Below are 57,671 nucleotides of genomic sequence, written 5' to 3'. Positions count from 1 at the left end.
TTCGGATTCGGGATAATCGACTTGTTGAAGGGTGTAGCTAGCCAGTTGAATGGAAACATCCTTTCGGTAGCGCTGCGAATACACATGTTCCTTGACTACGATCTCCATCGACAGCTCTGGATGTAATCGAATCAATTGATTAATGGCAGTTTCCAGCTTCACAGGATCACAATCACGGAGTACAAACAGCTGGGATTGGTTGAAATAATGCGGCTCTACAAACTGTTGCTCGAAAAACCAGTACTGGATCGGTGTCAAACCAAATTCGCCTGTCAAGTCAACGATGAGATCTTCCTTTTGATCATTGTCTGTCCAAGTAACCACAGCAGCTAATTTCTGAATGGTTGGATGCTCCGCAACTTGTCTTGGAGTAAGCATGATACCATGATCCCTGGCCATAGATACGACCTGAATGGCAAGAATTGAGTCTCCCCCAACCGCGTAAAAATGGTCGTTAACCCCGATATCTCCTCTTTTTAAAATCTGCCGCCAAATCCAAAGCAAGCGCTTTTCGAAACCGTCCTCGTCTGCTTCCACAACTTCATCAGCTTGAATAAATAAGGTCCCCCTCGGATCAGGGAGAGCTCCACGGTCGACTTTACCGTTTGTATTTACTGGAACTGACTCCAGATAACAAAAATATGAAGGAACCATATAAGCTGGTAATACAGAGTTTAAGTGCTGTGTCAGATCGGCCTCTTTCAGCTCTTCTACGGCAGTATAATAGGCCACCAGTTTATGGTAGGACCCGTCCTTCCAGGCTTGAACGACACATTGACCGATGTCAGGATGTTGGCGGAGCTGATGTTCTATTTCACCCAGCTCGATACGATACCCTCTGATTTTAATTTGTTCATCGATACGGCCGATAAATACCAATTCACCATCCGGCGTCCATTTCACAATGTCCCCGGTTTTATATAGCCGCTCACAGTGTGGCGGATATTCACTGCTAATTACAACCTCTTTGTGAACGAACTGTTCCTGAGTCAGTTCTTCACGATTCAAATATCCTCTGGCAAGCCCTATGCCGCCCACCCATAGTTCGCCGGGAACGCCGACAGGCACAGGACTGCCGAATGGATTCAAAACGAATAAACGTTTGTTATAGACGGGTTTGCCGATCGTAATTTCTTTTCCCGGTCTGCAGACGGAAGTAGAACAAATAATCGTCACTTCGGTCGGCCCGTAAGCGTTCACGAATCGTCTTCCTCTTCCCCAATAGTCCACAATATCAGGCGTACAGGGTTCTCCAGCAGATACAATTGTCCGCAATCTTGGCAGTTCTCTATGTTTCATCGTTCGCAGCACAGATGGCGTTAGCATCGCAACGTGGATATTTTTCTCTTCAAGAATATCTGAAATGTCTGCATAAGGAGGCAGTTCCTCGTCTGACAGAACAACCACTGTTCCGCCTACTGATAGCGTGCCGATCCATTCATAGACTGAAGCGTCGAAACTAATGGAGGCGAATTGCATGACTCTTGAATCTGAGGTGATACCAAACTTTTCAACAAGATAAGGGATCAACGTAACCAGACCCGCGTGTTCAATAAGGGTTCCCTTCGGTTTTCCAGTAGAACCGGATGTGTAGATGACATAAGCGAGATCATTCTGTGTAACCTTGATCTTCAAGTTTTCGTAGGGATAGTAGTCCTGCTGCACCAAGCATTCATCCACACAAATCAGCGAATATGCTCCCCTACCCATTTGAGAAATATATGGATTTAGCCTACTTACTAATTGGCTGTGCGTTATAATCATTTGGGCCTGTGCATCTTCTAAAATAAATCGCAGCCGTTCCCCAGGATATTGGGGATCGATCGGAAGATAAGCAGCGCCCGCTTTCATAACTCCAAACATCGACGGGATCACATCTGCGCTTCTATCCAAGACGATGGCAATCAGCGTGCCGGTCGGCAGAACGCCATGCCCCTGTATCGAATACGACTCTAAAATCATGCGGCTGATTTGATTTGCCCGGTGATTTAACTCATAGTAGGTCAGCTTCTGCTCTCCAAACTCTAAAGCGATTGCATCGGGTGTTCGGCCAGCCTGCTCTTCGATCAATTGAACCACGGTTTTATCCAAAGGATAGGCTTGTTCCGTATCATTCCATTGTTGCATCTGTCTGCGTTCTCTTGTGGTCAGCATGGGGTGAAATAGTACCGTCTTCTCCGGAAGAAGGAGTGCATTTGCCAGCAGTGTTTTGAAATGGCCTGCGAATCTAGCGATTTGCCTTTTTCCAAAACGGCTTCCATCATACTGTATTGCGCACTCCAATACATCCTGGCCATAACGGTAACAGAGCGCGATTTCTGGCTGATCTATACCGTAAAGGGGAGGGGACTTTTCCGCATTTAAACTTGGAGAAGGAAAGTCACCATAAATCTCTGCGATACACACATTGAAGAAATCCTTCCCTGCCCCTGATGGAGGATCAACTTTAGTTTGCTGCGAAAAATCCTCTCTCAATTCGTCGCTACTATGTTGTTTGTTCCATTCCATTTGTATCCTTTGTATCAAAGAGAGAAGATGATCTTCCTTCTGTATATGAATGAGTAGTGGATAATCCAGACGACATTCTTTCCCTTCCTTGTCTGATACCACGGAATATAAAACAGGCAGAGCGTATTGATTGGAGTAATGGGATAGCAGTACGGACCATATGGCTGTTATAAAAGAAGGCATACCCAACTGATGATGCTGTACAAAACCCATAATCGTTTTGACCTGTCTTGTCCCCAAACGAATCTTGTAAAGTGCTTGATCATCGCCTTCGGGCAATCCGGCATTTCCTTTTTGCTGAGAAAATAAAGGCAAGTAACGTCGCGGCCTATCAGAACTACTCTGATTAGATGTATTAGCTGATTCCATCACGTTATTAAACCTCCCCTATCCGGGATGCCATACCGGCAGCTTGATAAAATGCAGCCCTGACTTCCTCAACCTCTATCTCGTAACTGCATCGTATAGAAAAAATAAGGCCGTCCGTGTAGGAAGAAGCAATGCAATTGAACAGTGAATAGATCGGCAGCGGATTGGGTTGCTTTATGATAGTTTCATCATAATAATTGCTGTATTTTGAGTCTGCCTTAGCGCTGTTTCCTAAATAGTTAAACATGAATAAGTCTAGTTGCTCGTACTGCTTCCCAAACTGTGCAAATGTTCTGGCACGTTCCCACTTGTCTTTGTAATCAGGACTTGTAAGAAGATGCATAAAATTAATCGTATGGTGTTTTAATAATTCCAGTCTGCTTCTGACAGACTGCATCATTTCATCCGGATTTTGTTTCAGTTCGATCAGCATAGGTACAAAATCAATAAATTCACCGGCCGTGTTATAATAAGCCGCCTCCTCGTACCTTCTTCCATCATATAAAAATAACAATGGTAGCTTATCCATACCTAAATAAGTTTGCAAGCCCCTTGTATAGACAGAAAGCGCAAACTCCAAAGAAGGATTTTCAGCAGGGATGCTTACGTTAAACAGGTAGGCTTCTGTGCACGTTCGAAGATTTGGTGCCTGGAAGGCATTTTGCTTGCTTTTTTGGAACGCTTCCAGATTAAAGGCTGATATCAATTCTTGTTCCGTAATTCCTTTCGGTCCACTTTGGATTAGATTGACATACTCCACATAGGGCTTCACTTCATCCGTAGGAAGGGGTCGATTTTGAAGCAGACTCCTGTAGTAAGCAACCAACTGTCTTTCAGCTACTTCCGAGGTCACCCGATCGCATATCGCATGATGATAAATAGTTATGACATAATGTTCACGAAGGTTTCGTTTCAGCACAAACATGTGGAACAAAGTATGTTCTTCGGCGAAACGGGTGTTCGTAACATAATCATTTATCATGTCCGTAATGGGACCACATGGGTTGTGATCCGACACATCAATGATGTTGAGTTTTGGTAAACCATCGCTAGAAGGTACGTATTCCCTCCAATAAGTCCATTCATCTCTTTGGACCGGGACACTTCTCAGTAATCCTTGACTTTGTACAAAATGAGCGAAAGCCTGATCCAAAAAATCGTAATTCACGCACTCATCCAGCCTAAATATACCTAAACTTGGAGGTGTATCAAACGAAATTTGCATTTGCTGAATTCCACTTAGCGGATATTCTTGTGCCACTGCTCCTGTTTTAATCCACTGATCTTTTTTCAAATAATCGTTTTCCAGAAGCTTGCGTAAACCTTTCACCTGATCCAGATCCATGCTTTTTAAGCCCAGACGTTGGAAAAATACCTCTTCATCCATGGTCCAGTATAGATCAGCCATTTTAGCTTTTTGATGCAGTGGTACAATGTAGTGTGGCAGTAGCTCTTGAGTTATTTTCCCGTCCATGATCCGCATGATATGGTTAACGTCAGCCACCGTGTCGCAGTAAAGCACCTGAATATCTCTAACTTCGTGAATAAAATCCCTTACTTGGTATTTCACCAGCTCGTAAACACCATCTGTTTCTTGGTGAAGCCAAGATATCAACTCTTGAGTTGTTTTTATGATGTCCTGTTGCTTTTTGGACCCTGCAATATTATTCTGAGTTGAATGAAGATAATCAGCGAGTGCCCGAATCGTTTTATAGTGGTAAATGTCTGTTAAAGTGGCGTGATATCCTGCACGCTCCATTCTCGACATTAATGTAAGCGCATGAATAGAATGCCCACCGAGGTCGAAGAAGCTATCTAAAACACTGAACTGCTGCACACCCAATACATCCTGCCAGATGTCCATCAGCTTCGTTTCCAGTCCTGGCTTAGGAGACACATATTCTGCTCCACCATGCATATTCTCTTCAAGGGCCAACAGTGCCCTGCGGTCCAGCTTACCATTCAGTGTCAATGGCATTTGTTCTAGTTGTATATAAAAAGATGGAATCATGTAATTCGGCAGCTTTATAGAGAGAGCCGTTTTAATTTCATCTGCTATCAGTTTTTTGGTCGCCGTAAAGTATGCTTCCAGTTGCTTTTGACCGGCCTCCTTTTCACGGGCAATAACTGCCGCTTGTTGTATATCATCTACTTTTAATAAATGCGACTCTATTTCCCCAGGCTCAATTCGATAACCCCGTATTTTCACTTGATCGTCGATCCGGCTGATATATTCGATGTTTCCGTCCGCTCGCTCTTGCACCAAATCTCCGGTTCGATACAACCTGCCTCCAGGTACCCATGAAGACTGAATAAACCTCTCTTCTGTCAGCTCTGGACGATTCAAATAACCTTTAACTAATCCATCGCCAGCGATGTACAGTTCACCTGCAACTCCCTGTGGCAGAGGATGCTGCTCTTGATCCAAGATGTAAACCTTCGTGTTGCTGATGGGTTTGCCGATCGGTACGGTATTTGCATTTTCGTCCAAATGATCGATATGATAATAAGTAGAAAATACCGTGCTCTCCGTCGGTCCATAGACATGAATTAAGCGGCCCGGACCTAGACGGGCAAACGCTCTACGCACATGGCTGACTGAAACCTTCTCACCACCGAATAGCAAGGTTTCAATTGTTGCAAAGCAATCGGGATCCACATCCACCAATGCATTAAAAAGTGCTGTCGTGACGAAGCATTTCGTGATCTGTTGTGTCCGTAGGACGCTTGATAGCTCACGTGCATTCATGGTTTGATCTTGTGAGTTCAAAACGAGAGTGCCTCCGTTAAGCAAAGCTCCATAAATACCAAATGTAGAACCATCGAACGAAAAACTGGCCACTTGTAATATCCTATCTTTTGTCGAGAATTGGATGTAATTCGGCTTTTTAACAACACGTGTAATATTGTAGTGCATCGTCAGGGTGCCCTTAGGTACGCCTGTAGAGCCAGACGTATACATAATGCAAGCAAGGGTGTCGGAACCTTGCTTAGATGAGAGATTCCCTGTTTCTTTCCCATAGTTCCGCTTGTCCATCAAATCCAGTACAACACTGGCGAGTTCTGTTTGCTGGTGGATTGGAAGCCGGGTCAGCAGGAGATTTGCACCAGAATCCGTCAGCATATAGCGTATACGTTCCCTCGGGTATTCAGGATCAATCGGCACATACGCTCCCCCAGCTTTTAAAATTCCGAAAATTCCGATGATCATTTCCAATGAACATTCGACCATCATTCCGACAGCCTCGTCTTGATCTAAACCTTTAGCCCGCAAAACATGTGCTAGTTGATTAGCCTGTTTGTTCAGATCAGCATACGTCAAGTGCTTGTCCCCAAATACAACTGCTATGTGATCCGGTGTGCGCTCAACCTGCTCTTCGAACAGTTGATGAATCGTTTTCTCCCGCGGGTAATCCGCTAACATACCGTGTACCATGCTCCACTTCATCTCCTTCTCCTATTAACTTTTTTAAAGATGGGAATCTTTCTTATGAGCCAATGCTAAAAAAGGTATATGTGCCACTTAGAAGTGATTTCTGGATAGGCAGTTGGATGAAGAGAATGAAAACTACAGAGGATAAACTATAATTCCGATATTACATTAGGTTGGGTATTTAACTGGAGAAAAAGAAATGACATCAGAGCTTGTTTTTTGACTGAAAATTTCTTTAAAATAAGTATATAGCTACTTTTTGCTCTACAATAAAATACCACAGATTGGTTACTCGACTGGAGGAAAAGAAATGACATCGGAGTGGCAGAGATTACAGACCAAACTGCCGGAATGGGTAGAACAAAGCCGTCATGAGTATATTCATGGCAAGGTAGCAGCATATATTCCCGAACTGTCCAAAGCCCCGGCCGACGCGCTTGGTGTTGTTGTAATGAACGGTGAGGGTGAAACCGTGGTAGCCGGGGATACGGAAATCCAATTTACGATGCAAAGTATTTCAAAGGTATTTACGCTCATTCTGGCCTTGATGGATAATGGAGAGGACGTTGTCTTCTCTAAGGTGGGGATGGAGCCTACCGGAGACCGTTTTAATTCCATGCTAAAATTAGAACTGGTTGAGCCGGGAATTCCGTTTAACCCACTGATTAACGCGGGGGCAATCGCGATCTCCTCTCTGATTCGCGGGAACAGTCCAGAAGAGAAATTTGCCCGTGTTCTCCAATTTTTCCGCCTCCTCACCCACAATGACACATTGGAATATGATCAGGATGTCTACGATTCAGAATCAGCTACAGGCCATTTAAACCGTTCCCTTGCTTATTTTCTAATGGAAAAAGGTATTTTAAGAGGTCATGTGGATGATGTGCTTGAAGTTTATTTCAGACATTGTGCTGTCAAATTGAACTGTACAGATTTAGCACGTATGGGACTTGTACTAGCCTACAACGGCCGTGATCCGGTGACAGGTATACCGCTGATTCCCCGCCGCTATGTACAGATCGCCAAAACATTTATGACGACATGCGGCATGTATGACGCTTCAGGGGAATTCGCCATTCAAGTCGGACTACCTGCCAAAAGCGGCGTATCAGGCAGTATTATGACGATGGTACCTGGACGCTATGGCATTGGACTGGTTGGACCTTCTCTGAACCGTATGGGAAACAGTACAGCCGGTGTACACTTGCTGGAGACGATGTCTCGTGATTTGGATTGGAGCTTGTTCTAGATATACGAAAAAAGGGTATTCCCAGCCTTTACGGCTTATAGGAATACCCTTTTCTATTTTTGTTGAGTTCCTTCTATGTTACGAGATTTGACCGTTAAACAGTTTAATTTGAATGCGGAACGGATCAGCTACATACTTGGCGCCATCGCGTTCTTGCACTCCATAGCCTGCTGCCTCTAAACGAGCCACAATGGCATTCAATTCATTCTGATCTGGTACGATCAATTCAAAATAATCCAGTCCGGCAGCGTGCTCAGGAGCTGGTGGGGCTCCTTCACCTGCCCATATATTCAAGCCCATATGGTGGTGGTAACCACCTGCGGAAACGAACAAGGCTGAAGAGCCATACCGGCACGTAATGTCAAAGCCAAGCACATCGCAATAAAATTGCTGTGCTTTGAGCAAATTAGACACATGGAAGTGGACGTGCCCGATTACCGTTCCCTGAGGTAGTCCCTGCCAAGGTAAATTCTCGGAAATCGCAACCAAGTCTTCTGCATCCACGGGATCTGTTCCCATCATGTAGAATCCATTTGCATCCTTTTTCCACTGATCATGGGGACGATCTGCATAGATTTCAATTCCGTTATTATCGGGGTCATGGATATATAGGGCTTCACTTACATCATGGTCCCCCTGTCCGATTTCAATCTCATGAGCCAGCAGATTACGTAAAGACAGGCCCAGAGCTACACGGTTCGGTAGAAGAATAGCAAAGTGGTATAATCCGGCTGCGGACTGGCGCGGCAGAATAACTGCATTTTCAATATAGTTAAGGATCAGTAGCGCATGCTTCCCATCGACAGTCAATTCAGCGGTATCCGCCGTTTGACGCAACAGCTGAAAACCAACGACCTCTGTATAAAATTGAATAGAACGTTCCAAGTTGCTTACTTTTAATGAAACCTGCCCGATTTTGGTGTTGTCATGAATATGCGCTGTCATGAGATTTCCCTCTTTCTACATGGATTGGAGAACCAAAGCTATTCAAAAATTATTGTTCGGTTGACTCACGACGGCCGATCAACGAATCCAGAGACAAGCGAGTCGTTGGTGCAAATACCAGATGAAGTGCTACAAGAATAAAAGCAATATCCAGCTCATAGCCAGCTCCTTGACCATTCCCCATCAACCCGCCGGACAATTTTGCTGTAAAAATAGCACCGATCAAAACAATCACAAATAGCCCAGATACATAGCGGGTAAGTAGTCCAAGAATCAATGCAATTCCGCCGACCAACTCAATCACCGCAACGACATAACCTAAAAATCCTGGAACGCCAATGCTGGAAAACCAGCCTGCTACATTACCCAACCCCATTTGGAATTTAGCAATTCCATGTGCCAAAAACAAAATTCCCAGCGCCACCCGCATAATTGTAGAAATGTTTCTGCTTGCTGAACTCATATTTATCTCTCCATTCTGTTTGTTTATTACACTCATACAAGTGCATATGAATAATTAATTTATATTACTAATAATTTGGTTAAAAAAATAATACTGTCTGAATCTATGCCGCAACACATGAATGTGAATCAAACTCGAATTATTAGTAATAGAAATAATTATTTTGTAATGTGAATTTATCATAAGAAACTGTGGTCTGTCAACAAAATATTTGGTATGATAAATATTACATTAGTATACATTATATTTTCTTAAAGGAGGAACGCTCTATGAGTATAGGATGCAACATACGCACTGCTCGTAAACGTAAAAATTTATCCATTCAGCAAATATGCGAACGAACCGGACTATCGCAAGGGTTTATGAGTCAAGTAGAAAATAATAAAACCTCCCCTTCCATCGCTACATTGGACAGCATCGCTAATGCGCTAAACGTACCTCTCGCTTTTCTGCTTCTTAAAGATGAGGAACGGATGCAAGTGATTCGCAAGGACGAGCGCCGTAAAACCTTATATGGTAAAAACAAGCTCCAGGTCGATCATTTGGGGGGGCAGGGTAACGTCAAAATGATGCTCGTTGAAATGCCGCCCGGCTCATCTACAGAAGAAGAGCATGCTCATGCAGGGGATGAGATTCATTTTATCTTGGAGGGCACGGTATACGTGGAGCAAGGCGAGGATACAGCTACCCTGGAAGCAGGAGATTCCTTTAGCTGGAGAGCAGCCATCCCCCACTATGTCAAAAATGTGGGAGAAAACAACGCCCGAATTCTGATCTCCGTGTTTCTCGAAGCAGATAATGATGCTTAATAGATATTTACGCAAGCACGAAGCAACAAAAGTACAAATCCTATCGAAAAAAGCGCGTACCGGAAGTATCTTTACTTCAACGATCCGCGCTTCTTATATTTTCATTTGCTATTGCTGCTTTTAACTTATTCCATCACCTGCTGGGCATCTGTACGCGATTCCCACGGCAGCTTGAAGGTTTTCATAATTTGTTTGGTATTAGCCGGGAGTCCAGTTATCGGATCACCAGTAGTACCCAGCAGTTCTTCTTTTTTATCCGTAGTAATACGCCCATAGAAAGTGGTACTGCTGTCTCCCCATCCTGTAGTGAACTTCTCCAACGTATAACCTAAATCAAGCGAAACATCTCTCAGAGGTATATATACTTCTTCACTTACAACCTCAAAGGTAAGTTGCTGCTGGTTCTTACGTGACCGCTCCTTAAGAACCAAGGGTTCTGCCCACTTTTGTAGCGTAATCTGCTTCTTTTTGACATCCCAGTGGTAGGTTGCACCTACAGCTTCGGCTAAAGATTTAAGCGGAACCATGAGCTTCCCGTCGAATCAATAGAGGTTTAGCCTTGCTGTCAATAGGTTGTCCGTTTATAACAATATCTATGAACTGCGTTGATTGAGACGCTATGGCACCCTGTTTAGTAGCTTCGGCAGCCGCCTGATGCATTGTGGTCAAGAGTAAGGATAGCATTAACAAGGCGACAAACAATCGCTGAAATCCTGCTCGTTTTAGCTTCATCATCAGTCTCCGTTCACTGAATGAACTTGTTCATTCCTGACCTATCTCTTTTTGGCTGCGTCAATGTCTCCAGGATTCAAACCTTCCCATATGTTCGGGATACTAACGGTCTCTGGATGCTCAAATACGAGAAACGCAGTCGGCAAATACCGCTCTCCGTATTCAGAAGAAGGCTTGTTTACAATGGCATTATCCTTGACTAGCACCGTTGAAGAACCTCCATCCAGATTAGCACCGATAACTGCTCCATGTTTAAGCAAAATATTTTGCATATCATACAAGTTGGCACCAATGCTGTACCCAGGCTGACGACCGTCGATGGTCACGAATATAATGGCACCGTCAGCTCTTTGCCCCATTGCGGTACGGGGGGCAATTCCCCACCCCTCGCTTGCATTGCGAATCAGACCTTTCCCATTCACGATTAGACGTGGTTGAAAAGTAACCGCTTCTTGCACATTCATTTTGGACAACTCGGACAACGAATAGTGACCGGCTATCATTTTCCCCTGTTTATCAATACCTACGATTTGAACAGAGGCATTTCTCCCCATATCATTGTAGTATATCTTACCCTGGGAAATGACAACGCCAATCGGTTTAAAACCATTCCCATTCCAGTTGGGGTCAGCAAAGCCACCGCCATTTACGCCAGCAACAGCCCCCAAACGCTCGACCATGCTAGATACATGTTCTCCCCGGCCGACTTTAGCAGGAATCCCGAGCCTAATTTTAGTGGGGTCATGCACCGTCATAACATAGCCATGATAGTTACGACCCGACACTTCTTCCACTTCAACCAACGGCGTTTGCTGTACTTTGGTAGGTATCAGATCAGGCAAGTTGATTGTATGTCTATCCTTCTCCTCACCCATCTCTTCGAACCGGGCTGAATATTCAGCCACTCGTTTCTTCGCTTCTGCTTCGCCGATAAAATATTTCGCCCAGTGACGATGCTGAGTCGTAATCAGCGTGTCCGCAGCCAAATAGCGCATGTCCTTGCCAGAAGGGGTTAAAAACAACCATGCACCACCCCCAATTCCCGCTAACAGGAATACAATAAAAAGTCGCAGCATAAAGCGACCAAATTTTCCTTTTCGTTTCTTTTTCTTATTTTTCTGCCTGCGAGCTGCTGCACGCTGTGGCAAGACTTCCGGTTTCATTCATCATCTCTCCTGTTTGGTGACTTCTATCGTATTTCAAAGCTATTGCCCATCAAATGATCCGTAACGATAGGCTGCGACATCTAACGACAATATCATAAACTAATTTTGTAGAATGATAGTGTCAATTTTTTAACAGATTCATCCACTCTGAAAAAGAATACATTAAAAAGCCCTTCACATAAATGTGAAGGACTGTAAATATAGGGGTGATATCCTATTTACGGAGCAGCCTCCGGTTCGAGCAGCATGAACAGCTCTTTCATCTGCTGTCGCTTGAGTTTGGGACTAAGCACGTACAAAGTATCGCCCGGTTCAATCACCGTCGTGCCTCTCGGGGCAATAATTTGCTCGTTCCGAATGATGGCTGTGAATAAAATATCTTCAGGCAACTGTATATCCTGAATCGCTTTGCCCGCTATCGACATCCCATTTTGTACCTGAATGTGGTTGATTTCCGAAGTAGTTTTTCCCAGTGAAACTAATTCCAGCAGTGATGGAGACGACGTCTCGTTAGGGTCCATCAAGCCAAGCTTCACCGCTAGCCACGAAATAGTGGTACCTTGAATAATCGCAGAAGTGAGCACGATGAAAAATACAACATTAAAAAACAAAGGTCCTACATCCATCTCATCCAGTAAAGGATAGGTTGCGAGTACAATAGGTACCGCCCCACGCAGTCCTGCCCAGGATAACAGTGTTTTCTCGCGCACAGAGTACCTGGAAAAAAGCAAGCTTAGGAACACGCCTATTGGACGAGCCACGAGCATGAGGATGAAGGAGAGCGCCAAGCTTTGCCACGCAATGCCCAGCAATTGATCGGGAAAGACCAATAACCCGAGCAGGACAAACATCATAATCTGCACCATCCAGGCGAAGCCATTGTTAAAATGAATAATAGATCGCTTGTAGGTCAAGTCGGAATTTCCCAATACAATCGCCATGACATACACCGCCAGCAATCCGCTTGCCTCTAGTAACGACGCCGCCGCATACGTCAAGACCGCAAATGCCAATGCCATCACAGGATACAAACCGGATGAATCAAAATTCATTTTATTAATGGCATATACACCTAAGCGTCCGAGTACAAAACCAACGGCTAAACCAAAGCCCATTTCCCATAAAAATAACAAGATATGTATCCAAATGGATTGCTCAGGGTGATGTATCAGCTCAATCAATGTTACTGTGAGAAATACAGCCATCGGGTCATTACTACCGGATTCCGCTTCAAGCGTCGAGGTAATTCGCTTTTTGATGTTTTTACCTCCTAGAACGGAAAACACGGCTGCCGCATCCGTCGAACCAACAATAGCGCCAAACAGCATGGATTCCATCCAGCTTACGCCTAAAATAAACTTGGCGCAGACGCCAATGACTACAGTCGTAATGATGACCCCTAACGTTGATAATGACAACGCAGGTCGAATAACTGGCTTAACATCTGCAAACTTTGTCTGCATCCCGCCTTCAAACAAGATTACAATGAGCGCGAGAATGCCAACTAGTTGTGTGATAAAGGCATTATCAAAATAAATAAACTGACTGAGCACCATGCCTACGGCAATAAACAAAACAAGCGCAGGCATACCGAAACGGCTGGAAAATTTGGTAGTCAGCACACCGACCAGCAGCAAGCCGGACAGCAAAAGCACAATAAAATTAATAACGGTTGTCTGTTCCATACGGCTTCTCCTATCTTGAAAATAGATGTTCAATTTTTCGCCTTTTATCTATATACCCTCAAATCACACAGAATACTAATTCTAAACAAAAAATTATATAATAAAATAAAAAATCCAGCTCATGGTTTGTGCTAAATCGCACTCCATGAGCTGGTTTGTATATTTTTTATAAGGCTTAAGCAGAGACAATCGTCGTGCTTTAGGCTTTAGGATGAATCATATGCGCAGGTACAACATATTGATCGAACTGTTCTTCAGTCAACAGTCCGCTGCGGAGTGCCGCTTCTTTTAGGGACAGCCCTTCTGCATGTGCAAGTTTGGCGATTTTAGCGGCATTTTCATATCCGATATGTGGATTCAATGCCGTCACCAGCATCAGTGAATTATTCAAATTGTGCTCAATCTTCGTGAGATCAGGCTCAATGCCAACGGCACAGTTGTCATTAAAAGCAATGATGGAATCGGCCAGCAGATGAACAGACTGCAAAAAATTGTATATGATTACTGGCTTAAACACGTTCAGTTCAAAATTACCCTGACTTGCTGCAAAGCCGATAGCTGCATCATTACCCATGACTTGCGTAACGACCATCGTCAGTGCTTCACTCTGGGTCGGATTTACCTTGCCGGGCATGATGGAGCTACCTGGCTCGTTAGCAGGAATCGTGATTTCGCCCAAGCCGCTACGCGGACCACTTGCCAGCCAACGAACATCATTGGCGATTTTCATCAAATCGGCAGCGAGCGCTTTGACTGCTCCATGTACGGCCACCACTTCATCGTGGCTGGTCAGTGCATGAAATTTATTGGGTGCAGAAGTGAACGTTTTGCCAGTGAAACTGGAAATTTCCGCTGAGGTTCGGGAGCCAAACTCTGGATGAGCATTAATTCCAGTCCCCACCGCTGTACCGCCAATCGCTAGCTCCTTCATGTATTGCACCGTGTCGATGATCATTCGCTTGCTCTTGTCCAACATTGCATACCAACCACTTATTTCCTGACCCAGCGTAAGCGGTGTCGCATCTTGTAAATGGGTTCGTCCAATTTTTATAATATCCTTGAATTGCTCTGACTTCTGTTGAAAAGTCTCTTTGAGCTTATCGATGGCAGGCAACAAACGGTCCTCCACTGCAATGACACCCGCTACATGAAGCGCCGTGGGAAACGTATCATTCGAGCTTTGCGACATGTTAACATCGTCATTGGGATGCAGCTTCATATCCTTTCCCTGCTCTTGTAACCATTGGCTCCCCAGATGAGCAATCACTTCATTCACATTCATATTGGACTGCGTTCCGCTCCCTGTCTGCCATACAACCAACGGGAAATGGTCATCAACCCGCCCTGCGAGAATCTCGTCCGCTGCATAAATAATCGCGTCCTGCTTCTCCTGTGATAGCTTACCCAGCTTATAGTTACTGATCGCCGCGCTCTTTTTAAGCACCGCGAACGCCTGTATGACCTCTAATGGCATTTTCTCCGAGCCAATCGGGAAATTTTCCTTGCTGCGCTGTGTTTGCGCTCCCCACAGACGGTCTGCCGGTACTTTGATTTCGCCCAACGTATCCTTTTCAATGCGGTAGTTCAACTCATTTCCTCCTCTTGGCCTATGTAATTCAGACAAAATATGGTGATCTCTCTTGCCTATTATACATTAAATTTCAAATGTTATCATTTATTTTGCAAGCGCTTTTTTACGATGAGGCCAGAGGAGGAAGAAGGAAAATTCGTCTACAAGCCTGACCACTAGGATCAACTAATGGTGATATTGCTTTTGGCATGTACTTCTTTTCTGCCCAGTAGCTTGTTCAGCGCATCGATGTAAGCTTTGGCGCTAGCTTCCAAAATATCAGTACTTGTGCCTCTTCCCAGAGCTGTGTACTCTCCTTGCCTCAAAATGGCGTGCACTTCCCCCAATGCGTCTTTGCCATAAGTTACAGATTGGATCGAATAATCCTCCAACTCCACCTCTTCACCACTGGCCTTGTCTATAGCATGGAAAATCGCATCTACAGAACCGTTACCCATTGCCACTTCATCAATTGCTGTCCCATCTTGTTTACCCAACCGAATGGATGCGACTGGAACCGACTGATTACCATAAGACACCTGAATGGAATCCAGTGTGTACATTTGAGGCGAGGCATTGCGGCTTTCGTCCATCAGGACGAGCAAGTCTTCATCCAACACCTGTTTTTTCTTATCCGTCAATGCTTTGAATTTGCGGAACGTCTCTTGCAGCTGTTCCTCCGTCAAAGCATCAAACCCCATGTCCGCCAGTTTTTCTTTAAATGCATGTCGACCCGAGTGCTTGCCCAACACAAGTTTACTCGTCTTCAGACCAATACGCTCAGGGGACACGATCTCATATGTTGTACGCTCTTTAAGCATTCCGTCTTGGTGTATACCAGACTCGTGAGCAAACGCATTGGCTCCAACAATGGCCTTGTTTCCTGGCACCGACATCCCCGTTCGTTTGCTCACTAGGCGACTGGTAGCATACAGTTCCTCCAAAACCAGACTCGTTTGTGCACCATAAAGCTCGGTTCTGGTGTCAAGGGCCAGTGCAACTTCTTCGATAGGTGTATTTCCGGCTCGCTCACCGATGCCATTGATGGTACCTTCAAATTGGTCTACACCATTACGGATGGCCGCCAGCGTGTTAGCTGTTGCCATACCAAGATCATCATGACAATGTGTGCTAAGTTGTATTTTTTCGATACCGGGCACTTGTTGTTTTACAATTCTAAACATTTCACCGAACTGATCCGGCGAGGCATATCCCACCGTATCCGGTAAATTGACGACTGTCGCACCAGCACGAATCGCCATATCTACGACCTCACAAATAAAGTCCAGTTCGGTACGACTGGCGTCCTCTGCTGAAAATTCTACCTTGCTGAAATACTTGCGTCCATAACGAATGGCAGCAGCAGCGGTCTCTAATACTTTCGTTTTATCCATTCGAAGCTTATGGTGGCGGTGAATAGGTGAGGTAGCCAGAAACAAATGAAGACAGGCATCCTCTGCTCCTCGTAGCGCCTCTCTGACCGCATCAATATCCTGTTCTTTCGAGCGCGCAAAACCAACCAGTGTCGCTTGGGTAACCTGTTTGGCAATCTCCTGCATGCTGGTGATCTCACCAGGCGAGGTTGCTGGAAAGCCGGTCTCAATCCGATCTACGCCTAATTTTTGCAGCTGAAGGGCAATTTCCACCTTTTCCGTGCTAGTTAAGCTAACTCCTGGTGATTGTTCTCCATCTCTTAACGTTGTGTCCAACACCCATATTTTGCGCATACAGATACCACCTTTGGTTTGATTTTAGGAGATGCTCAAGTAGAAGGTTTAAATATTTTATTCATCCGATCATCTGATGTTTAAGAGTAAAAAAAATTATGAACTTCCCATATGCTTTTGCAGCTCCAGCTTGGTGCCGTCCAAATGTTGAATACTATACAGCTCGGCAGCCTTGCCATCCTGATCCCGGATTGCTTCATATATTTTTTCATGCTGCACAGTAAAATGATTTTGCATCGCCGGATCGGTAATGAGATTGTTCAACGCCTTGCGAATGGCCTCTACAAAGCTGCCATATACATCTGTAAGCACCTTATTGCGTGTAGCTCCGGCAACAGCCAAGTGAAAAGTGATATCCGCATCCAAATACCCGTTCATATCTCCAGCGGCCAGGGTTGCAGCACGACGATCCAGCGCCTCACGCATCAAGCGTAGATCCTCGTCTTTACGACGTAACGCAGCCAATCTGGCAATCTCTAGTTCCAACACACTCCGCACTTCATAAACCTCAATAATTTCAGCACGGCTTAGACGGTAATCCAATGGCTCTTGAGAAGTTGTCGGTTGGCAAACAAAAGTTCCGTGTCCTTGCTTTTTCTCTAATAGACCGGCATGCACCAGAACGCTAACCGCTTCACGTACTGTAGATCGCCCGACTCCGAATAGCTTCATGAGCTCAGGTTCGGTTGGAATCTTAGTGCCCACATCCCATTCACCAGTAGCAATTTTTCGTTGCAGCTGTTCAGCTACTTCATCGGCGATTTGCTTGCGTTTGACGGCTTGAAAAGGAAAATTCATCTGATCATCTCCTGTTTCGTATCATACTATGACTGCTTGGCATTCTGCAACCTTTTTCGTCCTCCTTCCCCATTGGCCCTTACCTGTGCTTTACAACCCCAAATAAAGCCTGCACCGTTGGACACGATACAGGCCTATAAGGATAAATTTAAATGCTAGGATTTCGATTTATTAGGTGTAATACAATACAAACGGCTGGTTGCTTCAAAAATATGGCCTGGAGCCAGTGCTATCAATCCGATCTCCTCCGCTGGTAGGTCTGGACGATTCGGTGCATTGATCATGTTCATTTGCGGCTCAGGACAGATGAATTCCTTGTTCGCTTTGTTATTCCAGATCATCCAATGCTTATAAGCTGTACCTACATCGTATACGAGGGTAGCACCTGTCTTACTGTGTGTCAGTTCCATGTAGTTGCGTCCATTTTGCGGAGCTGCCGTGTAATGATTATCCATAGAGGCAAAATAAGGACTAACTCCCGTCGTCTTCAGCAGTTCCTCTTCCGGAGATAAAGGCTGGAACTGACCTGTGGCCAACAACCGTTCCGTCAGCTCACGACGCTCACCGATTGTGACCTTAATCTTGTAGTCCTCAGGCGAGCTATCGGGTACGAACGGAACGCGAATCGCTGTGTGAAAGGCAAATAAATTGGGGATCGGTTGATCGCCCTCGTTATGGATCACATAACGCTGATGCAGGCCAAATTCGTCCAGACTGTACGTTAATTTCATGGTAAAGGTGAAGGGTAAATAGCGGAACATGGGATGTCCTTCCCTTACATGCTGATTCATTACCACATAGCTGCCCTGCTCCCCGGAACCGTAGTCCTCGACCTCCCACCGAACAGTGTGTAAAAAGCCGTGCAGATGGTTGTGGGTCGCCTCTTCATTTATCGGCAGCTCATATGTAACACCATTCCACAGGAATTTTCCATCCTCATACCGATTCGGAGGGAACAGGAAAGGAATTCCGTAAACGGATGGGCTTTGCTTAAAAGCCTCTATGCTCTCAGCATCTGGCTCACGCAGAAAAGAATATCCCGTTTCATTGTCACGAAAAGAAATCAGATTTGCGCCGTTTCCCGGCAGGGCAACCGCTTCATATCGTCCAAATTTAAGACGAATCGCCGGTATTCCATAATAAAGATCACCAATTGCAGCATGTTGTTGTGTCATCAAAAAATCCTCCTTGATGAAATGACGATGTTTAATGAAAGCGTTTAGCTTTTGGCTTGACTATACCATGCTGAGCAAAAAAATTCCACGTCCACAAAAAAACGATGCCCCGCAAGGCATCGTCCTTCACACATGACTACACATAACGTCCTTGTTTGGGTACAGCCATGTGCTCAAAATCTCCTGCCAGTCGCTCCAGCTGATATGTCAGCTCAGTACCATGCATGTAATGACCATGTCCTGTAACTGCAATCTCAGGCTTTAACTTGGCCAGCATTTCCACCGAGCGCTGCGCAGCTTGCCAATCTGTTGTAAAATACGCAGGAGGCCCGTGTATTTCTTTTTCCTGTAAAATAACGGCCAGTACCGATTCCTGTTTCACCGTAATAAAAGCGTCACCGGCCACCATTAACCTTCTTCGCTCATGAAAAAGCGATACATGACCAGGAGTATGTCCTGGCGTATGCAGCCACTTCCAACCAGGGGCACCAGGGACACTGCCATCTTGGGGCAGGGAGGTGATGCGATCATCGAGATCTATAGCATCATTGGGGTATAAGAAGGAAATGCCCGACATTAAACCTCCCCCTACACTAGGGTCAGGTTTTTGATAATCCTTCATTCCCGTCAAATAAGGTAATTCCAAAGGATGTGCATAAACAGGTGTACCCCAATGCTGTACCAACTCAATAACCGAACCCACATGGTCAAAATGACCATGTGTAAGCACAATAGCGATCGGAGGGCCAGTGAACCGTTCCTCTGCCAGGCGTATAATCGAGTCTGTAAATCCTGTCATCCCCGTATCCACCAGCACCCAGGAACGGCTTCCTGGCTCCCCAATAAAACACATATTTACAAACAGCGTCCGTAAGCTCAGGAGATCGGGAGCAGCCTCTTCATTTGCCGTCATTCCTTCGGTGAACAGATGATTTGCCAAAGCTTCACCCTCCTATTCACATGGAATTTACTGTTAATATCGACCTTTAGGCTTCCCCCATGTCAGCAGATTATGCGGACACTGCTAAATATAATCCGCTTGTCACGAAAATAGACCATGTTTACATTACTCGGGTAATTTGCTCCATGCCGTATCTAGCAAATAGTCGAATAAATCATCGTTCTCTTCAATCCAGCTATCCATTTGCAGCATCTCTTCCTCCACCCGTGGCTCTCCCGCAAAATGAAGACTGTAATCCCATTCCTTTCCCCTTTTACTGTGGAATGTGATTTCATATACAGAACTCTGCCCGTCTACTCCAAATACCACTTGACCCAAATAAGCACCATTCTCATCTCTTGTCATTTGTGCCTGTTGAATATGTACTTCTTTCACTTCCTGAGGTGAATTTTGCTCTGTCATTCATCTATCCGCCCTTTCATTTTCACTAAATAGTACCAAAACTAATTTGTGAACCTTTTCGTTACATTGTACAATATATAAGCTATGTGTGGAATTTGCAAAAAAACTGTGCAAGTTACCCAAGCCTTATTTAAGGCTTTTCGTGAAATGGAGGAAAGTTACATGTCAGATTTTCAACAAAAATTGCAAAAATATGCCGAGTTAGCCGTTCGGGTCGGCGCCAATGTCCATCCTGGGCAGACACTCATCGTTCATGCACCAATTTTGTCCGCCGAACTCGTGAGACTTATCGTCAAATCAGCGTATACTGCCGGAGCCAAGCTGGTTACAGTAAAATGGAGTGATGAGACCATTACTCGATTACAGTATGAACTAGCTCCTGATGAAACTTTTAATATTGCTCCCAAATGGTATGCAGCCGAAATGACTGAAGAGGTCGAAAATGGCGCAGCTGTACTGCATGTCATTGCAGAAAATCCGGATTTGCTTCAGGGGATTCCGTCCAGCCGAATTACTGCTGCTCAGCGCGTGCGGTCACATGAATTACGTCAATACCGCGAATATCAAATGGCCGACAAATTCAGTTGGTCTCTGATTGCTTATCCTTCTGCAGAATGGGCTGCCAAAGTATTCCCTGATCTGCCAGCTTCCGAGCAAATGGATAAACTGTGGGATGCCATTTTCAGCACCGTGCGTGTGGATCTGGATAACCCCGTGGAGGCATGGAAAGAGCATTTGAAAACCCTTTCCAGTAAATCTGATATTTTAAATGCCAAACGCTATAAAAAGCTGCATTATCTGGCTCCAGGCACAGATCTCACCATCGAATTGGCAAAAGATCATCTGTGGGTAGCGGCTGAAAGCGTCAACCAACAGGGACATACTTTTGTAGCCAATATGCCTACTGAGGAAGTGTTTACAGCTCCGCTTAAAACGGGAGTGAACGGTAAGGTCAGCAGCACCAAGCCACTTAGCTACAGCGGAAATATCATCGACAACTTTTCACTGACTTTTGAAAATGGACGTATTGTCGATGTTCAGGCAGAAACCGGTTTGGAAACTCTTCAGCATCTCGTAGAAATGGATGAAGGCTCACACTACCTGGGTGAGGTTGCTCTTGTGCCTCACAAGTCACCTATCTCTGATAAAAATATTTTATTCTATAATACGTTGTTTGATGAAAATGCCTCTAACCACTTGGCCATCGGTAATGCTTATGCATTTAACCTTAAAGGCGGCAAGGATATGACTCAAGAGCAGTTGGCTGCCAACGGCCTGAATTCCAGTCTGACTCACGTCGACTTTATGATTGGTTCAAGTGAAATGGACATCAACGGCGTTACTGAGGACGGTACTGAGGAACCTATCTTCCGTAAAGGAAATTGGGCGATCTAACACGGCAAAAAGGCTCTCACCGCTTCATGCGTGAGAGCCTTCTTGCTTCAACCTTAGGCTAAGTTGATCTATTTTACAACGTGTTAATCCAAGAATTCGCTGCAATTCCAAAAACAATTTGTATCACGCTGATGATGAAAAAGACAATAAAGCAATTTACAACTCTTCGATTGGTGGTTTGATGCATGGATAAAGATGATTTCACGTAAAACATGCTGCCCAATATTCCTATACACACACCGAAAATCCCCGAAAATAGCAATCCTATAACCAAGCTGACCACGACAAAAGCCCAACTCCAGCCCGGAACTTTACTCACAGGAACATAAGGTTGATTGGACCCAAGATATACACCGTCCACAGCTAAATCCGCTTTGTTGCCAATGACAACAACATTTACAGCTTTTTCTTTCAATTTAATAGGAAAATCAATCAAGTTCAAAAATGCATTCTGGCTTTTAACCTTCTGCTCGCTTCCATTCACAATAATTCTCCCGCCAGTTAAGCTACGCTTGTACTCAATAGTATATTGAATACCTTGATCTTCTACGTTCCATTTTGCCATCGCTAAACTCCTCTCAAATTTTAGGGGAGCCCTAAATATACTCCCGGCATTTCCTGATTATGTACCATAAAAATCATAACATAAGTCGCAAGTTAAATAATGGAAAAAAGGCCGCTGATCAGCGGCCTTTGAATCTACTTTATTTCGTATGGAGTTAGTTTCTATGTCCAATTTTGGCCTTATAGGCAAGTGAATACTGGTCAGCCGCTAAAATTGCATCAAGCACATCATCCGCTGTGACAGCAAATGGTAGATTGTGAGCAGTTTCGCCTTCTTTGGTAGCAGCCTGAGCTACCCGGTACAAATCCTCCCGGGAAGTTTCCTGTAGCCTAATGTCTTCCAGCGTGACAGGCAGATCGAGTTTTAGATAAAAGTCAATATACCGCTCCACCTCGGACAAAGGTCTTTTTTCCAAGGCAAGCTGGACTAAGGTGCCAAAAGCTACCTTCTGACCATGTGTCAGGTGATGAATATCTCCTTCCAGAACGGTAAAACCATTGTGAATTGCATGTGCGCCTGCCAAACCGCCGCTTTCAAAGCCCAATCCACTTAGCAACGTATTCGCCTCCACTACCGCTTCAAGCGCAGGTGTGACGACTTTGCGTTTCACGGATTCGTAAGCCTGCAGTCCGTAATCGAAAAGAACTTCCTCACACTTGGACGCAATGGCTTCTGCCGCCAAGGTTGGCAAACCACCAGCCATTGTCGTTGCGCGAGCTTCAATGACCGCACGGGCTTCAACCCACGTCGCCATGGCATCTGCAATGCCTGAGGAGAGGAACAAAGGCGGTGCTTGAGATATGACTTTTGTGTCCACCAGGATCAGGCTCGGATTTTTACTGAAAAAGGAATACGTATCAAATGCACCTTCGTCGGTGTACAAAACAGATAGTGCACTAGTAGGGGCATCTGTAGAAGCAGTCGTTGGAATAATCACAACTGAGGAACCGAGAAGTTCATTTACAGCTTTAGCGGTATCCAGCGTTTTACCACCACCTACACCAATGACAATATCAACCTGGGCGCTTCGTCCCTGATCCGCAATGCGGTTGACTTCATTTTTGGAGGCTTCCCCTAGAAATTCAATTTTAACTGCTGTAATATCAGCCAGTTCCAGACTTTTTACCACGCGGTCGGCTGCAATCTCCCAAACCAGCTTGTCCGCAATAACCAAGGCAGTATGGCCTAATGGCTTAACATACTCACCTGTTTTATCAATCACATTTTTCCCTTGCACATATTTACCTGGACTAATAAATACTTTTTCGCTCATTATTTAACTCTCCCTTCCAAGTTTGTACAATTTCTATTATACGGCTGAAAAGGCACACATCTCAATTTCAAAACCAAGATCTTCAATCATTTGATGATCAAATGTGACCTCTTGGCCTTCTGTCGTTAAATAATCTCCAACAAAAATTGAATTCGCTGCATACAGGCATAACGGTTGTAATGAGCGTAAATTCAACTCTCGTCCACCTGCAACGCGTATTTCTTTGGATGGACAGATGAATCGGAACAGTGCCAGCACTTTCAAAGCTTGGATAGGTGATATTCGCTTTGCTCCCTCCAATGGGGTTCCGGGGACTGGATTCAAGAAGTTAACCGGAATAGAGTCAGCATCCAACTCCCGTAAGGCATAAGCCATTTGAACGATTTCCTCATTCGTTTCCCCCATCCCGATAATAACGCCAGAGCATGGAGACATTCCGTGAGATTGTGCCATTTTCACAGTTTCGACGCGTTGATCGTATGTATGTGTGGTTGTAATCGAGGGATAGTTGGCCTTACTTGTATTTAAATTATGATTGTATCGATGTACCCCAGCCTCTGCCAACCGCCGTGCCTGATCTCCCTTGAGAATCCCTAAGCAAGCGCAAATTTTGAGTGGCATTGTGTGAGTAATTTCTTGTACAGCCTCAATCACCTGATCCAGCTCCCGATCTGTTGGGCCCTTGCCCGAAGCTACGATGCAATACGTCCCTGCTCTCCGTGCTACTGCTTCCCTAGCTCCAGCCAACAGTGATTCCTTGTCCAACATACTGTACTTGTTCACAGGCGCCGTGGATACGATAGATTGTGAGCAATAACCGCAATCCTCCGGGCACAAGCCACTTTTGGCGTTCATGATCATGTTGAGCTTTACTTTTTTTTCGTAAAAATGGTGTCGTACTCGAAATGCAGCTTGCATAATCGGTAATAACTCCTCATCGTCGGCTTCCAGTACCGCTATACCTTCTTCCAGCGTAACATGGCTACCATGTATCGCTTTTTCAGCCAACGAGCCCCATTCTATAACCTTGTTTTGTAAATTCATACTTCTTGCCTCCCAAAATTTAATGATCATGTAAATGGATAAAATTTTCAGCGTAGAGGAAATTCTTTTCTTATTGTCAACCTAAAAATTATAATGAGGTTGACAATAACACGAACATCATATCAATTCATGTCCTTTCTGTAAAGAAGACAAATTAAAAAGCGACCCCACATCTTTCAAGGTCGCTCTCCAAATTTATTCCGTTATGAGACTCCTGCTTCTTCCACGACGAAAGGCTGTTTTATCAGCCGAATACGTGAAATCCGCTTGTTTTCAACCTCTTCTACCGTGAACATACATCCCTCAAACACTACAGACTGGCCAGGCTGTGGGGGAATAACCTCGACATGTGAGTATAGCCAACCCCCTACCGTATCATAATCCTCATGATCAAGATCCAGTCCAAAGCGGTCGTTCACTTCATCAATTAATAACATGCCGTCAATGGAAAATTCCTCGTCATTAATCTGCTCACAACTCGGACGTTCCTGATCGAACTCATCCTGAATTTCACCAACGATTTCTTCCATAATATCTTCCAGCGTTACCATACCCGATGTACCGCCATATTCATCAATCAAAATTGCGATTTGCGTCTTGCTACGCTGCATGCGTTTGAGCAGATCACTAATTTGTGTAGATTCAGGGACAGCAAGAATCGGTCGAATCATCGTACGGGTATCCAGTGTGTTCGCCCGCAGAAGGTCCTTAATATGGATAAAGCCGATAATATGGTCCTTATCTTCGGCGCAGATTGGATAACGGGTTCTCATGCTTTCCGTCGCAATCGCGAGATTTTCTTCTGTGGACTCATTACTGTATAAGCAGATCATCTCAGTTCGCGGAATCATGATTTCCCTGGCGGTCGTGTCGGTAAAATCAAATATATTATCAACAAGCGCCAATTCCGTATTATCAATTAGTCCGCTCTTATTGCTTTCTTTCATCAGAATACGTATTTCATCCCCCGTATGCGCGGAATCATCATTTTCGGATACCGGCTCCAGACGGAATAAACGCAGCAGGCTGTTCGCCATTCCATTTAACGCCCATATGAATGGATACATCAACTTGTAAAACCAAGTCATCAGCATGGCTGAATACAGCGTAATGGTCTCAGATTTACGAATAGCTATCGTTTTGGGCGCCAATTCACCCAACACAATATGCAGAATCGTAATGACAATAAATGCAATAACCACGGCAGTACCGTGCACATATACCGCTCCTAATCCAGCGGCTGTAAATACAGGTTTGATCAAATGTGCGATGGCCGGCTCTCCGATCCATCCTAGTCCCAACGATGCTAGTGTAATACCCAACTGGCAGGCAGACAAATAAGCGTCCAAGTTGTGTAACATATTGGCGGCGTATACGGCCTTTTTATTGCCCGCCTCCACCAAAGTCTCAATACGGCTGCCTCTGACCTTCACCATGGCAAATTCCGCAGATACAAAAAAACCATTCAATAGTACTAATGCAAAAACAATAAATAAGTTAAACATACTCGGTAAAGGGTCACTCAATATGCTCCCCATCAGCCGTCATTACGGCAGACAGGCGCACCTCCTTCGGATAGTTTCATCATAGACAGAACGATAACACATCATAAGCAGCGTCAACTTCCCAACACATTCACTCCTTCCGGCTTCCAAAGCCATATTCCGCATAAATGATTAGATTATTCATCAGCTTATATTTAATTATATAACTATACTCTATACAGTCAAACCACAAGCAATGTCAGAAAAAACAGCTCCACTATCATTTAGGTCGTAAAGCTCTCGTTTTCGCCGCTTACCACCAAGAAAGCTACTATATTTGAGAAAGATTATAAACAAAATACATCCCCTGCCGTCTGGCAGAGGATGTAGACTCATATATATAAAGGCATCAGCGAACCGGGGATGCACCCGGATTCCCGATGACGCCGGGATATTGGTACAACAATGGCTCATCAAAAGTAGCATAGTCCAGATTCACCATCAGCAAAATCGTCCGCTTGCCCGTAGCCGGATCACTGATAATAATGTGGTCACGACCCGCTGCTTCCAGAATACCTTTGAATATTTTCGCATTCCATTCCCGGTTATTTTCATACGTCATATAAAAGGTACCTGTTTTACCCAAGTTCAAGCGCAAAATGTTTTCAATATATGATTGCTCAAATTGTGGAGTCTGGCTCTGTACCACCATACCAGCCGGTGTCATCGCACTACCGCTGTTAACCTGAGGGGGGAAGGTGCTGATGGGCTGCATAGTTCCGACCGGATTCATCCCTCTGGGCCATTCGGGATACCCGCTACCAGCAGGATAAGAAACAGGACGGTAAGCTTGCTGTGAAATCATGTAAATTCCTCCTAAAATGGTTTTAAATTATTCAAACTCATGTTGAAGCGTTCTAATAGACGGCAGGACAATCCTGTACAGACGGGCTAAAAAAGCAATGGGCTTTAAAACGTCCGGTATTGGTCTGGTTATACCAGGTGTTCGGACAGTCTCCTGCCGGTCTGAAAAACCATAATGCATTGGACGCCGGGCGTATTTTTTCCCCATTAATGACACGACGGGCAAGACGAATGTCACGGTCACGGGCTCTTTGATAAAAGTACCCCTTTTGGGTAGCTTCAAATCCGCCTGGACTTTGAAACACCATATCGTTCATAAGGCGAATCCCCTGAAAATCCAGACAATTGCCCAAAATCCTATTTACTCCGACATTGCCAACCATGAGCATCCCCTGCTCTCCTTCTCCTTCGGCCTCTGCCCGCATCAATCGGGCGAGTGTCCTTACATCCTCTGAGTTGGTCTTGATTACAGCCAACGCGTCCCCTCCTCGCTTCTCCATCACATACCCTATCATATGGTACAAATGCCCAATGGGTGACAGTCCAGAAAAACAAAAAAAATAGCCCCAAAATTGGGACTACTCATTTAGGCTTTTACTACGGCTCGTAAATCATTTTACGCGTCATGCCACCATCTATTACCAGATTCGTACCAGTTACAAAATCATTGCCGGGTTGTGTCAAATACAGACAGGCCCGTGCGATGTCCTTAGGGATTCCTACTCGCCCAGACGGATGCTGTTGATGGTCTTCTGTACGCAATTGCTCATAATCCCCGGTTTCAATCCACCCTGGACTGATGCAATTGACCTGAATCCCGTCCTTTCCTAGTGATATGGCCATCGCGTGCGTAAGGGCCACAATGGCTCCTTTGGATGCCGCGTAGGCTTCTGTATTCGGCTCTGACATGAAAGCTCGTGTAGAGGTCATATTGACCACAGAGCCACCTTCTGCGTTTCGTTTCATCACCTTAGCTGCTTCCCTAGTGGCAATAAAACAGCTGCGTACGTTAGTATCAAAATGTCATCCCATTCTGCTAGCGTTAACTCATATGGAGATTTCCATTTGGATACGCCTGCGTTGTTAATTAGCGTATGAATCGTGCCGTATTCTTCTACCGTGGCACGGATTAGCGCCACAATATCTTCTTCCTTCCGTACATCACAAGGAATAAAAATGGCCTGATAGCCCTCGTTCCGGGCTACTGCAGCGGCTGCGGCACCCTCTTCCTCATTGTAGTCCGCAAATACAACATGGGCACCCTGAGCAGCGTAGGCAAAAGCGACCTCTTTCCCAATGCCATGCGCCGCTCCTGTTACAATAACAACTTGTCCCTCAAATGACACGAATCATTCCTCCTCTGAACTACTCTGTTCTAGTATATATGTACCAAAATGTGCTGAACAAGAAACATCTACAGCCCCCTACCCTGGTTTCTTACAGAAGGCTGTAAATGAATCCAAAAATAATTAGACTGAATTCTACATTTTAACCTGTTCCAAGCTATAGCGATTAAGACGCTGAAACCCGATATACCTTGTACCCTGAAAAGTAAGCCGTCCCTCATCCCCTTCAGCGCATTGACCATATTCTTCCCCAGATACCTTAAACTCCATCCGGTCGCCACTTTCCACTTCGAAGGTTACGTAATAGAAAGTATAGGTGCGAGTCCCTTGTTCCTCCTGCCGCCTCTGTTGGAGATGTGTCCTTCTGGCCGTAATTCGGGAACCGACCGTCAGTACAGGCTGCCTTTTATTCCGACTCCATTCCATGACTTCCCTGCCTGCAGACAACACGACAATACCCAACACGACAACGAAAAATACGGGCAGTACCGTGCCCAGCCAATCGAACATCCATAATGATTCAAAACCCATGCACCGCACTCCTCTCCGCCAGGCATTCCACAGGGAAACGACCGGGCATCCTGACCTCACCTAAGCTTTCCATAACAGTATATGTATGTTCCTGCCCAAATTTGATAGCAACCCTCAAGAACGCCAAGAGCCCCCACGGAATAATCCGGGAGGCTCAAGATATGGCGATATCAGAATGATTCATTGATTTACACATGTACAAGCTGGAGATAACGTTGTGTTTCATCCAGAGCTTCATGATCTTCGTCTTCAGCGTAACGCTCTGCACACTGCTTGCAGTCCTCTTCAGTCGTGCAACCATAGGCATCCTGGCAAGTATAACAAAATTGTAGGTAGTATTGGGTTAACATATGATCCTGATTCGCTCTCATGATTATCACTCCTATCGTTGTTTACAGGTTTAGTATAACAGCGGCTTATTCGTTAGTTTGTGATTTTTTTCACATATAGTCGTATAAAATTTAAATTTTTTAAAAATAAAACGCCCTGAGAAAAATACCCCAGGGCAATCACCTTTATAGCGATTATAAAATTCTCCAGTTCGCACCGCCGTCCGTCGTTTTCAGCAGCAGTGACTTCTTGTCATCAAGGCGTTCCAGAAGCAGCCAACCCACCGAAGAAGAGGCGAAACGGAGCTTGACCGATCGTGGGTAGTCTTTTAGCTTCAAGGGTAGCACTTTGTTGCCTGTGAGACTTGTCCACGTCTTCCCCCCATCCAATGTACGGGTCAATCCGGTTTCGGTTATGATCCACCCTTCCTTTTCGTTTAGAAACGTACGGTCAGGGATAATAGAATTAATGTTGCTACTCAGACCCAAAGATACATCGCTCCATTGGGCCCCTGTATCATTTGTAAACAGTCCATTATATTTTGTGCCGTTAACCCCAGAGCAAAGAACTGGAATCCAATACGAGGTACTGCTCCCTTTCAGAGACTGCTGGGCTTCTGCTTTGGCCTGAGGGCAGCCCTGAATTCTGTTAGCTACCGGCGTCCAGGTTTTCCCTTGATTCAAAGTCTTGTACAACTTAACACTGTTATCTAGATTGATCGCTACAAATCCCTGCTTGTTGGAAGAAAAGCTCATCCCGGCCAGACTGCCCCGATCGGGTAAACCTGAGCCTGATTTGTTGGATGTCATACCAGAACTTTGCGCAACTTTATTCCACGTGGCTCCACCGTCAGTGGTGTGATACAACAGTTTTTGTTGATCCTGCTCATTCAGTTTTACATATGCCATGATCCAGCCAGTAGTTGGATTTACATATTGGATCGAGCTCACATGATCCCCGCTTGGAAGCGCTGAAACATCCCAGCTCTGTCCTCCATCTGCTGTTCTCAGAATGACGGTTGCTGTTTTGTCCAAATTTTGGCGGACAACCCAACCGTGACGCGAATCAGTGAAACTGATGTCCTTTCCATATTCAAGTTTGTCTTGAAATTGGACGTTTTCGGAGGGGGAAATATTATTCCATGTCTTTCCGCCATCATGAGTATCATAAAGTCGGAGCTCATTATGGGTAACTCCCCAAACTAACCCTTTATTATTATCAATCAAATGAAAATCCGCTATTCGCGTCTGAACTACATATTTGGCGTTGGGATCGCCCACCTTTGGAGTCACTGGTGGATTAATAGTAATCGTCTGACCCTGATCATCAGGTTCCTCAATCGGAGGTTTTGTTAACGTTTCTGGGGCTTCAGCAGAACAGGCAGTCAGCAGAATACCTATCAGCAGTAGTACTCCCCCCAAGAGCGCACGCCAGCGCAGTTTCATATAAAAATCCTCCCTCGATGGCATGCTGTAATCACGTGCCAAAAGCTTATCTGAAACAGAATTATACCATAAACGCCTCTATGTGACACATTTCGCGTAATGACAAAAAAAACCGGCCCCTTCACAAAAGTGCAGGATGCCGGCTTTTTATACTAAAATTTATTAGGATTTACGGTTCAACAAACTTTTGTGGTATCCATAGAAGAAATAGATCAGCAATCCAAGCAGGAGCCACACAATGAATCCAATCCAGGTGCTAATATGAAGCTGAAGCATCAGACCGATGCAAACCAACGCACTTAAAAGCGGGAGCAACGGAACCCACGGCACAGTAAAGCCTCTTTTCAAATCAGGGCGTTTCTTGCGCAGAACGATAACCCCTACCGATACCACAGCAAAAGCGAACAGGGTTCCAATACTCGTCAAATTGGTCAGTGCATGTAACGGGAACAATCCACTAGCCAATGCGATAATACTACCTACCAGCCAAGTGCTTCGAATCGGTGTTTGAGTTTTGGCATTTATTTTAGATAAAAAAACGGGTAAAAGACCATCACGTGACATGGAGAAAATCAACCGTGTTTGACCAAACAACAGCACCAGTAAAACGGTGGTCATCCCCGCAATCGCTCCGACTGAAATCAATCCGGCTACGAAATCCTGATGAATAAAACGGAGGGCAAACGCAACAGGATCACTTACCCCCAACTGCGTATAAGGTACCATTCCCGTTAGCACAACTGAAACGGCAATGTACAATACCGTGCAGATCGCAAGAGAAGAAATAATGCCGATGGGCATATTCCGCTGCGGATTGCGAACTTCTTCGGCTGCAGTTGAGATGGCATCGAAACCCAGATAAGCAAAAAATACGATTGCCGCAGCACTCAAAACACCAGAAAATCCATAAGGCAAAAATGGTGTCCAGTTGTCAGGCTTAACATAAAAGATACCGATTGCAATAAATAGCAATACAACTCCGACTTTAACACAAACCATTATTAAATTGAATCGAACCGTCTCCTTGGCTCCGAGACTCAGTAACAGTGTGATGAGCATAATGATGCACACGGCTGGTAGATCAATAATGGTTCCCTTGGTCGAATCGAAGGCTGCGGTTAAAGCCAGCGGTAAATGTATATCAAATCCAGCCAGCAAGCCTTGAAAGTATGCAGACCATCCACTACTCACAGAGGCGGCCGCCACTCCATATTCCAGAATCAGGTCCCAACCCAGTACCCAGGCCAAAATTTCTCCAAATACAATATAACTATACGCATAAGCGCTCCCAGCTGCGGGAACTGTAGATGATAGCTCCGCATAACATAAGGCTGCTAGTACGCAGGCAATACCTGCAATAACAAAGGAGAGCATCAATCCAGGACCTGCATTTTCTGCTGCTGCCTTGCCAGTAATAACAAAAATCCCGGTACCGATAATACATCCTACACCTAGCATGGTGAGATCAAAGGCACCCATTGTTCTCTTTAAGTGACCTGTAGATCCGCTTTCCTCATGCGGGAGCAGTCCTGTTTTTTTTCGAAATAAGTCCATATGCCGAATCCTCTTTCCATAATTTCATACGTCAATATCGGTGCTGCAACGCTTTAGTGCGTGTTCTTATCATTCGATTAATTATTAGCGAGCTCGCCTTTGAAGTCAAGGAAAAATGTCATATTTCTTTGCGGTGGGTAAATATATACGGTACACTAAGTTGGAAAGATAAATTTTTAAGTAATACCCCAAAATGAAAAGGTATACAACCCGAGAAGGAGATGAGGATTTTATGAGCTTAAAACCTTACAAACGAAGTAGAGTGGCCATTGTCGGCATGGGAGCGGTTGGCACAACAACCGGCTATACCCTACTACTGCGCCAACGCATGTCAGAACTTGTCTTTATTGATGTCAACGTCAAAAAGGCGAAGGGGGAAATGCTCGATATGAATCATGGGCTTCCCTTTCTCGGTGGTGTCAAAGTGTGGGCGGGTGATTATGAAGACTGCCGTGATGCAGATATCATTATTGTTACAGCAGGCGCTTCACAAAAGCCGGGAGAAACGCGCATTGATTTGCTGAAGCGTAATGCCGAAATTTTTGAAAGTATTATTGATAATATTGTCAAGGTCAATACACACGGCATTTTGCTGATCGCAACCAATCCAGTGGACATTCTCTCCTACATCTCTTGGAAACGCAGTGGTTGGCCTTCAAGTAGAGTCATTGGATCAGGAACGTTGCTGGACAGCGCACGCTTCCGCTATTTGATCGGGAAGCAAAAGGGCATCGATCCACGAAGCATCCACGCTCATATTATTGGAGAACACGGTGACTCCGAGTTACCTGTATGGAGCACAGCCAACGTTGCTGGAACTCCGCTTGAACTGGGTGAAGAAACGAAAAATGAAATTTTTGAAAATACCAAGAATGCTGCCTATGAAATTATAGATGCTAAAGGCGCAACTTCTTATGCTATCGGGCTGGCTCTCGACCGAATTGTAGCCGCCATTCTCGGAGACGAGGGGTCGGTACTTAATGTGTCCACCTTGCTGGAAAATTATAACGGAGTATCTGACGTATATTTAGGCGTTCCAAGTATCGTAGATCACAATGGAGTACGTGAAATTTTGGATCTTCCGCTCAATGACGAGGAACGTGCAAAGTTGCTTCAATCTGCGGACAAGCTGAAAGATCAAATTAGCAAAGTTCATGTGTAGATCGGGAACATAAAAGCTAAACAAAACTGGCCTCCACAGCGGTAATATCCGTTGAGAGGCCAGTTTTTTAGTCGTTATAATGTAAAAGTTCAGTTTGTCGTCCTGTTATGCATTCAAATTACCAAGGTGGCGTATCGCCATCCACATACTCATTTTCATGCTGACGTTTCTCTTTTAGCCGCTCAGCCACCGTTTCAAACGATTCAGGTTGAAGCAGCTCAATCGGTGAAAATCCCTTTTCAAACGTAAATGCGTCACCTTCAATAATAAGTGCATATCGATCATGAAGTTTCGTGATATGCAGCTTGGCGCCAAAGTCGGACAGTAGCCCACGCACGGCCGTATCATCTAGTTTGAAACGCACTTCAATCTCTGGTTTCAGCTCGACAATATGCTGTGCAGCCTCTACGACTTGAAGGGGTTCCCATTTCCCTTGCAGATCCCGCTTTTCGCTCGCCGCCCACAATTCCAGATCGCGCTCTTCCTGCTGTCTTTCCTCATTAGATGCATCCGGCCATTTGGTTTCTACGTAATTCTGAACGAAGCCCATGACATGCTCATTGACGATTTCCGGCATGGATTGCTCATAGGTCACGAATTTCAAAAAATCTTCAAAATACCGGGCATGCGAAGACTGGTGAATTTTAAGCTCCCACTCATCGTTCATCCCCTCCTCAAGCATGTAAGGATACATGATGGATTTCATATTACGGGCAGAAATAGCCATTTCGACCTCACTCACCAGACTGCTTTCAGTAATTCTGGCAATTTTAGGCTCGAAATCACATTTAAGCACAAAAATAAACGGATCATCCGAGTGTGTATTCAAGGTTGCCTGTACAATGATCAGCGCTCCGCCGCGTACTGCGCTCGTATCCAGATACATCCGCACCAGATCGTCACAAGCATTTTTAAAATCTTCCTTATCCTCTGCTGCCCGCAGTCGGGCGAACATATTAAAATTCGGATTACTGCTCAATTCATGCTCCGGTTCGACGATAAAGCGGCCGATTTTGGTCGGTGCCTGCTCTGTGCTGGGATTTTTTTCAACCTTCCGCTTGCTAATACGAGTAAATTCCCCGTCCAGAAATTTTTTAACATCGCTTTCGTCATAATCGTAGTCGTCCATCGTAGCGTAATGCTTATAGGACTTACCACCCTGTCCTTCTTTTCCATCTACCTGAATTACAAAAAAAGATAAAAAATCCACTTGAAAGTTCATTTACGTTCCATTCGCTCCTTTTCAGGCATGTACGCGTAATTATATCACTATGATTTTAAAAGGTACATCGGATTCAGCCGCCTATTATTAAGATAAATATTTTTAGTTAACATAATATTTATTATGTAAATTAATTTTTCGGTTAGATATCATTCCTAATTCACAAGTTTAAAGTGAGTACTTTTACTACTATTCTATTTCACGTTCTTAACGATCATTGACCTCTTTATTTTCTATGCTCTACTTTCTTCATGATTCAAAAAACATTTGACTAAATAGTAGTTAATTTATTATATTATCTATTATTACATAGACAAAAATATTTTTTGTTTATTTAAAATGACATCTCAAGGATCTTGTACCCTGGAAAAGGAAAGGAGAGTTTGTAGTTGTTTAATAATCCATATATAAGGACCATAATCGCCTCCAATGCGCTGCTAAATTTGGGCATTTGGGTGCGCAACTTTGCCATACTGTTGTATGTAACAGATTTGACTCATAATGATCCCGTATACGTGTCGCTCATTTCAGTTGCTGAATTCATGCCTATTTTTCTGTTCGCTATCATTGGAGGAACATTCGCGGACCGTTGGCGGCCCAAACGGACCATGATTAGTTGCGATTTGCTGTCCGCTGCCTCTATTTTTATTGTCTTGTTGGCATTATGGTACGGGTCATGGCAGGTGCTTTTGCTGCCCACTTTCTTTTCGGCCATTCTATCTCAATTTTCTCAGCCGTCTGCGATGAAGATATTTAAGCAGCATGTAGCACCAGAACAGCTTCAGGGAGTGATGGCCCTTTTTCAATCTCTCATGGCATTATTTATGGTTATCGGCCCCGTTATCGGTACATCTATTTATCAATACTTTGGAATTTTCATTTCAATGTCTATAACCGGAATATTGTTTCTCATCTCGGCGCTTGTCCTGACTCGTATTCCACAAGATGAACAAGCACTTGAGATAGATGATCAACCCCCTCATTTCATTCAAGAGCTTAAAGAAGGAATACGTTATGTATGGAATAACCGCACACTTCGCACGCTTGGGGGAACATTCACCGTAATTGGGCTAGCAGTCGGACTTATTCAACCATTAATGGTTTTTATCGCCATCGAGAACCTTGGACAAAACAAGGAATTCCTGCAATGGCCATTAATGGCGAACGGAGCGGCTATGCTGGTGGGAGGCGGTCTGATTATGGGGGTTGCCAAAAAAGTACAGCCGCAATTACTGCTGGTGGTCGGACTTTTGGTCAGCACACTGACAACATTTGGAGTCGGATGGTCGCACAATATTGTGCTGACCATGGCACTACAAGTTTTTAGCGGCCTATTTTATCCTTGCATTCATATCGGTATCAACACAATGATGATGAAAAACGCCGAAGCTGCTTTTATCGGCCGCGTCGGTGGTGCCCTCTCTCCCCTGTTCTCCGGGATGATGGTCGTCGGTATGAGTATTGGCGGAACACTCAAACACGAATCCTCCCTGAACACCGTATATACCGTGAGCGCCGGCTTGTTTTTGGTCGGAGCGACGCTGTTGTTAGCATTGCTTCGTGACAGGCGGCCTGTACAAGCTGTCATAGCCGATGATTCTGAATAGCAGCACAAGAAGCCGCCCCTGGAGAGGTGATATGCCATCCTCCGGGGCGGTTTCTTAATGTTTGTATCATAATTTCAGACGGATTATGACTCTCTTCCTTCATGCTGTCTTTTCCACAATCGTGCATCCAGGCCGTTATCATCCAACAGCTCATCATGTTGTCCCTGCTCCACGACCATTCCTTTGTCCAATCCTACAATACGGTCTACGTTTTGTATCGTTTTGAGGCAATGAGCAATAGCGATGACCGTTCTACCTTGGACAAGGCGGTTAATAGCCTGTTGAATATCCTTCTCATTATCATTTAATAGATAACAAAACTTTATTAGATATCGAGTATACATAATATATATTATGTTAATCTAATGAACACCATTGCAGCGAATTAAAGAAGTCGGACTTGACTTCAACGCCTGTCCAATCGTATAGTATGGTTATATCTTCAATTAAGGGAGAGATTTTGATGTCGGTGAACGTTCTTAACTAAGCAATTGCATATTCAGGGAGTATCATCAGGCGCTTGTACCCTTCGGGGACAGGTTTGTTTGTTGCCGTGTTGTTACCCTGATATTAGTTAAGAACATGCGGATATCATAGATCGCCTTCGGGATTATCTTCATCTAGGCCCTATTCCGTGCTGTGTTCAGCGCGGTTTTTTTGTTTTCAGATTTTGTAACTTCCCTTTAAACGTCTTCCTTTCACGATCCCAATAGCTTAGCAAAGAACTATTGCGTGAATGAATTGGAAACACGGAACTCGGAACTACAAAAGCTGAATAACAGGCTTATTTGAAGATAAATTCCCTCTTTCCTTAAGGGCGGAGAATGAACGTTTTGTTCATTCTCCGCCCTTTTTTATTTTAACAGCAAGGTTTTCTAAATCCTTACACCACACAACCAAAGGAGAGATTTATTCATGAACGAAACTACAATGCTGCGTTTGGAATATGATCAAATTAAAACAAGAGTTTCTGAATGTGCTTTTTCTTACCTGGGTAAGCGTCACGCTGCTACTATGCGGCCAATTACTGATATCCGTACCATTAAGATTCGTCTTGACGAAACGAACGAAGCGTTACAGATCATTCGCCACGGAGCAAGCGTTCCTGTTCCTTCGTTGGAAGGTATGGAGCACATTCTTCAACTGCTCGGAACCGGGTATATGTTCAGCGAGCGTGATTTTTCTCATATGGCTCAATTCATTCGAAGCTGTAATCAACTGATAAAATATATGCATTCCAAGGCGGACGCTGCTCCAACCGTCAGCGCTTATGCATCTTCCATGTATAGCATGGAGCCACTTTTATCCGAAATCGAAAGATGTATTCATTCGGGACGTGTGACGGATATGGCCAGTAAAGAACTAGCTAAAATTCGCAAAAAAATTGCGGTTACTGAAGAACGTATCAAGAGAAAACTTGACTCTCTCACCAGCCGTCACCGATCCATTATGCAAGAAAATATGATTAGTCAGCGCAATGGCCGTTACGTGCTTCCAATCAAAAAAGAATTCCGTAAACAAGTGAAAGGTAATGTACTGGATGAATCAGGAAGTGGTCAAACGGTTTACGTTGAACCTGCCGAGATTACGAATCTGCAATTTGATCAGAGCGCGAACATGGCAGAAGAATCAAAAGAAGAAATGAAAGTGCTGGGAGACCTGACGGCAATGGCTGAGTCATACAACCGGGAACTAAGCATCAATACAGAGACAGTAGGTGTATTGGATTTTTTATTGGCAAAAGCCAAATACGCCATGACTCTGGATGCTATCCCTGTCGAACTTAACCTTAACGGGATTATAGACATCCAAGGTGCACGTCACCCGTTGATGTCCAATACCATGGTACCGCTTGATTTCTCAATTGGCGAAGGATATTCCTCACTCATCATCACCGGACCGAACACAGGCGGAAAAACGATGGCCCTCAAAAGCGTCGGTCTTTTAACACTAATGGTGCAATCTGGGCTACTGGTACCTGTTTTGCATGGCAGCCGAATGGCTGTATTCGAGGAAATTGTGGTAGACATCGGGGATGGACAAAGCATTGAACATGCTTTGAGCACCTTTTCTGCACACATCCGCAACATGATTAGCATATTAGAGACAACAGGCAACTCTACTCTGATCCTGATTGATGAAATGGCATCCGGCACCGATCCGGGAGAAGGAGTAGGTCTCTCTATCGCGTTGCTAGAAGAATTCCATCGTCGCCGGGCGACAGTAGTGGCTACAACGCACTTTAGCGAAATTAAGCATTTTGCTGAAAATACACCGGGATTTCAGAATGCTCGTATGGAGTTTGATACCGAAACGCTACAGCCTTTGTACCGACTTCGCATTGGAGAGGCCGGAGAAAGCTACGCATATGCAATTGCCCTGAAGCTGGGCATGTGGACACGTATTATCGAGCGTTCCGAGGCCATTTCTGCGGGCAGAGCATCTCAAAATACACAGGAATCGTTTGTTATTCCCCCTTGTGTTGATGATGAAATGTCTGATGATGCAAATAAGTCTCTTCCTAAAAAAGCGGCTTTTGACGATACAGCCACAAAACGGAGGAAACAAGAACTTCCTCTCAAAACCAAGCCATTTGCCCTTGGTGATAGTGTTTATGTAGGCTACCTGGATCGAACTGGAATTGTATACAAAACTGAGGATGAACGGGGGAATGTCGGAATTTTGATCCAAGGACAAAAACTGAGCATTAACAAAAAGAGGCTCGTCCTTCACATCGCTGCTACTGAACTGTATCCTGACGACTATGATCTGGATATTGTTTTAGAAACCAAGGAAAACCGCAAAAAACGGAAACTGCTGAGACGCAAGCATGTCGAAGGAGTGATGATCGAATCTCCCCCAGAAAATGAAATATAGACGCACCGGTATATTCTCAACTGAAAAATAAGCTATTTTTATATTGTCAGTGAAACTTGAATCTGCAAGCGGACACTTAACAAGAGCGATCCACTTGCAGATTCTACCACAACGAAAAACATAATATATATTATGTAAACTAAACGGTTTCCCTCTTATTTGTATTACTCAATCCGGCACTCATCGAATAATCACTTTTGTTATCATTCTAACGTTAGGATACAAAGGCATCTTATGCTTAGATTTGTAGGATTCAAAAAATTGATAGGGATGTTCTTCTTTCATGAGAACGCCCTCATTTAAATTAACTACCATAGTACCAGGTTCAAATTTATTTCTTTAAATAAATTTGTGTTAGCTTTCGTCAAGGCAATATCATACTAACCTTTAATTCACCATTGCTTTCCAGCTTATTTTGAATTATTCTAATGCTAATCATAAGACGATCATTAAAATAAGGAGGCTAGTCTATTGAAGAATGCTGTTGAAGAACTGGCGAGAATCATCGAGGATTATGAAAAAGAATTTTTTCGATCACAGAACATGAATTTAATGCCAAACCGTTCTCGGAGAAATGGTCCAAAAAAGAAATACTAGGACATCTATGCGACTCCGCTTCTAATAATCATCGAAGATTTATCATGATTAAGCATTCAACATCCCCTATCAAAATTGAATCGTATGCGCAAAATGAATGGGTGGCAGCTAATCAGTATCAGGAAGTGTTCTCTTACGTGGATGTCATACATCTATGGAAACTATTGAATAAGCAAATCATAAATGTTTTAAACTCATGTACATCATTCGATTCTAAGAAAAGATTTCAAAAAGATGACCACTCCACCGAAACATTACAGTGGCTAGTTGACGATTATATTCAGCATTTGCGGCATCATTTGGAACAAATCAATCAAAAACAAGACTAACGCTATGAAAAAGAATACTACGTTCATGATTGTAATGACCTAATGCCGTTGATGTGATTTTCAAGTCAGGATGTAATTCTGCCCAATGAGTTTACATAATTATTATTATGTAAACTCATTTTCATTTAATCTCAACTTTCACGCTGTACTTATAATCCTGATATTGGTATCTGAATATCCAGCTTATCCATTGCTTTTTCTTTTTCCCGATCAGTGACATGTGTGTATACTGTGGTTGTCTGAATGGATGAATGCCCTAGCAGCTCCTGTACGGTACGCAGATCTGCTCCCTTACGCAATAGCATTGTCGCAAATGTATGTCTCAGCTTATGGCTGGAATAAGCCTCCCGGCGTTCTATACTCTTATCTTGCTGGAATCTTTCGAACGTTTCTGTAGCGATCTGTTGAATGGTGCGCACTGCCAGACGGCGACCTTTTTGGGATACAAACATCGCATCCTCTTTACCTCTCCACGGCGTCAATCTTTCCTCCAACGCATGCTCCACAAAATCACACACGGCTTCCGGTACCGGGAGAGTACGCCACTTACGTCCTTTACCGAACACATCTAAGGTACGTCTTTCTCGACTGTAATCCGAGACATTCAATGAGTGAACCTCCCCCACCCGCAATCCCATGTAGACCATCAGCAGAAAAATTGCCATATTACGATTTGCATATTTCCCTTCCACCGCAAGCAAAAACGGATGAATATCCTTTTCATCCAGATAGACGGGCATACGATTCTTTTCAGTCTTTGCTTTTTTAATTCCCGCTGCCGGATTTGTGCTGCATAACTCAAATTCCTGTAGCGCTTTAAAAAAACTGTTCACCGCTGCATGCTTCCGGTTCCGCGTACTATCTCCGGCGCCTCCTTCCCGCGCTTTAGACAAATACGACATAACATGAATCTTCTTCACCTGATCGAGTGGTTTATCACGCAACGTGCGTAAAAACTGCTTCACATCCCCTATATAATTTTTTTGCGTATGTATCGTATATCCAGCATCCTTCATCCAAATCAAAAAAGCTTCCAGCTCCTCAGTATATATTTCATCAATTTCTTCTGTTGTATCGAGCTCCACATGTCGCAACTCTTTTTTCATCCCGCTCGCCTCCAATTCAGTTCATATTCCGAAATATACTGTAAAACGATCATTTTCGTCTGATTTTTATCGACAATTCAATCGACATCTTACGCAGGAGAGATTCCAAAAGTCGTTTTAAACCTAAACAGCGTATAATTTATATTATACGCTGTTTTTTAAACGCTTTTCAAGGGTAAATAGAGCGTTTTCCCCCTTATTTAGCAGCCGAGCGAAAGCATTTAGCATTAAAAAAACGCATAAATGCGGTTCATATTCGTTATAATTTTGTTCGCCAGTAACCAGAAAGGCACTACTACTTTATAGCAGTGTCAGAATTTGAGGACCATCCTCTGTTATCGCAACTGTATGTTCATATTGAACACAAATCGAATGATCTATTATTCGAGCTGTCCAACCGTCATGTTCCACACAAGAACCCCAACTCCCCATGATAGCCTTTAAATCAGAAAACATGAGACAGTCAAATTATATACATTAAGTTAATTGCCCCTAATCCCTTGTTATCGCCAGCATCAGGAAGTATATCTAAGAACTCATGGGGTGAGTCGCTGTCGACACGGCATGGATGATGAGAAAAAGTAATTTGCAGTCTAGCTCCGTTTTCCCTTGATCATTCAGCACGATATACTTAAAGAAGTCGAAAGGCAACCTTATATTCGACCTATGCTCATTTCAAAAATGTAGGTTTATTCATGACAAAGGGAGTGTTCATTTATTTATGAGTACCGAAATGCTGGAACGTCGAAGTGAAATTCTAAAACGAAACATCCATCAATTGCTGGTTCAGGAAAATCAACACGGCGTGACACGTCAGGAAAATTACACGTTGCATAAAATGATCAGAGAGCTGCATCAAACCTCTCATGCCTTGAATACTTCCCGTTGAGATGAAAGGCTGCTAATCAAATGAAAAAATAACCTTCAGCCCCACTTCTCCTTAGTGGTGTTGAAGGTTATTTGTTGTGTGTAGCCTTTAATTGACAGGTAGTACTCTTTCGGATGTTACCCTTTGGAGCGACTCAGCAGATATAAGAAGTATGGCGCACCAAGAATGGCTACAATCAAACCTGTCGGAATTTCTTTCTGTAAAGGTAAAGATCGTGTGATCGTATCCGCTACAAGTACCAGGAGTGCTCCGACTAAAGCACAGGTTACCAGCAACATTTTATGCTTCGGGCCCACCAGCTTTCTCGCCAAATGTGGAGCCACCAAACCGACAAAGCCGATACCGCCACTAACCGAAACACTAGAACTGGCCAATCCAACCGCAGCAGCCAGAAGGAGAATACGTTCCTTTTCGATAGGTGTACCCAACCCCGATGCGGTCTGATCCCCCAGATTAAGCACATTCATCACATTTGCTTTGTAGTATACAAAAGGAAGTAATACAATCAGCCAAGGCAACAGAGCCATTACGAATTTCCAGTTTGAGCCCCAGATGCTTCCTGCTAACCAATTAGCTACAAACGTGTAGCTTTCAGGTGTCAGCTTAAGAGTCATAATGATCATCGCAGCACTGATACCCGCCGCTACACCAATCCCGCTCAGCAGTAGCCTTGTTGGGGAAATTCCTTCGCCTTTCTTGTAAGAAAGCGCGTAGATCAGAATAGCAGCTGCTCCTGATCCAATCAGCGCAAGAGCGGGAAGTAAAAACAATGAATTCGTAGTTTGCATAGATGGAAAAAGCAATACAAACAGCATGACCATCAGCCCGGCGCCCGCATTAATCCCCAGAATACCAGGGTCCGCTAGACCGTTACGCGAAACTCCCTGCATAATGCAGCCAGAAACAGCGAGGCCTGCACCGATTAGAAGGGAAATAACCATTCGTGGCAATCGGAATTCAAATAGGATTAATTCCTGCTGTGGAGTCCCTTGCCCAAACAAGGTTCTAAATAGCTCCATTGGCGAAAGTCGGATGGTTCCCGTATTTGCACTTATGGTGAACGCAGCAATGAGCAATATGAGCAGAATGACAACAACCATCCAATCATGGATTTTTTTACGATGACTAGCTTTGGCAATAGCCCCATTCGTAACGTTATTCATTTTACAGTGCCCTCCTTTCCTTACGTGCCAGATAAAGGAAGAACGGAACCCCAATTAAGGCAATAAGTACACCCACTGGTGTCTCCTCAGGCGCATTAATCATACGGGCTGCCAGGTCGGCAAACACAATGAGTAAAGCTCCCATAATGGCCGAGCACGGAATAATCCAGCGATAATCGACGCCAACCAGCTTGCGGGTTATATGGGGAATAATCAATCCCACAAAACCTATAGAGCCAACCAATGACACCGCTGCACCCGCCAGAATCAGAACAAGAATCATCCCGACTACCTTTACCACCCCAGTTCGCTGACCAAGACTCAATGCAATTTCGTCTCCCAGACTAAGCAGCGTAATGGAGCGCGACAACATGAGAGCGCCGATAAAAGCTGCCACAACCCAAGGCAAAACTATACCGAGCTGAACCCACTTGGTTCCACTAAGCCCTCCGGCATACCAAAAAGCCAAATCCTGTCCAACATTAAAGTACAAACTGATCGCATCACCTAAGGCAGACAGCAATGCCGTGACAGCTGCACCCGCCAATACAAGACGAACTGGCGTGAGACCTGATTTGGATATAGAACTTGTACCATATACCATCACAACAGCCAGAGCTGCACCAACGAAGGAATACAACATTAATTGTAAAAAAGAAGAACCCGGAAAAAGTGCAAAGCAAATCGCCATCGCCAAGCTGGCTCCCGAGTTCAGTCCAAGCAAGCCCGAGTCAGCAAGTGGATTTCGAGTCATTCCTTGCATAATTGCACCTGCAACGGCAAAGCAAACACCGATTAAAACCCCACCCAGAATTCGAGGTAGACGGATTTCCCAAATAATTTGATGGTTTTGCAGCTCGGGTTTAAAATGAAAAACAGCGTTCCATACCTCTTCTAGCCTAATAGAGGCTGCACCAAAAGATAGGGATAGCGCGATACCGAACGCTAAAAGTCCAAGCCCAACTGTCAGGATAAGCGTAGCCGCCCAAGGTCGCGAGTGGAATTGAGTCGGCGACTGGTTATGTTTACTTTGAGCGGGGCCATCTGATGATTCTGATAATTTCATAACTATTGTTCACCCTTACTGTTGAATAGTATGTAGCTATCACGAACTGTGTTGAAGATGATGTTGATAATGAGAATTATTATCACGCAATCTTTACTATTGTAAATTAATGTGGCAATAGCTTCAATAGCAAATTTCGAGGAGTGCCTAATGCTCTACCCTATTGTGAAAAAATAAAGCCCTTCGGCATAAATACCAAAGGGCTGCGAACAACACCGAAACGACTACTTCTGTGCGGCGTTCTCTTTATTCCGCTGGACGATCATATCTGCGATTTCCTCAGCTTGTCCTACAATGGCAATCGGGTCGAAGTACCAATATCGATCCTCCTGAAGCTCAAAAACCTTACCTTGCCGGACCGCATTTAGTGATTTCCATATGCTGTCTCCTTTGTAACCCCTCAAATCCTTGTTAACCGTCAGAAAGATATAAGAGCCTGCATATTGATTAATGACTTCTTTTGACACCGACTTCCATTGAGTCTCACCTAATAATTCTTTTTGGACAAGCGGCGGAGGTGTCAAATTGAGTCCTCTGTATACGGCCTGTCCTCCTCTGCCAAAATTATCACCATATACATAGTATTCTTTATCCGAAGCTTCCATTACGGTGAACGTATCCTCAGGCTGAATAATACCCTTTAGCTTGTCACGTGCAGCCTGCATCCGCTGATCGTATTGGGCAAGCCATGTTTTGGCTTCCTGTTCTTTTCCAAGTAGCTCACCAAAAGCTGTCAGTTCCTCATGCACATTTTTATACGTTCCATAAGGAATGACGATGGTCGGAGCAATTTTACTATATTTTTCATATTCAGAAGCATCTTTGGAACCAATTAGAATCAAGTCAGGCTCCAGAGTCAATACTGTTTCAATGGATACGCTGCCGCGATCTCCAATGCTTGCAATGCCCTGCACAAGCTCCTTCGAAAACGGATTATCCAGATAATATTTAACACTTCCCACAGGTTTAATCCCTAGTGCTAGTAAATCATTCTGGTACATATCTACTACAATCCGCTGAGGGTGAACCGGAATCTTAATATCTCCATGAATCGTTTTGACTGTTTTCATTTCCTCTGACTTTTGTTCACTAGAAGTTTGATTCTGCTTTTCATCCGGTTGCTTCACGTTTCCACTACAGGCGGTAAGAACTAAAATGACTGACAGAAGCATCATCACAATCCACATTTTCTTTGTCAAGCCCAATCTTCCTCTCTCTATTTACGGTGTCATATCGGCCTATTTACGTTCCATATTGAGCTTGGTGCAGGCGACTATACGCTCCTTTTACTGCCAATAACTCTTCATGTCTGCCTTGCTCGGCAATTCCTTGATCTGCAACTACGATAATGCGGTCAGCATTTTTGATTGTTGCCAGACGATGGGCGATAACGAGTGTCGTGCGACCTTGGGAAAGCTCTGTCAGCGCCTGCTGAATCGCGGCTTCTGTCTCTGTATCCAATGCTGATGTCGCTTCATCTAAAATGAGAATAGGCGGATTTTTAAGGAACATCCGGGCAATAGACAAACGTTGCTTTTGACCACCGGAGAGCTTTACACCTCGCTCACCGATCATTGTATCCAGACCATCCGGATATGAGCGAACAAGGTCTTCAATCTGAGCTCGACGAGCAGCATCCCAAATTCTTCTTCCGAAGCATCAAGCTTACCGTAAGCAATATTTTCACGAATCGTTCCATCAAAGAGAAATACATCCTGCTGTACGATACCAATCATGGATCGCAGCGAATCCAGCTTCATTTCACGGATATCCATCCCATCAATGGTAATGCTACCTTCCTCGACATCATAGAAGCGAGGCAACAAACTGCAAAGTGTCGTTTTACCTGCTCCTGAAGGACCTACAAGTGCTACGGTTTCACCTGCATGGATAGATAGGTCTACTTTGCGTAATACCTTATCTTTGTTTTCGTAACCAAACGTTACACCTGCAAATTGAATATCTCCATTAAGATGGCTAACCGCCTTGGCCCCAGGCAGATCTTCTACATCCGATTCACTTTCCAGCAAATCCAGGTACCGTCGGAAGCCGGCAATCCCTTTCGGATACGTTTCGATGACAGAATTAATTTGTTTAATTGGCCCCAGGAATACATTAGACAGCATCACAAATGCGATAAATTCCCCGTAGGTCATCTGTCCTTCGATAACAAACCATGTTCCACACACAAGCACAAACAATGAAACCAGCTTCATTAGTATAAAACTAATCGAGGAATTCCAGGCCATAATCCGGTACGCGATCAGCTTCGTTTTACGAAAACGTCCATTATTCTCAGCAAAACGTTCCATTTCATGTGCTTCGTTGGAGAACGCTTGAACAACGCGAATCCCGCTGACATTATTTTCAATGCGAGCGTTATAATCCGCAATATCAGAAAACATACGATGGAAAGCAGCAGACATTTTACGGCTGAAATAAAGAGACAAGTAAATCATGAGGGGTACAATGATGAAAGTCAGTACAGCCAGCTTCCAGTTAATGCTGAGCATGATACCAAAGGCTCCCCCAAGTGTCATCAACGCGATGAACAAATCTTCGGGTCCGTGGTGGGCAATTTCCCCAATATCCATCAGGTCGTTGGTCATACGGGAAACGAGATGCCCTGTTTTGTTATTGTCAAAAAAGCGAAAAGATTGCTTTTGTACCCGATCAAATAGCTTTTTACGCATGTCCGATTCGATGTTAATACCCAGCTTGTGCCCCCAATAGGTAACTACGTAATTCAGCGCAGCACTTATGACATAAATACCGAGTAGAGCTAGACAGGCATATAAAATCCATTTCCAGTTCCCGCTGGGTAGCAAATCATCGACCACCCGGTTGACTGCAAGCGGAAAAGCTAACTCCAGCAGTGCTGCCAGCAAGGCACAAGAGAAATCAATGATGAACAAAGTCCGGTAAGGACGGTAGTATTCAAAAAATCGTCTAAGCATAGTCATGACTTCTCCTTTCTAATTTCAATTGAACTGATCACTTCGGATCAACGGAAAACATTTTAACGGCCTCATCCAGCGATTGGTCAACGGCTAGCGGTGAGTACGTAAACCACGGATCTGCTTTGATGAAATACACTTTGTGGTTCTTGACAGCCGGAAGATTTCTCCACAGTGCACTTTGTTCAATTTGCTTAAGCATTCCGTCCTTGCTCGCTTCATCATAAACCAGCATAATAATTCGGTCTCCTGATAGTTCAGGCAGCTTTTCCATTGAAATAACATCATAAACATAATTAAATCTCGGGTCCTTCGCCAGCTTCTGGCGTATGTACTCAGGAGGATTCAATTCCAGTGAACGGTAAATAACATGTCCTACATTCCGCGCTCCGTATACCCTTAACACATTCTTATCGTAGGCCATATAAATCGTAACCGTTTCATCTTTTTTGAATTTTCCAGCCAGCTTCTTTCGACCTTCTTCAGCCTTTTTGTTGAAACTAGCGATCCACTGCTCGGCTTCCTTCTCCTTACCCAGCACGGCTGCGACATTCCGCAGTTGCTCAAATAAGTCGCCATCTCCAAACGAAACGACCACGGTTGGAGCAATTTTCTCCAGCTGCTCCTTCACTTCTGGCGTGGTATATTCTGTTGTGATGATCAGGTCCGGTTGTAACTCCAGCACCTTTTCTACATTTGTCGGGTTCCCAATATTCGCAACTCCGTCAATCTTACCTTTTAAATAGTCGCCTTCCAACAAGTGGGAAGCAGCACCTGCAGGCTTAACTCCCAAGGCCAGCATAGCATCCAAATATTGTGTCGTGACAACTCGCTGTGGATTTGCAGGGATACTGATCTTATTACCAGTAGCATCAGTATATTCGCGCATGACAACCGTTTTGGATTGTCCGGAAGGATCATTAGTGCTGGTCTTGTCATTTGTCTGGTTGTTGCTAGCTGCGTTTCCACATGCACTCAATACAACCATCAAAAGAACCACAAGACAAAGCGTGGATTCCCATTTTAATCTGTATCTTTGTTGCACAATATACGTCCTCCTTAGATATATACAATTCATAATATGATAGTGATTCTCATTATCATATAATTGTTATTCTATCTTTTACCGTCTCTTCTTACAATACAAAAATAAAAAACTTCCATTTATGTGTATGTATCGTCATCGTAGAATAGCCAAAAAAAAAGAACTGATGCGCATTACAGCATCAGTCCGAATAGCTTAATATGTTGGGTCAAGCGCCCTTTTTATTTCGATTGATCCACTAACTCCAGCTTAGCGGGAATGGATGTTTTCACGGTTTTACCTTGAAGTACATCCTTGGCTGCCTGCACCGCCAATTGACCAATAAGCTCGGGTTGCTGAGCTACGGTGGCTGTCAGTTTCCCTTCCTTAATTGACTTAAGCGCATCCTCGTTACCGTCAAAACCGATGACTGGAATGTTTTTACCTGAGCTTTGGATTGCTTCGATCGCACCCAACGCCATTTCATCATTGTGGGCAAATACTGCCTGAACGTCCGGGTTGCCTTGCAGCAGATTTTCCATCACGTTCAAACCTTTCGTCCGATCAAAATCGGCCGATTGTTTAGCTATGACTTTCAGATCCTTATCTGCTACTTCATGAAATCCTTTTCCGCGTTCACGGGTAGCGGATGCTCCTGGAACACCTTCCAGCTCAATCACCTTGGCACCTTTTCCAACTTGATCAATCACATATCTGGCAGCCATTCGTCCTCCCTCTACGTTGTCTGAAGCGACAAGTGCTTTTACGTCTCCTTTGTCAGCAGAACGGTCCAGTGTAATCACCGGGATGTTCAATGCATTCGCTGATTGTACCACTGTGGAGATGGCCGACGAATCTGTCGGATTTATAAGTAACGCGTTTACTCCCTGTTGAATCAGATCATCCACGTCATTACTTTGTTTCGCCGAATCATTTTGTGCATCCACAACAATAACCTGCATTCCTTGTTTTTTGGCCTCTGTCACAACTCCGTCTTTGAGAGAAACGAAGAATGGATTATTCAGCGTTGAGATCGATAAGCCGATTTTAATGTCCTTCAGGTTTGCAGCCGTTTTAGGTTTCGCCCACTCGGGCGGTTCCAAGGAACACCCTGTCATGAGCAGGAGCAGCAAGGCAGTCATGATTAATGTAAGCTTTTTCATATTTATGTGTCTCCTTCTACGCAGATTAGGTGTATTATGCGGATTTTTTACGGTCAATCAATACAGCAATAGCGATGACGATCCCTTTTACCACCATTTGATAAAATGAGTTAACCCCCAGCAAGTTCAAGCCATTGTTTAGCGTACCGATGATAAGCACACCAATTAATGTACCTACGATTCGTCCGCGTCCTCCCGAGAGGCTTGTTCCACCTAATACGACAGCCGCAATGGCGTCCAATTCATAAGAAGTACCTGCTGTAGGTTGCGCCGAGTTCAAACGTGAAGTCAAGATAGCTCCCGCCAACGCGGAAAGCATTCCAGCCAGAGAATAAATCCAGATTTTTACACGCGGTACTTTAATACCAGATACAATTGAAGCCTTCTCGTTACCACCAATGGCATACGTTTTGCGTCCGAATGGTGTTTTATGCAAAATGATCCATAGAACAGCAAAGGTAATGAGCATCGTAATCGCTGGAACCGGAATACCGAACTGATAGCCACGTCCGAACAATTGAAATACCAGACTGTCTCCGAGTCCTGTAATAGGGTTACCGTTGGTATAAACGAGTGTCAATCCTCTGAAAATAGTCATGGTTGCTAGTGTAGCAATAAACGGTGCCATTTTACCTTTCGTAATCATCAAGCCGTTGACCATCCCCATCACGCCACCCAATGCACAACCGATGATAATCGCCAAAATAGGATCGAACCCGGCCAGCATCATATTTGCGACAAACGCACTGGATAGTGCTAATATGGAGCCGACTGACAAATCAATTCCGCCTGTGAGAATAACGAAGGTCATACCGAACGCAATCAACGCATTAATGGATACCTGGCGCAATAAATTCAAAATATTAAGCGGTTCCAAAAAGCTGGGATTTAAGACCGATACAATGATTACCAAAATAATGAGCCCCAACAATGGGCCAAGCTTCTGTGTGATTTGTGACATTTGAAAGCCTTTGCTGCTTTTTGATTCATTCATAGTTGTCATATTACTGTCCTCCTGTAGCTAGCGTCATAATATTTTCTTGTGTGGCTTCTTCCCTGCTCAGCTCTCCGCTGATCTTTCCCTCGTGCACTACGACAATACGATCGCTCATGCCGAGTACCTCAGGGAGTTCCGAGGATACCATGATAATCGCGACTCCACGTTCGGTCAACTCGTTCATCAACTGGTAAATTTCCCGCTTGGCTCCCACATCCACACCTCTCGTCGGTTCGTCAAGGATAAGTACATTCGGACCAATACCTACCCATTTGGCAATAACCACTTTTTGCTGGTTACCACCTGACAAACTGCGAACCGTTGTTTCGCCCGATTGGGTTTTGATTTGTAAGCGCTTAATTAAAGTGTTAACAAAATCTACCTCTTTTTTACCTGAAATAAATCCTTTTGAAGTAAAACTGAACAGATTCGGCAGTACCATATTTTCCCGGATAGAAAAATCCAGCACCAAACCCTCATCTTTTCGGTCTTCTGTAATGAAGCCAATCCCTAGTTTCACTGCATCATCCGGTTTACGAATAGACACCTTTTTTCCACGCACATGAATCTCACCACGATCCAAAGCATCCAGTCCAAATAACGCACGCATGATCTCGGTCCGTCCCGAGCCCATCAAGCCTGAAAAACCTACAATTTCCCCAGATCGTACAGTGAAATTCACATTTTCAAACAACCCTTTATGCGAAGCATTTTTGACCTCCAGCATCACTTCTCCCAAAGCAGGCGTTCTTACCGGGTAGCGTTCAGTCAGCTCTCTACCTACCATTTTCCGTACAACCTCATCAAAATTCGTATCGGGAATCGCCTGAGTATCCACCGTTTTCCCATCACGCATGATGGTAATCCGATCACAGATCGTGAATATTTCCTCCATCCGATGTGAAATATACACAATCGAAACACCAACTTTTTTCAAGGAAGTAATAACCTCGAATAGCTTCTGAATTTCCCGTTCGGTTAAGGCGGCTGTCGGCTCATCCATCACGATAACTTTAGCATCTGTCATGAGTGCTTTGGCAATTTCAATCATCTGCTGTTGACCCACTGAACACTCGCCTGCTTCACCGTTCAATGGAAGGTTTACCGAAAGCTTGCTGAATTGTTCATTTGCTAGCGCTTTCATTTTGGAGCTATCTAGTAAGCCCCACTTGGATGTCATTTCCTTGCCGATAAACAGATTTTCCAGCACAGTCATCTCCGGCCACACATTCAGTTCCTGATGAATAAAAGCAATTCCTTTTTGCTCCGCTTCTTTGGGGTCAGCAAAATAGGTTTCCTGGCCGTCAATGATGATCGTTCCCTCATCTCGCCGATGCAGTCCGATTAGAATATTCATCAGCGTTGATTTGCCTGCACCATTTTCACCCATGAGGGCATGTACTTCTCCTTCACGAAGATCAAAGTGAACACCACTCAGTACCTGATTGGTTCCAAAGGCTTTGTGAATTCCTTTCATTTGAATCTGCATGCTGTACCCTCCTTTTTATTCAACATTGATTTATCCAAAATGAACTCCTGCCTGCAAAATACAATTGGCATACGGTTTAGCCTCTCCTGTACGAATGATCGCCTTTGCATAACGGGTCAGCTCCTTGAATTGTTCATGAGAGCAAAACTCAATGACGGCAACCTGCTTACTAATCTGTGGCTGTTCTAATTGCTCCCCTGCAAAGTTGTGCATAATATACTGTAATGCTTGTTCATTTTCTTGTTTGATTTCTTCGGCCAGCGTTACTTTTTCGATCACCATATCTGCTGCAATGACATCAACGACGTCCTGAAAGGATGGAACACCCAGTTTAAGGGCCAAATCAATTTTGGTAACGCCTTCAGGAACAGGTAAGCCAGCATCAGCCACGACAATATAGTCAGTGTGGCCGAGATCCGACAGTATTTTGGATATATGACTGTTTAGGATTCCATGTTTCTTCATATTATATTTGCTCCTCCACTTCACGACGGGTTGGCATTCCACCTTGGGCTCCAAATTTGGTAACGGATAATGACGCAGCACGATTAGCAAATTTCACACTGTCTGCCAGCGAATTTCCTTCAGCTAAAGCCACTGCAAAAGCAGCGTTAAACGTATCTCCTGCACCTGTCGTATCAATAGCTTCTACTTTATAAGTAGGAACCACGACTTCCTGTTCTCCGTCGAAGAACCGTACACCGTTGCTGCCCTCAGTCACAAACAGCTTGTTGGGATATTTGCGCAGCGCTTCTTGAAGACTTAAATCCTTAAACATAATGGCAGCTTCATGCTCATTAGGCGTAATGTAGGTCGCATTCGCAATTACGCTTTCCTCCACTTCACGAGCCGGGGCTGGATTCAGCAACAAGGGTATCTGGTATTTCGCACAAATCTCGCTTACGTAAACAACCGTTTCTGTTGGTATTTCCTGTTGAATTAGCACAATATCCGAACTTCGGATGACGTCAAGCGCTTCTTCCACATAGGCGGGTGTCACTTCATTATTCGCTGCTTTTACCACGACAATACTGTTATCGCCTTCAGCTAGTATAATATGCGCTGTACCGCTTTCCATATGTGTAACCGGTTTCACATAATCGGTATGAACATGATTTTCTTCAAAATTACGTAAAATCTGCTTCCCAAAATGATCATCCCCTACTCGTCCAATCATCGTAACGTCGGCTCCGAGTCGTGCTGCGGCTACTGCCTGATTGGCTCCTTTACCTCCAGGTACGGTTGTGAAGCTTTCACCCAATACCGTTTCACCAGCACCGGGACGTTTGGACGAAGTAACTACGAGATCCATAGAACTGCTTCCGATAATCGAAATTTTAGCCATCATTATCCACCCTTCTCGTTGTATCCCGTTCTATAAATTTGACGGGCAATTGTATGCTTGAATAGGTAAGTACTTTCGAATGAAGATTAGGTACACTTGACTTCGTTACTTGCGACTGCTCAATCAACTGAATGAGTAGTCCTGCTGCTTCCCAGCCCATTTCATAAGCAGGCTGTCGGATCGTTGACAAAGGCGGGAATAACAAACTACTTAATGGTATATCATCAAACCCGATAATTTGAACATCATCCGGGATTTTCTTTCCTAATCTATGTGCCTCATGCATCACCGCTGTAGCCACGATATCATTACTTGCGATAACTCCGTCCGTATCGGGATACTTGCTAAACAGCTCTTTGGCCCACGACTCGGCCTCCTTGAACGAAAAGGACGTTGTCTCGACCACATGGTAAGCAATTCCGGATTGCTGAAGCTCTTCAACCGCCCCGCGAAAACGATCTTGTGCTGGACGAATATGTGCAGGGCCCTGCATGACTGTAATTTGCTTGCTGCCGCGTGCAACCATTTCTTGAGCAGCCAAGCAACCGCCATGGGCTCCATCTGCATATACGGAGAGGCTGTCACTGGAAGTTCGATCGAGAAAAACGACCGGGATCTTCAGTTTGGCGTAACAATCGGCATCGGGATCATTGGTAGAAGAAATAACACCAACGACATTATTTTGAACAAAAGTATCCATGTAATCCAATTCTTTTTGGCGATCTTCATCACTATTACCGAAAATAATCCGAAAGTCATTTTCCTGCATTCGATCCTCCACCCCACGAGCTAACAAGGGAAAGTAAGGGTTCGTAATATCCGGCAGCAAAAGACCGATTAATCTAGATTTCTTTTTATACAAAGAACGTGCAACTTCATTAGGCTTGTAATTTAACTGCTTCACAGCAGCCTCAACCTTTCGCCGTGTATCCTCATGCACATATCCAGTTTCATTGATAACTCTGGAAACGGTTGCTACGGAAACCCCTGCAAAGCTGGCGACTTCTTTAATTGTTGTCATAGTGTAGGTTCAACTCCAATTGTGTAACCGGTTACACATATAAAATATCACAGCATTAATTTTTTGACAAGCATTAATTATTTGCACGTTAAATCCTTTAGCTTTATAATTCTTATTGTAACTAGTGAAGTTCCACCTTTATACACATTCTAAAGTGAGGAGCAATGCTCCCGGTTACACAATAAAATACGTATACATGGAGGCTTATCCCTGATGAATATTGAAGTTTGGTCTGATTATATGTGTCCGTTCTGTTATATTGGTAAACGCCGTTTGGAGCAAGTGTTACAGAAATTTCCACATCACGATGAGGTGCAATTGACATTTAAGAGTTTCGAATTAAACCCGGGTGCTGTGAGAGATAGTGGTAAAACGATCAATGAAGAACTAGCCGCTAAATATGGGGTCAGTCTGCAAGAGGCTCAGGCTATGAATGATCGAATGAACGAAAATGCACGCTCTGCGGGTCTTGAGTATAATATTCATGCCATGGTGCCGACAAACTCTCTTGATGCTCACCGCTTAACACTTTGGGCTCAAACACAAGGCAAAATGCTGGAGCTGAGCGAGCGCTTATTCCATGCTGTTTTCATCGAAGGCAAGCATACAGGGGATCATGAAGTGCTGGCAGCGCTGGCTACTGAAGTTGGTCTAGATCAAAAGGAAGCGGCTGCTATATTAGCCAGTGACCGTTTTACCGACGAAGTTAGAGCTGATGAAGCCGAAGGCGCTGAGTTGGGTGTTCAGGGTGTACCATTCTTTGTATTTGATCGAAAATTTGCCGTTTCTGGTGCCCAGCCGGAGGAAGTATTTCATGACGCACTTCAAAAAGCATGGGATGAACGCTCACCTTTCACTATGATAAGTGGCAGCTCGTCCAAACAGGATGCAGGTGGTGTATGTACGGATGAGGGTTGTGAACTTCCAGGCCGCGAGAGCTGAACAGTCCTTGAATGAACATTTCCAACTCCCTAAATAAATTTTAAAAAAGCGTGCCAGCCCCCTATTAAACCTGAGGCTGGCACGCTTCTTTATTTTATAACGATTTAATCATTCCGCCATCCACAAGGATGGTGCTCCCTGTCAAATAGGATGAAGCTGAAGACGCCAGAAAAGCAACAACTTTACCGAACTCTTCAGGCTCTCCATACCGCCCCAATGGAATGCCCTCTTCTGCTTGTTTTCGAACCTGATCCGTCGTTTGCTGGGTTTTCTCAGCTCGATGCTCGTCCAAGCTACGCACGCGATCGGTTGCAATTCTCCCCGGTGCTACAGTATGTACCAGAATATTATGAGGAGCCAATTCCAGAGACAATGTTTTCGCCAATCCAGCGACTCCAGTACGTAGCGTATTTGAAATGATTAGTCCCGGAATTGGCTGCTTAACTGAGGAAGAAGCAATATTTAATATCCTACCGCTTTGTTGTTTTTTCATATAGGGTAACACCTCACGGATCAACCGGATATGACTAAGTAAATTTTGTTCAAAGGCCTGCATCCACACTTCATCAGTAAAATCATCAAAGGTACCTGCAGGAGGCCCACCCGCATTGTTAACCAAAATATCAACGGTGCCAAACAAATCAGCTGTACGGCGGATGGCCTGGGAGATATCTTCTGGTTTTGTTACATCGCAAACTACATATTCAACGCGGCCACTCGCTGTTTCCAGTAATTCCGCCTGCGTCCGCTGAAGCTCTGCTTCGTTCCGTCCTGAAATGATGACATTCGCACCCTCGCGTGCCAGCTCCCGTGCGCTTGCCTTGCCGAGTCCTTTACTGGAACCTGCAACAAAGGCTGCTTTTCCCGTTAATCCTAAATCCATCTATAACACTCCCTTTTGTCAGTGTTCTCTATTTAATTGTACACATGACCAGCACATAATGCGAATAGCTTGGTAGTATCATGAAGGCTATCTATCCTCTCACCATTAAAAAGAATACGGAATCATTCATTGCAAGGTAAAACAAAAAGGCCTGACATTTAGTCAGGGGCCCTTTTTGTTTACAAAATATTTGTTACAGCACGTTATGATGTTGATGCAGGTGTTGTTGGCTGCTCGTATACAACAACGGACTGGCTCTCAGGCTCCCATTTAACATTTGTCCCCAAGGCCTCTCCGATTACCCTTACAGGTACCATTGTCGTCCCATCCACTATGGATGCTGGCTGCTCGATAGAATACGGCTGACCGTTAATATATGCTTTCGGACAGTTAACAAATAATTTGACGGACACGCCGTTACGGGTGACAGTAACAGCCTTTTCTTTCGGATCCCAGGAAACCTTTGCATCCAAAGCTTCGGAAGCTGTTCTAAACGGAACAAGTGTGGTCCCATTGCGGTTAATCGGTTTGGCGTCGTATTCTTCACCATTCACGAACAGCTTCATACCCGACGGCCGTCCGGCCTTCTTCGAGAATTCACCCAGCTTTTTGTAGCTGTCCAGATCGGACACATTAGCCAGTACCGCCTCCTCCTGCATGTAAACGGCATCTGTCACATTTCCGTTTTCAGCCAGTAGCTCAGCTGCCTCAGTCAGTGCTTTACCAGAATTCCGGATCAATTCGAGTTCAGCAACCTGCTCCGAAGTCAAACGGTCCGGGTATTTCGTAAGCAGCAGATTCGCAATAACCGCTCCTGCCGGCTTATCCTTCGTATTTTCTACCGCGTGAAGCAGACCCTTGTAACCGTTGCGTCCCTTGTGACCATTATGGTCTTTGGACCCCCCGTATGTATCATCCGTTACTGCAACAGGTTCAGTTTTTCTGATTTCTGCGTGTTTGTCTTTTTTACTGTTTTCATCCTTTTTACCAGATGCTTTGTCCTTTTGTTTTTTGGACTGATCATTGTCTGAGTCATGGGGATTGATTAGCTCTTCCCCGCTCTTTTCATTCCCGTCTTTAACAGACGTCTTTGCTTCCTGTTTGTTCCCCTGATCATTTCCGCGTTCCTGCTTCGCTTCAGCGGTTCCCGCTGCCAATCCCAAGACCAGTATACACGCTAGTAAAGCTGTCCAAGTGTTTTTCATGATGCGATTCCTCCTTATAGTAAACACCGGGCTCAATCGTCCCTAGATGTATTAACGGTTTCTCTAAGCTGATTTTTTATCTTTTTTTATTTAATGTGTGAGACACCACTATAGCTGCAGTCCAGATTACCAAAACCACTATAAAATTTTATTATACGTCTAACCTATTTACACAGTATAATGAGAAAATGCCCATGCATTTATAAGAAACAGCCTTTACATTCGCATAATAGAAAGAAGATGAAACAGACATGTTCGGCACCATTCTTTTGGACGTTGTTTTACCTATTTTTGTACTTATCGGTTTTGGTTGTATCATGCAATATTATTTTCGACTGGATTTGTATACCTTAGCTAAAATCAATTTTTATTATATCACCCCCGCAGTTGTGTTTACGGGTCTATATCACTCGGAAATTTCTTTAATGCTCATGGGTGAGGTTTCACTTTTTTATGCCTTGTACATAGCTATTCTGTACGTAATCAGTACTACCGTCGCCAGATCGCTGAAATACAGCCCTGGAATGCGTGGAGCTTTTACAAACAGTGTAATGCTAGATAATTCAGGAAATTATGGTCTACCAATCAATCAGTTAGTGTTCAAAGGTGATCCGCTAGCCATTTCCGTTCAGGCTCTGATTATGACCTTTCAAAGCTTTGTTACATTTACATACGGTACTTTTGTTGTACAGAACGGTAAGGCTAACACTCGAAAAATTTTAATTAATTTTTTGAAAATGCCTGTACCTTATGCACTTGCACTAGGTTTGCTCCTAAATCTGTTGCATAGTCCGTTGCCTAATT

48 protein-coding genes and 4 pseudogenes (2 of these 52 cut by a window edge) are annotated in these 57,671 nt (G+C 44.3%); 11 read left to right on the top strand and 41 right to left on the bottom strand.

From position 1 onward, the window contains the following. Both ACWA2B_RS14350 and ACWA2B_RS14345 read right to left on the bottom strand, forming a co-directional pair. A protein-coding gene (locus ACWA2B_RS14350) for an amino acid adenylation domain-containing protein (RefSeq protein ID WP_449292363.1) crosses the window boundary here: on the bottom strand, positions 1-2,877 show its 5' end (the start). 5,703 nt of this gene lie to the left of the window's left edge; 2,877 of the gene's 8,580 nt are visible here — the first part of the coding sequence; the start codon lies at positions 2,875-2,877; the stop codon falls past the left edge of the window. Positions 2,878-2,884: 7 nt separating this feature from the next. Further along, positions 2,885-6,325: an amino acid adenylation domain-containing protein gene (locus ACWA2B_RS14345; protein ID WP_449292317.1), complete on the bottom strand. Its 3,441-nt coding sequence runs from the start codon at positions 6,323-6,325 to the stop codon at positions 2,885-2,887. Positions 6,326-6,620: 295 nt separating this feature from the next. On the opposite strand from ACWA2B_RS14345, the gene glsA reads away from it, so the two are divergent. Beyond that, positions 6,621-7,559 (top strand): glutaminase A, encoded by a 939-nt coding sequence (glsA, locus tag ACWA2B_RS14340; RefSeq protein WP_069011795.1) that lies wholly within the window; start codon positions 6,621-6,623, stop codon positions 7,557-7,559. A gap of 78 nt (positions 7,560-7,637) precedes the next feature. Here glsA and ACWA2B_RS14335 read toward each other — a convergent pair whose 3' ends face one another. Both ACWA2B_RS14335 and ACWA2B_RS14330 read right to left on the bottom strand, forming a co-directional pair. Beyond that, a complete protein-coding gene (locus ACWA2B_RS14335; RefSeq protein WP_069011794.1) occupies positions 7,638-8,504 on the bottom strand; it encodes a VOC family protein in 867 nt (288 codons plus the stop codon). Between the two features lie 49 nt (positions 8,505-8,553). Further along, positions 8,554-8,967 carry a DoxX family protein gene (locus tag ACWA2B_RS14330; protein ID WP_069011792.1) on the bottom strand — a complete coding sequence of 138 codons (414 nt, stop codon included), beginning with the start codon at positions 8,965-8,967 and terminating at the stop codon, positions 8,554-8,556. A 269-nt stretch (positions 8,968-9,236) separates the two neighbouring features. On the opposite strand from ACWA2B_RS14330, the gene ACWA2B_RS14325 reads away from it, so the two are divergent. Further along, complete coding sequence (locus ACWA2B_RS14325; RefSeq protein WP_449292316.1) at positions 9,237-9,776, top strand: helix-turn-helix domain-containing protein; 540 nt, start codon at positions 9,237-9,239, stop codon at positions 9,774-9,776. Positions 9,777-9,901: 125 nt separating this feature from the next. On the opposite strand, the gene ACWA2B_RS14320 is transcribed toward ACWA2B_RS14325, so the two are convergent. From ACWA2B_RS14320 to ACWA2B_RS14280, 9 genes are all read right to left on the bottom strand, one after another. Continuing rightward, a complete protein-coding gene (locus tag ACWA2B_RS14320) occupies positions 9,902-10,303 on the bottom strand; it encodes a stalk domain-containing protein (protein ID WP_245231636.1) in 402 nt (133 codons plus the stop codon). Between the two features lie 246 nt (positions 10,304-10,549). After that, entirely contained in the window at positions 10,550-11,671 is a 1,122-nt protein-coding gene (locus ACWA2B_RS14315) for a phosphodiester glycosidase family protein (protein WP_029517513.1), read from the bottom strand. Positions 11,672-11,892: 221 nt separating this feature from the next. Continuing rightward, a complete protein-coding gene (locus tag ACWA2B_RS14310; protein WP_449292315.1) occupies positions 11,893-13,359 on the bottom strand; it encodes a potassium/proton antiporter in 1,467 nt (488 codons plus the stop codon). Between the two features lie 199 nt (positions 13,360-13,558). Continuing rightward, on the bottom strand, positions 13,559-14,947 hold the full coding sequence (fumC, locus tag ACWA2B_RS14305) for a class II fumarate hydratase (RefSeq protein ID WP_449292314.1): 1,389 nt from the start codon (positions 14,945-14,947) through the stop codon (positions 13,559-13,561). Between the two features lie 164 nt (positions 14,948-15,111). After that, positions 15,112-16,656: a 2-isopropylmalate synthase gene (locus ACWA2B_RS14300; RefSeq protein WP_165146545.1), complete on the bottom strand. Its 1,545-nt coding sequence runs from the start codon at positions 16,654-16,656 to the stop codon at positions 15,112-15,114. 96 nt (positions 16,657-16,752) lie between these two features. Beyond that, positions 16,753-17,454 (bottom strand): FadR/GntR family transcriptional regulator, encoded by a 702-nt coding sequence (locus ACWA2B_RS14295; RefSeq protein ID WP_029517509.1) that lies wholly within the window; start codon positions 17,452-17,454, stop codon positions 16,753-16,755. 155 nt (positions 17,455-17,609) lie between these two features. Then, entirely contained in the window at positions 17,610-18,629 is a 1,020-nt protein-coding gene (locus tag ACWA2B_RS14290; RefSeq protein WP_013310435.1) for an aldose 1-epimerase, read from the bottom strand. A gap of 136 nt (positions 18,630-18,765) precedes the next feature. Continuing rightward, positions 18,766-19,569: an MBL fold metallo-hydrolase gene (locus ACWA2B_RS14285; protein ID WP_029517508.1), complete on the bottom strand. Its 804-nt coding sequence runs from the start codon at positions 19,567-19,569 to the stop codon at positions 18,766-18,768. Positions 19,570-19,695: 126 nt separating this feature from the next. Further along, positions 19,696-19,992 carry a hypothetical protein gene (locus ACWA2B_RS14280; protein WP_023988878.1) on the bottom strand — a complete coding sequence of 99 codons (297 nt, stop codon included), beginning with the start codon at positions 19,990-19,992 and terminating at the stop codon, positions 19,696-19,698. Between the two features lie 162 nt (positions 19,993-20,154). Between ACWA2B_RS14280 and ACWA2B_RS14275 the strand changes: the two genes are divergently transcribed. Next, positions 20,155-21,387, top strand: coding sequence for an aminopeptidase (locus ACWA2B_RS14275; RefSeq protein WP_029517507.1), 1,233 nt, complete (start codon positions 20,155-20,157; stop codon positions 21,385-21,387). A 73-nt stretch (positions 21,388-21,460) separates the two neighbouring features. Here the strand turns inward: ACWA2B_RS14275 and ACWA2B_RS14270 are convergent, their stop codons facing one another. The 11 genes and pseudogenes from ACWA2B_RS14270 to ACWA2B_RS14220 form a co-directional block, all read right to left on the bottom strand. Then, positions 21,461-21,952 carry a hypothetical protein gene (locus ACWA2B_RS14270; protein ID WP_029517506.1) on the bottom strand — a complete coding sequence of 164 codons (492 nt, stop codon included), beginning with the start codon at positions 21,950-21,952 and terminating at the stop codon, positions 21,461-21,463. A gap of 154 nt (positions 21,953-22,106) precedes the next feature. Next, entirely contained in the window at positions 22,107-23,225 is a 1,119-nt protein-coding gene (locus ACWA2B_RS14265) for a glycerol dehydrogenase (RefSeq protein ID WP_069011790.1), read from the bottom strand. A gap of 36 nt (positions 23,226-23,261) precedes the next feature. Then, complete coding sequence (gene bioB, locus ACWA2B_RS14260) at positions 23,262-24,269, bottom strand: biotin synthase BioB (RefSeq protein ID WP_069011788.1); 1,008 nt, start codon at positions 24,267-24,269, stop codon at positions 23,262-23,264. A gap of 203 nt (positions 24,270-24,472) precedes the next feature. Further along, complete coding sequence (locus tag ACWA2B_RS14255) at positions 24,473-25,774, bottom strand: hemolysin family protein (protein ID WP_176715738.1); 1,302 nt, start codon at positions 25,772-25,774, stop codon at positions 24,473-24,475. Positions 25,775-26,162: 388 nt separating this feature from the next. Further along, positions 26,163-26,618 (bottom strand): spore coat protein GerQ, encoded by a 456-nt coding sequence (gene gerQ, locus ACWA2B_RS14250; protein WP_029517502.1) that lies wholly within the window; start codon positions 26,616-26,618, stop codon positions 26,163-26,165. A 52-nt stretch (positions 26,619-26,670) separates the two neighbouring features. Beyond that, on the bottom strand, positions 26,671-27,093 hold the full coding sequence (locus tag ACWA2B_RS14245) for a cell wall hydrolase (protein WP_029517501.1): 423 nt from the start codon (positions 27,091-27,093) through the stop codon (positions 26,671-26,673). Positions 27,094-27,214: 121 nt separating this feature from the next. Next, positions 27,215-27,963 (bottom strand): annotated as a pseudogene (locus tag ACWA2B_RS14240) (SDR family NAD(P)-dependent oxidoreductase). Between the two features lie 135 nt (positions 27,964-28,098). Next, positions 28,099-28,494: a DUF2500 domain-containing protein gene (locus ACWA2B_RS14235; protein ID WP_013371386.1), complete on the bottom strand. Its 396-nt coding sequence runs from the start codon at positions 28,492-28,494 to the stop codon at positions 28,099-28,101. 188 nt (positions 28,495-28,682) lie between these two features. After that, complete coding sequence (locus ACWA2B_RS14230) at positions 28,683-28,865, bottom strand: hypothetical protein (protein WP_029517499.1); 183 nt, start codon at positions 28,863-28,865, stop codon at positions 28,683-28,685. A 153-nt stretch (positions 28,866-29,018) separates the two neighbouring features. Then, positions 29,019-30,269 carry a WD40/YVTN/BNR-like repeat-containing protein gene (locus tag ACWA2B_RS14225; RefSeq protein WP_340932307.1) on the bottom strand — a complete coding sequence of 417 codons (1,251 nt, stop codon included), beginning with the start codon at positions 30,267-30,269 and terminating at the stop codon, positions 29,019-29,021. Positions 30,270-30,431: 162 nt separating this feature from the next. Next, on the bottom strand, positions 30,432-31,823 hold the full coding sequence (locus tag ACWA2B_RS14220; RefSeq protein WP_069011782.1) for an amino acid permease: 1,392 nt from the start codon (positions 31,821-31,823) through the stop codon (positions 30,432-30,434). 232 nt (positions 31,824-32,055) lie between these two features. Between ACWA2B_RS14220 and ACWA2B_RS14215 the strand changes: the two genes are divergently transcribed. Then, complete coding sequence (locus tag ACWA2B_RS14215; RefSeq protein ID WP_069011779.1) at positions 32,056-32,985, top strand: L-lactate dehydrogenase; 930 nt, start codon at positions 32,056-32,058, stop codon at positions 32,983-32,985. A gap of 118 nt (positions 32,986-33,103) precedes the next feature. Here ACWA2B_RS14215 and ACWA2B_RS14210 read toward each other — a convergent pair whose 3' ends face one another. Then, positions 33,104-34,207, bottom strand: coding sequence for a DUF3900 domain-containing protein (locus ACWA2B_RS14210; RefSeq protein ID WP_069011777.1), 1,104 nt, complete (start codon positions 34,205-34,207; stop codon positions 33,104-33,106). 389 nt (positions 34,208-34,596) lie between these two features. Here ACWA2B_RS14210 and ACWA2B_RS14205 point away from each other — a divergent pair, with 389 nt between their 5' ends. After that, positions 34,597-35,814: an MFS transporter gene (locus ACWA2B_RS14205; protein WP_449292313.1), complete on the top strand. Its 1,218-nt coding sequence runs from the start codon at positions 34,597-34,599 to the stop codon at positions 35,812-35,814. Between the two features lie 83 nt (positions 35,815-35,897). Here the strand turns inward: ACWA2B_RS14205 and ACWA2B_RS14200 are convergent. Then, positions 35,898-36,116 (bottom strand): annotated as a pseudogene (locus ACWA2B_RS14200) (ABC transporter ATP-binding protein); the annotation flags it as partial. Between the two features lie 613 nt (positions 36,117-36,729). On the opposite strand from ACWA2B_RS14200, the gene ACWA2B_RS14195 reads away from it, so the two are divergent. The 3 genes from ACWA2B_RS14195 (at position 36,730) to ACWA2B_RS14185 (ending at position 39,617) form a co-directional block, all read left to right on the top strand. Beyond that, positions 36,730-38,691: an endonuclease MutS2 gene (locus ACWA2B_RS14195; RefSeq protein WP_342434194.1), complete on the top strand. Its 1,962-nt coding sequence runs from the start codon at positions 36,730-36,732 to the stop codon at positions 38,689-38,691. A 471-nt stretch (positions 38,692-39,162) separates the two neighbouring features. Then, complete coding sequence (locus ACWA2B_RS14190; protein ID WP_449292312.1) at positions 39,163-39,288, top strand: hypothetical protein; 126 nt, start codon at positions 39,163-39,165, stop codon at positions 39,286-39,288. Next, positions 39,282-39,617, top strand: coding sequence for a DinB family protein (locus ACWA2B_RS14185; protein WP_449292362.1), 336 nt, complete (start codon positions 39,282-39,284; stop codon positions 39,615-39,617). The genes ACWA2B_RS14190 and ACWA2B_RS14185 overlap by 7 nt, the downstream gene beginning before the upstream one ends. 149 nt (positions 39,618-39,766) lie before the next feature. Here the strand turns inward: ACWA2B_RS14185 and ACWA2B_RS14180 are convergent, their stop codons facing one another. Beyond that, the gene (locus ACWA2B_RS14180) at positions 39,767-40,723 is read right to left on the bottom strand and encodes a tyrosine-type recombinase/integrase (protein ID WP_029517491.1); all 957 of its coding nucleotides are present in this window, start codon (positions 40,721-40,723) and stop codon (positions 39,767-39,769) included. 300 nt (positions 40,724-41,023) lie between these two features. After that, positions 41,024-41,146: pseudogene (locus ACWA2B_RS14175) on the bottom strand (type I methionyl aminopeptidase); the annotation flags it as partial. 298 nt (positions 41,147-41,444) lie between these two features. Between ACWA2B_RS14175 and ACWA2B_RS14170 the strand changes: the two are divergent. Then, on the top strand, positions 41,445-41,612 hold the full coding sequence (locus ACWA2B_RS14170; protein WP_007432475.1) for a hypothetical protein: 168 nt from the start codon (positions 41,445-41,447) through the stop codon (positions 41,610-41,612). 116 nt (positions 41,613-41,728) lie between these two features. Here ACWA2B_RS14170 and ACWA2B_RS14165 read toward each other — a convergent pair whose 3' ends face one another. The 11 genes and pseudogenes from ACWA2B_RS14165 to ACWA2B_RS14115 all read right to left on the bottom strand — a co-directional run bounded on the left by ACWA2B_RS14165 (position 41,729) and on the right by ACWA2B_RS14115 (position 53,837). Beyond that, the gene (locus ACWA2B_RS14165) at positions 41,729-42,775 is read right to left on the bottom strand and encodes a FecCD family ABC transporter permease (protein WP_069011774.1); all 1,047 of its coding nucleotides are present in this window, start codon (positions 42,773-42,775) and stop codon (positions 41,729-41,731) included. Between the two features lies 1 nt (position 42,776). After that, positions 42,777-43,841: a FecCD family ABC transporter permease gene (locus ACWA2B_RS14160; protein ID WP_103049184.1), complete on the bottom strand. Its 1,065-nt coding sequence runs from the start codon at positions 43,839-43,841 to the stop codon at positions 42,777-42,779. 224 nt (positions 43,842-44,065) lie between these two features. Beyond that, entirely contained in the window at positions 44,066-45,046 is a 981-nt protein-coding gene (locus ACWA2B_RS14155) for an ABC transporter substrate-binding protein (RefSeq protein ID WP_322252711.1), read from the bottom strand. A 37-nt stretch (positions 45,047-45,083) separates the two neighbouring features. Further along, a pseudogene (locus tag ACWA2B_RS14150) lies at positions 45,084-46,798 on the bottom strand (ABC transporter ATP-binding protein). 37 nt (positions 46,799-46,835) lie between these two features. Further along, positions 46,836-47,843, bottom strand: coding sequence for an ABC transporter substrate-binding protein (locus ACWA2B_RS14145; protein WP_165146575.1), 1,008 nt, complete (start codon positions 47,841-47,843; stop codon positions 46,836-46,838). Between the two features lie 221 nt (positions 47,844-48,064). Then, positions 48,065-48,985 (bottom strand): ribose ABC transporter substrate-binding protein RbsB, encoded by a 921-nt coding sequence (gene rbsB, locus ACWA2B_RS14140; protein WP_165146578.1) that lies wholly within the window; start codon positions 48,983-48,985, stop codon positions 48,065-48,067. Between the two features lie 34 nt (positions 48,986-49,019). Beyond that, complete coding sequence (locus tag ACWA2B_RS14135; RefSeq protein WP_013310465.1) at positions 49,020-49,988, bottom strand: ABC transporter permease subunit; 969 nt, start codon at positions 49,986-49,988, stop codon at positions 49,020-49,022. A gap of 1 nt (position 49,989) precedes the next feature. Continuing rightward, entirely contained in the window at positions 49,990-51,471 is a 1,482-nt protein-coding gene (locus ACWA2B_RS14130) for a sugar ABC transporter ATP-binding protein (RefSeq protein WP_449292311.1), read from the bottom strand. A 30-nt stretch (positions 51,472-51,501) separates the two neighbouring features. Further along, entirely contained in the window at positions 51,502-51,936 is a 435-nt protein-coding gene (gene rbsD, locus ACWA2B_RS14125) for a D-ribose pyranase (RefSeq protein WP_340955546.1), read from the bottom strand. 1 nt (position 51,937) lies between these two features. Next, positions 51,938-52,816, bottom strand: coding sequence for a ribokinase (gene rbsK, locus ACWA2B_RS14120; protein WP_069011915.1), 879 nt, complete (start codon positions 52,814-52,816; stop codon positions 51,938-51,940). After that, positions 52,809-53,837 carry a LacI family DNA-binding transcriptional regulator gene (locus ACWA2B_RS14115; protein ID WP_029517482.1) on the bottom strand — a complete coding sequence of 343 codons (1,029 nt, stop codon included), beginning with the start codon at positions 53,835-53,837 and terminating at the stop codon, positions 52,809-52,811. The genes rbsK and ACWA2B_RS14115 overlap by 8 nt, the downstream gene beginning before the upstream one ends. Positions 53,838-54,050: 213 nt before the next feature. Between ACWA2B_RS14115 and ACWA2B_RS14110 the strand changes: the two genes are divergently transcribed. Continuing rightward, positions 54,051-54,779, top strand: a complete 729-nt coding sequence (locus ACWA2B_RS14110) for a DsbA family oxidoreductase (RefSeq protein ID WP_029517481.1) — start codon at positions 54,051-54,053, stop codon at positions 54,777-54,779. Positions 54,780-54,873: 94 nt separating this feature from the next. Here the strand turns inward: ACWA2B_RS14110 and ACWA2B_RS14105 are convergent, their stop codons facing one another. Then, positions 54,874-55,662: an SDR family oxidoreductase gene (locus tag ACWA2B_RS14105; RefSeq protein ID WP_029517480.1), complete on the bottom strand. Its 789-nt coding sequence runs from the start codon at positions 55,660-55,662 to the stop codon at positions 54,874-54,876. 203 nt (positions 55,663-55,865) lie between these two features. Continuing rightward, on the bottom strand, positions 55,866-56,867 hold the full coding sequence (locus ACWA2B_RS14100; RefSeq protein ID WP_449292310.1) for a copper amine oxidase N-terminal domain-containing protein: 1,002 nt from the start codon (positions 56,865-56,867) through the stop codon (positions 55,866-55,868). A 251-nt stretch (positions 56,868-57,118) separates the two neighbouring features. On the opposite strand from ACWA2B_RS14100, the gene ACWA2B_RS14095 reads away from it, so the two are divergent. Continuing rightward, a protein-coding gene (locus ACWA2B_RS14095) for an AEC family transporter (protein WP_069011754.1) crosses the window boundary here: on the top strand, positions 57,119-57,671 show its 5' portion. It continues 365 nt past the right edge of the window; the window shows 553 of its 918 coding nt (coding positions 1-553); the start codon lies at positions 57,119-57,121; its stop codon lies off the right edge, out of view.

Source organism: Paenibacillus sp. CMM36 (genome assembly GCF_053570945.1).
The sequence above is the reverse complement of the archived record's forward strand: the minus strand, read 5'-3'. Positions and strand labels throughout refer to the sequence as shown.

Coding starts and splice junctions, on each gene's coding strand:
- ACWA2B_RS14290 (WP_013310435.1), bottom strand. CDS start 18,629: ATGACACAACAACATGCTGCAATTGGTGATCTTTATTATGGAATACCG.
- ACWA2B_RS14265 (WP_069011790.1), bottom strand. CDS start 23,225: ATGAGCGAAAAAGTATTTATTAGTCCAGGTAAATATGTGCAAGGGAAA.
- ACWA2B_RS14135 (WP_013310465.1), bottom strand. CDS start 49,988: ATGACAACTATGAATGAATCAAAAAGCAGCAAAGGCTTTCAAATGTCA.
- ACWA2B_RS14210 (WP_069011777.1), bottom strand. CDS start 34,207: ATGAACTTTCAAGTGGATTTTTTATCTTTTTTTGTAATTCAGGTAGAT.
- ACWA2B_RS14280 (WP_023988878.1), bottom strand. CDS start 19,992: ATGACAGAGCAAAATTCACCTCAGGAAGTGAAAGAAGTACATATTCAA.
- ACWA2B_RS14130 (WP_449292311.1), bottom strand. CDS start 51,471: ATGCAGATTCAAATGAAAGGAATTCACAAAGCCTTTGGAACCAATCAG.
- ACWA2B_RS14330 (WP_069011792.1), bottom strand. CDS start 8,967: ATGAGTTCAGCAAGCAGAAACATTTCTACAATTATGCGGGTGGCGCTG.
- ACWA2B_RS14315 (WP_029517513.1), bottom strand. CDS start 11,671: ATGAAACCGGAAGTCTTGCCACAGCGTGCAGCAGCTCGCAGGCAGAAA.
- ACWA2B_RS14235 (WP_013371386.1), bottom strand. CDS start 28,494: ATGGGTTTTGAATCATTATGGATGTTCGATTGGCTGGGCACGGTACTG.
- ACWA2B_RS14105 (WP_029517480.1), bottom strand. CDS start 55,662: ATGGATTTAGGATTAACGGGAAAAGCAGCCTTTGTTGCAGGTTCCAGT.
- ACWA2B_RS14300 (WP_165146545.1), bottom strand. CDS start 16,656: ATGCGCAAAATATGGGTGTTGGACACAACGTTAAGAGATGGAGAACAA.
- ACWA2B_RS14345 (WP_449292317.1), bottom strand. CDS start 6,325: ATGAAGTGGAGCATGGTACACGGTATGTTAGCGGATTACCCGCGGGAG.
- ACWA2B_RS14160 (WP_103049184.1), bottom strand. CDS start 43,841: ATGAAATTATCAGAATCATCAGATGGCCCCGCTCAAAGTAAACATAAC.
- ACWA2B_RS14335 (WP_069011794.1), bottom strand. CDS start 8,504: ATGACAGCGCATATTCATGACAACACCAAAATCGGGCAGGTTTCATTA.
- ACWA2B_RS14295 (WP_029517509.1), bottom strand. CDS start 17,454: ATGAATTTTCCTTTTCAAGCCGTCAAACGCAAGCAAATCGCCGATGAA.
- ACWA2B_RS14115 (WP_029517482.1), bottom strand. CDS start 53,837: ATGACAACAATTAAAGAAGTCGCCAGCTTTGCAGGGGTTTCCGTAGCA.
- ACWA2B_RS14165 (WP_069011774.1), bottom strand. CDS start 42,775: ATGAATAACGTTACGAATGGGGCTATTGCCAAAGCTAGTCATCGTAAA.
- ACWA2B_RS14320 (WP_245231636.1), bottom strand. CDS start 10,303: ATGGTTCCGCTTAAATCTTTAGCCGAAGCTGTAGGTGCAACCTACCAC.
- ACWA2B_RS14270 (WP_029517506.1), bottom strand. CDS start 21,952: ATGGCAAAATGGAACGTAGAAGATCAAGGTATTCAATATACTATTGAG.
- ACWA2B_RS14325 (WP_449292316.1), top strand. CDS start 9,237: ATGAGTATAGGATGCAACATACGCACTGCTCGTAAACGTAAAAATTTA.
- ACWA2B_RS14215 (WP_069011779.1), top strand. CDS start 32,056: ATGAGCTTAAAACCTTACAAACGAAGTAGAGTGGCCATTGTCGGCATG.
- ACWA2B_RS14220 (WP_069011782.1), bottom strand. CDS start 31,823: ATGGACTTATTTCGAAAAAAAACAGGACTGCTCCCGCATGAGGAAAGC.
- ACWA2B_RS14225 (WP_340932307.1), bottom strand. CDS start 30,269: ATGAAACTGCGCTGGCGTGCGCTCTTGGGGGGAGTACTACTGCTGATA.
- ACWA2B_RS14230 (WP_029517499.1), bottom strand. CDS start 28,865: ATGAGAGCGAATCAGGATCATATGTTAACCCAATACTACCTACAATTT.
- rbsD (WP_340955546.1), bottom strand. CDS start 51,936: ATGAAGAAACATGGAATCCTAAACAGTCATATATCCAAAATACTGTCG.
- ACWA2B_RS14195 (WP_342434194.1), top strand. CDS start 36,730: ATGAACGAAACTACAATGCTGCGTTTGGAATATGATCAAATTAAAACA.
- gerQ (WP_029517502.1), bottom strand. CDS start 26,618: ATGATTTCACAGCAAGCTTACCGTCCTGTTTCTTATCCTGCTGGTAGC.
- ACWA2B_RS14310 (WP_449292315.1), bottom strand. CDS start 13,359: ATGGAACAGACAACCGTTATTAATTTTATTGTGCTTTTGCTGTCCGGC.
- rbsK (WP_069011915.1), bottom strand. CDS start 52,816: ATGGCTAAAATTTCGATTATCGGAAGCAGTTCTATGGATCTCGTAGTT.
- bioB (WP_069011788.1), bottom strand. CDS start 24,269: ATGAATTTACAAAACAAGGTTATAGAATGGGGCTCGTTGGCTGAAAAA.
- ACWA2B_RS14170 (WP_007432475.1), top strand. CDS start 41,445: ATGAGTACCGAAATGCTGGAACGTCGAAGTGAAATTCTAAAACGAAAC.
- ACWA2B_RS14255 (WP_176715738.1), bottom strand. CDS start 25,774: ATGTTTAACTTATTTATTGTTTTTGCATTAGTACTATTGAATGGTTTT.
- ACWA2B_RS14275 (WP_029517507.1), top strand. CDS start 20,155: ATGTCAGATTTTCAACAAAAATTGCAAAAATATGCCGAGTTAGCCGTT.
- ACWA2B_RS14110 (WP_029517481.1), top strand. CDS start 54,051: ATGAATATTGAAGTTTGGTCTGATTATATGTGTCCGTTCTGTTATATT.
- ACWA2B_RS14100 (WP_449292310.1), bottom strand. CDS start 56,867: ATGAAAAACACTTGGACAGCTTTACTAGCGTGTATACTGGTCTTGGGA.
- ACWA2B_RS14180 (WP_029517491.1), bottom strand. CDS start 40,723: ATGAAAAAAGAGTTGCGACATGTGGAGCTCGATACAACAGAAGAAATT.
- rbsB (WP_165146578.1), bottom strand. CDS start 48,985: ATGAAAAAGCTTACATTAATCATGACTGCCTTGCTGCTCCTGCTCATG.
- glsA (WP_069011795.1), top strand. CDS start 6,621: ATGACATCGGAGTGGCAGAGATTACAGACCAAACTGCCGGAATGGGTA.